Below are 56,000 nucleotides of genomic sequence, written 5' to 3' on the forward strand. Positions count from 1 at the left end.
ACCGCCCAGGAACTCCTGGAGTCCCTCGGGGCTCGCGGACACGCCGGCGTCGGCCGGCCGGATGATCCGGGGCTCCCAGGCGCCGTTCACGTCGGGCGCGGTGCGTGCGGTGCGTGCGGTGCGTGCGGTGTCGACAGTGCTCATGATGGTTCCTTCCGATGCGGCGATGATCAATTGCCCGGTTCGCTCGTGTGGTCCGGCCCTTCGGTGGCGCCGTCGAAGCGGGGCGCCCGGCGTGACCGGAACGCCGCCACGGCTTCACGTACGTCCGGCGAGTTGGCGGCCACGACCTGGGCGGGGGCCTCCCGTTCCAGGGCGACCGCCAGCGAGGGGGCGTCGGTGTTGCTCTGCAGTACCTGCTTGGTGAGGGAGACCGCGACCGGGCTGTTGGCCGCGATCTCCGCGGCCAGGGCCAGGGCGGCCTCACGCAGCCCGCCGGGGTCGGTCAGCCGGTTCGCCAGCCCCCGCTCGACGGCCTCCGGCGCGGTCACGTACCGGCCGGTCAGCATCATCTCGGAGGCGAATCCCAGGCCGGTGAGCCGCGGCAGCAGCCAGGACGCGCCCATGTCACCGCCGGACAGGCCCATCTTCACGAAGGAGGCCCGGAACCGGGCTCCCGGGTCCGCCAGCCGGATGTCGGCGGCGAGCGCGAGGGAGAGTCCGGCGCCGATCGCGGTGCCGTCGACCGCGGCGATCACGGCCTGTGGCAGGTCACGCAGCCCGGTGATCGCCGTCGCCTGGCGGTGCAGCAGGGCGAGCAGCTCAAGTGGCGGCAGGCCGGCGATCCGGTCCACCTCTGCGATGTCGTAGCCGGCGCAGAACGTGCCCCCCGCCCCGTCCAGCACGAGGACCCGCGCCGACGCGTCCGCCCGCAGCTCGGCGCACAGTGCGGTCAGCCGCGCGAACAGGTCCTCGTCGAGGGCGTTCCTGCGGGCGGGCCGGTTCAGCGTGGCGACCACGATCCCGGGGGTGGCCCGCTCCACCAGCAGGGGCGGCCGCGCGGATTCAGATGCGCCCATACGCGACGGGTCCCCTTTCCGGCGTGCCCTTCAGATGGCGCTCGACAAAGCCCAGCGACGCGGGCAGCGCGTGGTCGACGAACCACCAGTCGTGGCCGCCCGGCCGCTCGTGGTACTCCACCTGGTGGCCCCGCGCGAGCAGGGCGTCTCTCACCCGGTGGTTCATGGCCCGCATGCGGTCGTAGTCCTCCGTCCCGATGTCGAGGTACAGGGCCGGCGCCGGGGTCGTGGCGCCCTGCCCGATCAGGCGGTACGGGTCGTAGCGGTGCCGGGTCTCGCTGCCCGGCGGGCCCCAGACCCGCTCGTGGCTGTCCACCGACGGCATCGCGAAACCGGGGTCGGCACGGAATCGGGCATACGGGTCGCCAACCCTGAGCGGAGCCTCGAAGGCCCCGGCGTGCGAGGCCACCGCGCCGAAGACCGCGCGGTGCCGCAGTCCCAGGAACAGCGCGGTGGCGCCGCCCATCGAGAAGCCGCCGACGGCACGGCCCGACCGGTGGGCGAGGGTGTTGAAACGCTCGTCGATCGCCGGCACCAGCTCGTGGACGAAGTGGTCCTCGTACCGCAGACCGGCGTGGTCGTTGATGAACCAGCGGCGGCCGCTCTGCGGGAGGACGACGACGGTCCGGCTGTCCTGGAGCAGATCGACCAGGCGGGTGTTCACCAGCCAGGTGTCCTTGCCCCCTCCGTAGCCGTGCAGCAGATAGAGCACCGGATGCGGCGGACCGTGCTCGGAGTAGCCACCGGGCAGGACGACGTTGACGCCCTTCTCCCGGCCCAGCACCCGGCTCGGCCGGCGAAGGGCCAGCACACGGGCGGTCATACGGCCTCCCGGACCGGGCGGGCGGCCAGGGCCCTGCGGTCGGTCTTGCCGGTGGAGGTCCTGGGGAATCCCTCGACCAGGTGGAACGCGCGGGGCACCATGTAGCGGGGCAGCGCGTCGAGGCAGCGCGCGCGCAGCTCCGCGACGTCCGGCGCCGTCCCCTCGCCGGGCACCACGTACGCCTCCAGTGCCGTGCCGCCGGCGGCGTCCAGGACCGCGACGCAGACCGCTTCGTGCACGGTCGGCAGCCCCATCAGAACGGCCTCGATCTCCTCCGGCTCGACCCGGTATCCGCGTATCTTGACCATGTGGTCGCGGCGTCCGAGGTACGTGTAGCCGAGTTCGCCCCGCGACACGACGATGTCGCCCGTGCGATGGGTCCGCGGCTCCCCGGCCGGGGCATCGACCGGGTCGTGCCCCCAGTAGCCGAGCATCACCGAGTCGCCGGTGATGCACAGTTCGCCCTCGGCGCCCTTCACATCGGGAACCGTTCGGCCGTCGACGTCGAGGAGCAGCGCCTCGGCGTACGGGCAGGGCCGGCCGATGGGCGGCGGTCCGGTGCGGTCCGGCCCCAGATCGGCGTCCGTCACCTTGTGGTGGGTGCAGACGTTCGTCTCCGTCGGCCCGTAGAGGTTGTGCAGGTCCGCCTCCGGCAGCGTCTCCCTCAGCCGGCGCAGGTGCTTGAGCGCGAACGGCTCGCCCGCGAAGAGCACCGTCCTGAGCCGGGAAGCCTCCAGCAGCGCGCGGTTCTTCGCGTCGAGCATCCTGATCAACGCGCCCGGGACCGAGTACCAGACGGTGATCCCCTCCTCGGCGACCAGCCGGTTCAGCGCCGTTCCCAGGGCCTTCTGGTTTTCCGGCACCAGGACCAAGCAGGCTCCGGCGCTCACGGCGGCGAACACGTCGAAGACGGACAGGTCGAAGTGGACCGGTGCGTGTGACGACAGCCGGTCCTCGGGCGTCAGCCCGAACTCGGTCACCGCCCAGTCCACGAACGCCAGGGCGTTGCGGTGGGAGAGCATGACGCCCTTGGGCGTTCCGGTGGATCCCGAGGTGTACAAGACGTAGGCCAGGTCGTCGGGGCCCACGGCCGGGGGTGCGAACCCGTCGGGCACGACCATACGCCGGACGGCCTCATCCCAGCCGATCCGCCGGATGCCGCCCGCGTCGGCCGGATCCGTCCGCGTGGCGGGCGCCTGGCCGAGCACCACGGCGGTCCGCAGACCGGCGGGCCGGCCACCTTCCGCCAGCAGGGCGAGCCGCGCCTCGTCGGCGATCAGGCAGCTCACGGCGCAGTCGTCGAGGATGTAGGCGGCGCGGGCGGCCGGCACCGCCGGGTCCACCGGCACATAGGCGGCCCCGCACTTGAGGACCGCGTGCAGGGCCACGACCGTCTCGGTCGACTTGGCCATCCACATCGCCACCCGGTCGCCGGGCCTCACCCCCGCCTGGCGCAGCGTCGCGGCGAGGGCGCTCGCGGCCCGGTCCAGCTCGGCGTAGTCGAGCGCGGCGCCCCGGTGGCGGACAGCCTCGGCCGCCGGCCATTCGGTCGCGGCCCGGGTCAGCAGCTCATCGAGCGTGCGCATGGCGTCCTCCCGCGGTGCTCGGGGCACCGTGCGGGCCCGTCGTTGTCGTGTCGCGCGTACTGGACGTGAGGCCGAGCTTGTCCGCCATCACGAGCCGCTGCATGTCGGAGGTCCCGGAGGAGATCCGGGTACCGAGCGCGTCGCGCAGATTCCGTTCGATGTCCGTGCTGGTCGTGTAGCCGAGTCCGCCGTACACCTGCAGGGCGTCGAGGAAGGTCTCGACGGCCGATTCGCTGGTCCGCAACTGCGCCGCCTCCGCGAAGTACGAGGGGGTGCCCTGCGCGAGGTCCCAGGCGGCGCGATGGGTCAGCAGCCTGGCCTCCTCCAGCCGGATCTGCATGTCGACGATCCTGTTCGCCACGGACTGGAAACGGCCGATGTTCCGCCCGAACTGCTCGCGTCCCCGGGCGTGGCGGACGCATTGGTCGATCTGACGGCTCATCGTGCCGAGCAGCGGCGCCAGGATGAGCGCGCGCTCCCAGGCCATGGTCCTGGAGAGGATCCGCGAACCCTGCTTCTCGGCCCCGAGCCGCGCGACGACCGGGACACGGCAGTCGCGGAGGGTGACCTCGCCCCACGGCGCGGTGCGCAGTCCGGCCTTCTCGAACCGGGTCTCGACGGTCAGTCCTTCCTGGCCCCGCTCGACCAGGAAGGCGGTGACGCCGGTGAACCCCAGGGCGGGATTGACGGTGGCGTAGACGATGAACACGTCGGCGATCGGGGCGTTGGTGATGAACCGCTTGACGCCGTCCAGGACGTAGTGGTCCCCGTCCCGGCGGGCGGTGGCTGCCAGGGCAAGAGCGTCCGACCCGGCTCCGGCCTCGGTGATCGCGTGGGCGCCGACCGTCCGGCCGTCGCACAGGGCGGGCAGATAGCGCTGCTTCTGTTCCGGGGTGCCGAACTCGATCAGGGGCAGTTCCACGGCCCAGATGTGCGCGCCGAGCGCGATCATCAGCCCGTTGTCCCGGCAGCCGGCGCCCAGGCCCTCCAGGGCGATCGCGCAGGTCAGCGCGTCCAGACCAAGTCCTCCGTACTCGTTCGGCACGGGGAGCCCGAGGACGCCGGCCTCCGCGCAGCGCTGCCAGTCGCCGGGCTGGAGCCGCTGGGTGCGGTCGCGCGTCTCGATGTCGGCGCCCAGGGCAGTGGCTCCGAGGGAGCGCAGCCGTTGGGCGAGCGCCGTCTGCTCCTCGTCCGGGGCGAGGTTCATGAGCGGCTGCCGACGGGTTCTACGTCCGGCAGGGCGGCCAGCGACGCGGCGATGTGGCTGTCGGAGATGGGGTGGTCCTCAAGCTCGCCCGCCAGGTACTGGTCGTAGGCGGAGAGGTCGAGCATGCCGTGGCCGCTGACGTTGAAAAGGATGACGCGCGGACGGTTCTCCTCCCGGGCGCGGACGGCCTCGTCGATGGCGCACTTGACGGCGTGTGCCGACTCGGGGGCGGGGACGAGGTTCTCCGTGCGTGCGAAGAACGCCCCGGCGTCGAACACCTCCTTCTGGCCGTAGGCGACGGCCTCCATCAGACCGCGCGCGTACAGGGCGCTGACCAGGGGCGCCGCGCCGTGGTAGCGCAGGCCCCCGGCGTGCACGCCGGGGGCTACGAAGGTGTGGCCCAGCGTGTACATCTTCGTCATGGGTGTCGTGCCCGAGAAGTCGTTGTAGTCCCAGGCGTAGCGGCCGCGCGTCATCTTGGGGCACGCCTCGGGCTCCACCGCCACGAGCCGGGTGGCGGCTCCGGTGCGGAGCTTCTCCCGGTAGAAGGGGAACGCCAGGCCCGCGAAGTTGCTGCCGGCCCCCATGGCTCCGATGACGACATCGGGAAACTCTCCGGCGAGTTCCATCTGGCGCAGGGCCTCTTCACCGATGACCGTCTGGTGGAGCAGGACGTGATTCTCGCCGCTGCCGACCGCGAACGCGCCCCGGTTCACCCTCTGGGCGTGTTCGAGGGCCTCGGCGTTGGCGATCGCCACGCTGCCGTCGGTGTCGGGCGAGGCCGCGAGAAGGGCGCGGCCGGCCTCGGTCGTGCCGCTGGGGCTGGGGATGACGCAGGCGCCGTTGAGCTCCATGAGCACCCGGCGGTACGGCTTCTGCGCATGGCTGCAGCGCACCATGAAGACCGTGCAGGCGAGGTCGAGCGCGTGGCAGGCCATCGACAGGGCGGTGCCCCACTGCCCGGCCCCGGTGCCGGTGGTGATCTCCTGGACGCCGGCCTGCTTGTAGTAATGGGCCTGGGCCAGAGCGGAGTTGAGCTTGTGGCTGCCGGCGGCGTTGGCACCCTCGTACTTGTAGTAGATGTGAGCGGGGGTGCCCAAGGCCTGCTCCAGGCGGTGGGCCCGGATCAGCGGGGTGGGACGCCAGCGTTGGTACTGCTCGCGCACCGGGTCCGGGATCTTCACATGCCGTTCGGTGCCGACGCTGGCCCGGTACATGGACAGCGGGAGGTTGGGCGCAGCCGCCTTGGCGCCGGCCGCCGGTTCCGCGGCCGGCCGGGCGCGGCGTACGTCGGAGGACGGTACGTCGAGGTCGGCGAGGATGTTGTACCAGTGGGTCGGGACGTCCTCCTCGTCCAGCAGGAACTGATTGCGCGACGTCCTCATGCTGCGGTCTCCGTCCGAAGCGCCGTGATGTGCCGGCGGACGAGGTCGATGACGTCACCGACGTTCTCGAGGTCGGCCTCCATGACGTCCTCGTCCTCGATGTGGCCGCCGAACTCGGCCTCCACGGCGAGAAGGAGCTGGAGCAGGTTCAGCGAGTCGAGCTGGATCACCGGCGAGTACAGGGAGACACCGGGATCGATGTCCTCCGGGTTCAGCCGGAGGTCCAGGGCCTCCACCATGATCTCGCGGACGCGGATCGCCACATCATCGTCATTCAACATTGAAAGGACTCCTCTGACACATTTCGAATCCACCGGTTCCGGGCGCATATCCGACCGGCAGGAGTGTGCCGCGCGTCGGGACGGGAAATCCGAAGAGAACGGCCACGAACACGACGGCGCAGACCGGGACTCCGAATGGGAACCGCCTTCACAATCGTTCGGGCGTCGTCCATCCGGAAGATATCATCTCAACGAACGAGGGCAAGACGTTCGGAAATATCCGCGACAACCTCCGTTCCCCGGTCCACGAGATAGAAGTGCCCTCCGGGAAAGACACGCACATCGAATTCACCGGCTGCCAGGTCGGCCCACGCGGCGACGTCCGGCACCGGCACGCCGGGGTCCGCGTCGCCGGTGTAGGCCGTCACGGGGACCGTCACCGGCCGCGCACCGCGGGGCCGGTAGGTCTCGATCAGCCGCAGGTCGGCACGGAACGAGGGCATCAGCAGCGCCAAGAGTTCCGGGTCCGCGGTCACCGCCTCGTCCATACCGCCCAGTTCCACAAGGCCCGCCAACATCGCGGCGTCGTCCCGCAGATGCAGGTCCCGTCCTTCCCCCGGGCGCGTCGGGGAGGCGCGGCCCGAGACGAACAACTGCCGCGGCCTGGCCCGGTACTGGGTCTCCAGACGCAGCGTGACCTCGTACGCCAGGGCCGCGCCCATGCTGTGCCCGAAGAGGGCCACGGGCCTGTCGAGGAGCGGCAGCAGCGCCTGCGCGACAGCGTCGGCGAGCTCGCCCATGTCCCGCAGGCACGGTTCGCCGAAACGGTCCTGTCGGCCGGGGTACTGCACCGCGACCAGCTCCACGTCGGCCGGCAGCCAGGCCGTCCAGCCGTAGAAGGCGCCCGCGGTGCCACCGCCGTGCGGCAGACAGACCAGGCGCAGCCGGGGGTTCGCCACCGGGCGGGGCCGGCGGAGCCAGCGACCGACGGAGTTCACGGCACGTACGGGTGCGGGGATCACTGGTGGCCTTCTCCCTGAGGTCTTTCCCACGACCGGGCCTGTTCTGCGCCACGGCATTTCAAGCCTCGCACTGTAACCCCTTTTTCGCGGGACGTCATCACCCTTTAAAGGCGGCAGTTTCCCGTACAGAATTCATCCAGTCGGCACGCCGGGCGATCCGTACAGTGGGACGCAATCACTTCGGGACTTTTGCTGTCCTGCGCCCACTCGCCAGCCGGATTCCCGATGCATCCGGTCCTGCCGAAAGAGACCTGTCACACCATGAATTCATTGCCAATGCGGTCGGTCTATCTCGGTGGCCGATGGGCCGCGCCCATCGCCGTCGGGACCATCGCCGTCGAAAACCCGGCGACCGGGCAGGTCGTCGCTGAGGTTCCCGACTGCGGCGGCGAGGACGTCGGGCGCGCGGTCGACATGGCCCGCTCCGCCCTGCCCGACTGGTCCACGACCGGCCCGGCGGAACGGATCGCGGCGCTGTCCGCCCTGCGCGACGCGCTGACGAAGCACCAGGAGGAGCTGGCCCTGACGGTCACCCGTGAGATGGGTTCACCGATCACGTTCTCCCGGCGCGTACAGCTGGGCCTGCCGGTCAGGGTGCTCAACGGTTTCATCGACGCGCTCTCCGCGGCCACGGCAAAGGAGCGGATCGGGCATTCCCTCGTGGTGCGGGAACCGGTCGGTGTGGTCGCCGCCATCACTCCCTGGAACTACCCACTCCACCAGGCGATCGCCAAGGTCGGCGCGGCTCTCGCGGCGGGCTGCACCCTCGTGCTCAAGCCGAGCGAACTCGCCCCGCTGTCCGCCTACGCGCTGACCGGGCTGATCGACGGCATCGGCCTGCCCCCCGGGGTCTTCAATCTCGTGCCCGGCCGAGGGAACACGGCGGGAGCCACGCTCGCGGCCGCCGACGGTGTGGACATGGTGTCGTTCACCGGTTCACTGGAGGCCGGCCGGCGGATCGGCGAGGCCGCCGCCCGTACGGTCAAGCGGACCTGCCTGGAGCTGGGAGGCAAGTCCGCGACCCTCGTCCTGTCCGACGCCGACCTGGCGACCGCGGTCGAGGACGGTGTCAGAAGCGCCCTGCACAACGCCGGGCAGACCTGCTCCGCCCGCACCCGGCTGCTCGTACCGCGGCACCGGCTGGACGAGGCGCTCGACGTGGCCCGGTCGGTCGTCGCCGCCTACCTGCCGGGCGATCCTGAGGACCCGGCGTGCCTGCTGGGGCCGCTCGTCTCCGCGCAGCAGCGGGAACGCGTCCTCGGTCATCTTGCCCGGGCCGCCGCCGACGGGGCGCGCCAGGTGGCCGGACCCGACCCCGCGGCCCGTCCGCCGCACGCCGGGCACTTCGTGACGCCGAGCGTCTGGACCGACGTGGACCCCTCCTCCGCACTGGCCCGGGAGGAGATCTTCGGCCCCGTTCTGGCCGTCATGGCGTTCGACGACGACGCGGACGCCGTGTGCCTGGCCAACCAGTCCGAGTACGGCCTCGCGGCGACTGTCTGGTCCGCCGACACCGACCGGGCCGTCTCCGTGGCCCGTCGGCTGCGTGTCGGCCAGGTCGACATCAACGACGCCGGGTTCAACGGCGCCGCGCCCTTCGGCGGCTACAAGCAGTCGGGCACCGGGCGCGAACTGGGCCGCCACGGCATCCAGGAGTTCCAGGAGGTCAAGTCCCTCCAACTGCCCGGGTGAGCCGCGCTTCCTCGCGTGCGCCGCTTCCGCCTGCCGCCTCCATCCCTCCTCACCGAACGACGGGTGACACCGTGCCCCTGCGCATGCCTCACATCCATGTGGAATTCCCAGCCGAGCTCAGCCCGTACGCCGAACAGGCGGAAGCGGGTACGCGCGCCTTCGTGGCCCGCTACGGGCTGGCCCCCGACGAGGCGGCGCGCCACCACCACGAGCGCTCCCTGCTCGGCACCCTGATGGGCCGTGCCTATCCGCACGCGGGAGCGTCCGAACTCCAGCTGGTGACCGACTGGATCAGCACCATGCTGGTGCTCGACGACCAGTTCGACGAGACCTCGCTCGGCACCGACCCGGCACGGCTGCGCAAGGTGTGCGACGAGGTGCTCGGCTGGTTCACCGCCGACGGCTCCGTCGACGACGCGGCCGCACCCGTACCGGGTCACTCGATCACCGCGGTGTTCCGGCCGGCCTACGCGGACCTGTGGCGCCGCACCGCTCCGCTCACCTCCCCCACGTGGCGGGCCCGGCTCGCCGGGCACATCGGCGCGTTCTTCGAGACCTGCGTCCAGGAGTCGGAGAACCGGCTCACCGGACGGGTGCCGGACCTCGACGAGTACATCGCCATGCGCGGCCGGGCCCTCATGCCCTACCTCGACCTCATCGAGGTCACCACGCACGCCGCGGTGCCCGAGGAGATCTACGGCCTCCCGGAGTTCGCCGAGATGAACGCGGCGCTGTCCGACGCCGACCTGTGGACCAACGACCTTTTCTCATGCGAGAAGGAGGCGCTGCTGGGCGACCCGCACAATCTCGTCCTCGTCCACCAGCACGCGCACGGCACCGACCTGCAGGCCTCCGCCGATGCGGTGGGCGTGATGATCCAGGGCCGCTTCGACCGGTTCACCGAGCTCAGCGCCACCTTCGCGGACCGGCTCACGCCCGAACTGCGCGCCCTGTTCCCGGAGGACCGGCTGGAGCGGCACATCGCCGGGCTGCGCAGCTGGCTGACCGGTCAATTGAAGTGGCGTTTCGAGACGCTGCGCTTCGACCCCACCCGGCCCGAGGTCACCAGCGCCACCGGGTCCACTCCGCTGTAGCCGACTTCTCACCGTGAACGGGGTACGGATGCGAGACCGTTACGCGACACTCAAACACCTTGAAACCCTCGATCCGAAAGCGGACCACGAGGAGATCCACCGCATATCCTCCGACCGCGAATTCCCCTGGGACTACGGTCGCGGACTCGAAGTCGCCATCTGGCGCACCTGCTGCGTGCCCGCCATCTCCGAGGTGCTGGACGGCACGGGCGAGTTCGCGCTGCGGGCGCAGAAGCGCTACGACGACACCCGCATCCTCCTCGGCGAACTGGTCCGCGGCGGATACGAATCCGAGCCCGGGCGCCAGGCGATACGGCAGATCAACAACGCGCACCGCAGGTTCGACATCGCGAACGAGGACATGCTCTACGTCCTGTCGACGTTCGTCTTCGAACCCGTGCGCTGGATCGACCACTGGGCATGGCGCAGAACCAGCGGGACCGAGCGGCTCGCCGCCTTCTACTTCTTCGCCAATGTCGGCAAGCGGATGAACATCCGCGAGATCCCCACCGACTACGCGACGTTCGAGGAGTTCAACCGGGAGTACGAGCGGGCGCGCTTCCGCAGGGCCGCGAGCAACCACCGCGTCGGTTCCGCCATCATCAACCTCTACGCGTCCTGGTACCGGCGCCCGGTCCGGGACCTGGTGTCCGCCACCCTGCCGTGCCGCCTCGACGGCCCCGCGCTGGACGCCCTCGGCATGCGCAGACCGCCCCTCTGGGCCCGGGCCCTCAACGGCGTGGGGCTGCGCGGTCACGCCCGTGCCGAGCAGGTCGCCCCCAGGTTGACGGCGCGGCTCATGACCCGGCCGACCGCCCGGACGTACCCCGGCTACCCGGCCGGCTACGACCTCGCCGACATCGGCCCGCACCGAACCGTCCCTCCCGTACGGCATCAGCCGGCGGCCCGCGTCGACAGCCTCAAGGACTGAGCACCATGACGGAACCCACAGCTCTCGTGGTTCCCGCGGCTTCCTCCGCTATCGGAGACACTCCCCTGCTCCCCGTCCGTGTCCCGGTCGGCGACCGGACCGTACGGATCTGGCTCAAGCTGGAGTCCGAGAACCGCTTCGGCTCCATCAAGGCCCGCACGGCCGAGGCCCTGCTGTCCTCGCTGGAGGCCTCCGGGGCACTGCGGCCGGGCATGCGCGTGATCGAGTCGACCTCCGGCAATCTCGGGGTGGCGCTCGCCGGCCTGTGCGCGGAACGCGGTTACGACTGCACGCTGGTCATCGAGCCCACCACGCCCCGCAGCAGCGTCGAGCGGATGACCGCGTTCGGGGCGGACGTGGTGACCGTGCGCGAGGTCCCGGGAGGCCGGACGCTCGGCGCACGGCTCCAGGTGGTACGCGAGATCCTGGCGGCGGATCCCGACGCCGTGTGGACCAATCAGTACGAGTGCCCCGCCAACCCCGGGGTGCACGAGTGGCAGACCGCCACCGAGCTGATGAAAGGCGCGCCCGACGGCCGGTTCGACGCCGTCGCCGTGGCCGTTTCGACCGGAGGCACGCTCGCCGGCATCGCCCAGTGCTTCCGGGACAACCTGCCGGCGACCCGGATCATCGCGGCGGACGCCGTGGGCTCGTCGGCGCTCGGCGGGGCACCCGCCGAACGGCCCTTCAAGCTGATGGGTTTCGGTTCCGGGCGGGTCTCCGGGTTCATCGAGCCGCACCACTGGGACCACGTCGTACGCATCCGGGACTCGGCGGCCGCGACGGCCTGTTCCCTGGTGCTGCGCCGGACCGGGATCTCGCTCGGCGGCAGCAGTGGCGCGGCGGTGCTCGCCGCGGTCGTCCGGGCCCGTCTGGATCCCTCGCTGCGGGAGATCGCGTGCGTCTGCCCGGACAGCGGTGAGAAGTACCCACAGCTGCACGGGGCACCGGCCGACGGCGTGCCGGATCCCGACGAGGAGATCCGCGCGGCACTGACCCTGCTCGACCACGTCCAATCCGAACAGAAGGCCGATCGATGACCGGACACCCCGACACCACCCTCACCTACCTCGACAGCACCGATGTGGAGCGGCTGTCCGCGGACCTGCCGATCGTCGATCTCGCCCACGAGAGTCTGCTGGCCTACGAACGCAAGGAGGCCGGCCTCTCCCCCGAGGCCGCTCTGCGCTGGACCACCCGCTCCGGCGCATCCGCCCGCAGTCTCATCCTCCCGGCCTGGTCGGGTGACAGCTACGGGTGCAAGATCATCAACGCGTCGCTCGGCAACCAACTGCTCGGACAGCCACGTGCCACGGGGCTGATCGTGCTGAACGACCGCGAGACCGCGCGGCCCGTCTGCATCATGGAGGGCGGCCGGATCAGCGCACTGCGCACCGCGGGCGTCTCGATCGCCGCCGTACGGGCCGTGCGCGACCTGACCAAGATCACGCGGGTGGCCTTCCTCGGCTGCGGCCGACAGGCCGAGGTCCATCGTGAGCTGCTCGCCGCCGCCTGTCCCGGCATCGAGGAGCTGTTCCTCTTCGACCGGGACGCCGCACGGGCCGGGGGACTCGCCGCCACCTGGCGCGCGGCCGACCCCGCCACCGCCGTGACCGTTGTGGAGGACGCCCGCGCAGCCGTCGAGCGGGCCCAGCTGACCATCGCGGTTACCACCACGACCGAGGCGTACGTCGAACTGGACTGGGTTCCGGCAGGCGGGACGTTCGTCAACGTGTCGCTGGACGACGCGGCGGAGAGCCTCCTGCTGGGCTGCGACCACCTGTTCGTCGACGACTGGGACCTCGTCGTCGACGACGACCACCGCCTGCTCGGCGTCCTCGCACGCGCGGGCCGGGTCAGCGGCCCCGGGACGGCCGCCCTTGAGGGCGGCCGTGCGGTGGACGCCGCGCTGCCCACCCTGTTCGCGGGCGGCTACCACCGGACCGTCGCGGAGCACGAGCGTGTAGTGATCAACCCGTTCGGTATGGGTGTCCACGACATCGCGTTGGCCGCCGCGGTGTACGAGCGCGCGATGGCCCGGGGCGCCGGTCTGCAGCTGGCGCGCTGACCCGAAGATCGCGCGGTGTGAGTCAAGGGCCCCGCGATCGCGGGGCCCTTGACTCACACCGGGGGACGGGGTCGCCCGGCGGATCAGTAGGACTTCGGCAGCCCCAGCGTGTAGTGGGAGACGAAGTTGAGGATCATCTCCCGGCTGACCGGAGCGATCCGGGCCACCCTGGAGAGTGTCAGCAGCGACGCCAGGCCGTACTCGGAGGTGAGCCCGTTGCCGCCCAGCGTGTGAATCGCCTGGTCGACAGCACGGGCGCCCGCCTCCGCGGCTGCGTACTTCGCCATGTTCGCAGCCTCGCCCGCGGCCATGTCGTCGCCGCTGTCGTACAGTTCGGCGGCCTTGCGCGTCATCAGCCGGGCCAGCTCCAGCTCGATGTGGATCCGCGCGAGCGGATGCGCCACCGCCTGGTGCGCACCGATCGGCGCCGACCACACCTGGCGGGTACGGGCGTAGTCGACCGCCTTCGCCACGGCGTACCGGCCCATTCCCACCGCGAACGCGGCGATCATGATCCGTTCGGGGTTCAGGCCGGCGAACAGCTGCTGCAGGCCGGCGTCCTCGTGACCGACCAGCGCGTCGGCAGGCAGCCGCACATCGTCGAGGAACAGCTGGAACTGCCGTTCCGGCGCGTCGAGTTCCATCTCGATCTCCCGGAAGTCGAAGCCGGGGGTGTCGCGCGGGACCACGAACAGACACGGCTTCAGCTTGCCGCTGCGCTCGTCCTCCGTACGGCCCACGACCAGGGTCGCGTCGGATTCGTCCACTCCCGAGACGAACACTTTGCGGCCGGTCAGCAACCAGTCCGAGCCGTCGCGGCGCGCGGTGGTGGTCAGCCGGTGGGAGTTCGACCCCGCGTCCGGCTCCGTGATCCCGAAGGCCATCCGGGACGTCCCGGCGGCGAGCCCCGGCAGCAGCCGCCGCTTCTGGTCCGGTGTGCCGAAGCGGCTGATGACCGTTCCGCAGATCGCGGGCGACACCACGAGCATGAGCAGCGGGCGGCCGGCCGCGCCCAGTTCCTCCATGACGATGGAGAGTTCGGTGATGCCGCAGCCCCCGCCGCCGTACTCCTCGGGCAGGTTGACCCCCAGATATCCCAGCTCTCCGGCCTCGGCCCAGAGCTCCTCCGGGGAACGCTCGGGGCCGCCGAGGCGCCCGCCCCCGCCCCCGCCCTCGCCCCGTCCCCGTCCCCGTGCCCGGGCGAAGTCGGCGACGGCCTCGCGCAGCGCCCGGTGCTCCGCGCTCTCGGCGAAGCCGCCCGTCGACCGGTTCCGGGTGCTCATCCCTCCAGCTCCGCGAGGATCTCCGCGGTGTGCTCGCCGTGCGCCGGGGCGGCGCTGCGCAGCGAGTCGAGACCGGCGCCGAAGCGTACCGGGAACTTCACCTGCCGACAGGGTTCCGCGGTCCCCGAGCCCGGCAGGACACCCACCAGGTCGCGGGCCGCGACGTGCTCGTCCGCGAGGAACTCGCCCGGCGTCTCGTACACCGGCGCCCAGGGGAGGTCCAGCCGGGAGAGCTCGGCGCACCACCACGCCAGGTCACGACGGGCGAAGACGTCCGTGAGGAGCTCCCTGATCTCCTTGCGGGCTTGGGTGCGGTCGGCCCTGCGGTCGTATCTGTCGTCGTCGAGTTCGGGGAACTCCGCGGCGAACGCCTTCCTGAACACCAGCCAGAACTTGTCCTCGAAGCTCGCGAAGGCGATCCGTCGGCCGTCGGCCACGGTGAACACGTCGTTGTCGCCGGTGACGAGCGGGCTGTCGGCGGGGTCGGCCAGCCCCAGCAGGGGCAGAGCGAGCGGTCCCGCCCAGCCGGCCGCCGCCTCGTGCAGCGACACGTCCAGGTGCTGGCCCTCGCCGGACTTCCGGGCCGCGGCGACCGCCACCACCAGGGACAGGGCCGCGTACATCGCGCCCGCGAGGTCGGCCACCCGTACCCCGACCCGGTCGACGGACTCCCCGGGGCGATGGGGTACGGCGAAGAACCCCGAAAGCGCCAGAAAGTTGAGGTCGTGGCCGGGTCTGGTCGCGTACGGACCGGTCTGGCCGAAGCCGGTGATCGAGCAGAGCACCACGCGCGGGTTCGCCTCCCTCAATCGCCGGTAACCGAGCCCCATGCCCGTCAGGACACCGGGCCGGTAGCTCTCCACGACCGCGTCACTGCGCTCCACCAGCCGCAGCAGCGTCTCCCGCCCGGCCGGGTCCCGCACGTCGATGACGACCGACCGCTTGTTGCGGTTCAGCGCCGCGAACGTCGCGGGATCCACCAGCCGTCCGTAGTCGCCGCCGTCAGGGCTCTCCACCTTGATCACGTCAGCGCCGAGGTCGGCCAACAGCACCGTGGCGAACCCGCCCGGCAACAGCCTCGACAGATCGAGGACCCGCATCCCGACCGGCCCGTGCCGTCGGTTCGCCGTCACGTCCACCCGCATCCCACTCCCCCTTCGACGCGCCCGTTGAGCGGGCACGAGCGGGTGCACGTTACCGGCGCCCCGACGGCACGGGCTGGACGGGAGCTGTACGGAACCTGCCTCCATCTGCGTGTTCCCTCCCGCGAGGGAGCTGCTTCCAGCCGCCGGGGGATCCGGCGAAGCGGCGCCCCGGCTTGGCTGAACTCCACCCGGACAGCACCGCCGCACACCGCCGAGGAGAGTCACCATGCGCGCCATCACCGCACCGTCCGCCGAAGGGACCATGGCCGACAGCGCACTCACGGAGTCGATCCGGCTCGCGGACACCACCCTCCCGCTCTCCCCCCACACCGTCGGCTCGCTACTGCGGGCAGTCGCCGGCGAACGCCCCGACACCATCGCCCTGGAGGCGATCCCGGACGACGGTTCGGCGCCCCGCCACTGGACCTACGCCCAGCTCCTCGCCGAGGCGGAGAGCATCGCCGCCGGTATGCGCGAGCGCGTCGGCCTCGGCGCACGGGTCGCCCTGTGGGCACCGAACGTACCTGAGTGGCCGATGATCGAGTACGCGGCGGCGCTGGCCGGGGTGACCCTGGTGACGCTCAACCCGGCGCTGCGCCCCGAGGAGCTGGCGCACGTCCTGCGTACGTCCGAGGCGCAGATGCTCATCCACGCGGACCGCGGCCGCGCCTACGACATGGCCGAGGTGGCCCGCGCCGTCGCGGCGGACCTGCCCGGACTGCGGCACGTCCTCTCGCTGGGCGACCCGGAGTCGCTGCACGGGCGTGCGCCGCTGCCCTCCCACGAGGAGATCGTCGAGGCGGGCGTGCCCGCACAGATCCAGTTCACCTCGGGCACCACCGGCGCCCCCAAGGCCGTTCTGCTGTCCCACCGGTCCGTCGTCAACGTCGCCCGGCTGACCTTCGAGGGCCTCGGCGTCCGGGACGGCGCGACCGTGGTCTCGCCGCTGCCGATGTTCCACACCGCCGGAGCCGTCATCTCCTGCCTCGGCCCGCTGTGGAGCAAGGGCACCTTCACCTTGCTGGAGCGCTTCGAGCCCAAGGTCCTGTTCGAAGTTCTGCGACGCTCCCCCGGCGCGGTGCTGACCAGCGTGCCGACCGTACTGGCCGCGCTGGGCAATGTCGCGCGGGCCGCCACCGGCGAGCCGGCCCGGCTGTCCGCGGTCCTCACCGGCGCCGCCCCGGTGCGCGCGCAGCTCATCACGGAAACCGAGGAGCTCTTCTCGACCACCGTCTTCAACCTCTACGGGCAGACCGAACTCGCCTCCGTGCTCACCCTCACCCGGCCCGAGGACACGGCCGAGTACAAGACCAGCACCGTCGGACGGCCGCTTCCACACGTCTCCTGCAAGATCGCCGACCCGGATACGGGACGCGTGCAGCCGCTCGGCGTCCCCGGCGAGATCTGCGCCCGCGGCTACCAGCAGCTGCTCTCCTACTACGGCGACCCCGATGCCACCGCGGAGAAGGTGGACCCGGACGGCTGGGTCCACACCGGTGACCTCGGATCAATGGACGCCACCGGTGCCGTCCGCATCGAGGGCCGGTTGAGCGACATCGTCATCCGAGGCGGGGAGAACATCGCCCCCGGCCCGATCGAGACCTTCCTCAGCACGCTGCCCGGCGTCCGTGACGCCGTCGTGGTGGGAGTCCCGGACGACCTGTGGGGCGAGGTCGTCGCTGCCGTCCTGCTGCCCTCTTCCGAGCACCCCGCGGGTCCGGACCCGGAGCTCCTCCTGGAGCGCTGCCGGGAGCGGCTCTCCCCCCACAAGATCCCCACGCAGTGGTTCGTCGCCGACGCGCTGCCCCTGACCGCCTCCGGGAAGATCCAGAAGTTCCGGGTGCGCGAGCTCATCGCCGAGGCCGCCCTCACGCGCCTCGACACCCCTTCCTCCGGCCGCTGACCCCACCGCCGCCCCTCCCCCGGATCGGAGTCCATCACCATGAAGATCTCCATGCAGCTCAGGTACGACAGAGACATCGTCGGCGCGGCCGCACAGGTCGCCGAGCTCGAAAGCGCGGGACTCGACCTCATCTGGGTCCCCGAGGCGTACGGTTACGACGCCCCCAGCTTCATGGGCTTCCTCGCCGCCCGCACCGAGCGGATCGAGATCGGCTCCGGCATCCTGTCGGTCTTCAGCCGCACCCCCGCGCTGCTCGCCATGACCGCCGCCGGCGTCGACGCGCTGTCGGGCGGACGCTGTCACCTGGGACTGGGTTCCTCGGGCCCGCAGGTCGTCGAGGGCCTCCACGGGGTGCCGTTCGCCGCCCCGATCACCCGCACCCGCGAGACAATCGAGACCATGCGTGCGTTCTGGAAGCACGACAAGCCCGTGAGCTACAGCGGCAGTTCCGTGCGGCTGCCGCTGCCCGAAGGGCGCGGAAGCGGCCTCGGCATCCCCATGAAGCTGCTCACGCCGCCGATCCGCCCCTCGATTCCGGTATGGGTCGCCGCGCTGGGCCCGAAGAACGTCCGGATGGTGGTCGGGACAGCCGACGGCTGGCTGCCGATGTTCTTCGTCCCCGAATGGTGCGACCGCGTGTGGGGGCCGGCGCTGCGTGCCGGCGCCGCCGCCCGCGACCCGCGGCTCGGCCCCTTGCAGATCTCGGCCGGCGGACTGCTGGCCATCGGCCCGGACGCGGCCCGCGCTCGGGAACTGGCCCGGGGCCAGCTCGCCCTGTTCATCGGAGGCATGGGCGCGCCCGGCCACAACTACTACTACGACCTGGTCGGCCGGTACGGCTTCGCCAAGGAGGCCGAGGCGGTCCAACGGCTGTTCCTGGCGGGCGACAGGGCCGGGGCGGCAGCCACCGTCCCGGCCGCGCTCCTTGAGGCCACCACGCTCTGCGGCACGGAGAGCTATGTGAAGGACCGTCTGGACGCCTATCGCGAGGTGGGAGTGACCCACCTCCAGATCGTCCCCGTGCCGCAGGACGGCGAGAGCGAGGCGTCGGTCGTCGCCCGGCTGAAGGACCTCATCGGCTGAGTGCCCCCTCAGCGGACCTCGATGAACCCCGACTCGTACGCGATCACCACCGCCCGTGTACGGTCACGCGCCCCCAGCTTGGCCAGGGTGCTGCTCACGTGGGTCTTGATGGTCTGCACCCCCAGGAACAACGCCCCGGCGATCTCCACGTTGGACATTCCCTGCGCCATCAGGCGCAGAACCTCCGCCTCCCGATCGGTGAGCTGGGCACGGGCCAACGCACCGCGGGAGTCCGGCTTGGGGCGTCCCGACACCAGCGTGCGCAGGGCGGCGGGGAAGAGCACCGACTCCCCGGTGGCGACGGTGCGCACGGCCTGGACGATATCGGCGGGCCGGGAGCGCTTGAGAAGGAAGCCCGACGCCCCCTCCTTGAGGGCCTCGTAGATGTAGTCGTCATGCTCGAACGTGGTCATCACCAGGACCCGCGGTGGTTCCGGTACGGCGGCCAGCAGCTCGCGGGTCGCGGTGATGCCATCGACCCGGGGCATGCGGACGTCCATGACCACCACGTCCGGACGCAGTCGACGCACCAGCGGAACGACCTCGGAGCCGTCGGACGCCTCACCGACCACGGTGATGTCGGGGCTGTTGCCGAGGATGGCGGACATGCCGGCCCGGACGAGCTCCTCGTCGTCGACCAGCAGGACAGAGATGGTCATGGTCATGAATCCAACCGTAGGGGTAAGTGCGCGCTGACGACCCAGCGCCCGGACTCGGATCCGGCCGTGGCCCGGCCGCCCAGGAGCACGGCCCTCTCACGAAGGCCCCGTACGCCCTTGCCCGTACCGCGCGCTCGTCGGGTGCCCTCCACGATCATGTTGGTCACCGAGAGTTCTATGTGCTCGTCCGTGAGTTCCAGGACGACGTCCACGGGTGAACCGGGCGCGTGCTTCATCGCGTTGGTGAGCGCCTCCTGGAGGATGCGGTACGCCTCGCGGGAGACCACCCCCGGGACGGCCGCGAAGTCGTCGGCCGTCCGGGAGCTGACGGTGGTCCCGGCCGCCCGGCTGGCCTCCACCAGTTGTCCGATGTCCGCGAGCGTGGGCCGGCCCTTGCGGGCAGACGGCTGTTCCACCTCCTTGAGGTACCCCAGGGTGCGTTCCAGATCGTCCATGGCGCGTCGCCCGGTCTCCTCGATGGAGGCCAGGGCACGGACCACGAAGTCGCGGTCGATGTCGATGAGTTCGCGGGCGGCGCCGGCCTGCAGGACGGTCGCGGTGAGCGCGTGCCCGATCGAGTCGTGCAGTTCCCCGGCGAGCCGGTTGCGTGCCAGCAGCTCGTCCGCCCGGCGCTCGGCATCGGCGAGCCGCTCGCCGGTGGACGGCCCCAGCAGCCTTTTCGCGAGGGTGAGTTGCACATGTCCCGCACCGACGGCGATGCCGGCGATGAGCAGCAGCAGCAGCGGTACGAACACCAGGACCCAGATCCGTTCGTGACCGCCCTGGATCTCGACGCCGAGTACCGTGCTGGTGTGTTCGCCGGCGGGGACGGTCGCCAGCGTCCCCGTGATCGACAGCAGCTGGACGAGAGTGCTCACGACGAGCAGCCCCCACCACACGCGCGCGACAAGCCAGACGCTGGTGCGCCAGCGCAACAGCAGGCCCTTGGCCGGGGCGAGTCCGATCTCTCCCTCATCCACCGGGGCCAGCAGCAGCCGGGCCTGCACGCCCTCCGCGTGCCGCATGGCCGGCACCATGCCGAGAAGCAGCAGCACGGGCACCGGCACCACGGCCGACGCGGCAAGTGTGCGGGGCAGTGACTCCGAGAAGCCCGGGTAGACCAGGACGCACACCGGTCCCACCGCCGCGCTGATCAGCACATGCAGAGCGCGCGAGTACGTGGCGCCCCTCGTCCGGGCGGCGAAGAACTTCAGCTGCACGTTGTCATCCTTCGTGGTCTCCCTCCCAGGGGGGACGACATTCCCGCCGTCGGGGGATCCGCCTCAAGGAGCGAAACGATTGACTCAAGGACATGAACAGCGACAGGAAATTCTCGCACGGTACGGGGGACGCACCCGCGATCGATGTCCAGGGCCTCGTCAAAGCCTACGGTGACAGGACCGTGGTGAACGGGCTCACCTTTCAGGTGCGGGCCGGCATGGTCACCGGCTTCCTCGGTCCGAACGGTGCCGGCAAGTCGACCACCATGCGGATGATCCTCGGCCTGGACCGCCCGGCGGAAGGCCGGGTCCTCATCTCCGGACGGGCCTATGCCGAGCTGGGGGAACCGCTGCGGCACGTCGGCGCTCTCCTGGACGCCGGCGCGGCACACCCCGGCCGCACCGCTCGCGACCACCTGCTGTGCATCGCCCGTGCCAACCGCATCGCCGACTCCCGCGCCGGCGAGGTGCTGGAGCAGGTCGGACTGGCCACCGCCGCCAAGCGGCGCATCGGGGGGTTCTCGCTCGGCATGCGCCAGCGTCTGGGCATCGCCGCCGCCCTCCTCGGCGACCCGCGGGTGCTGATCCTCGACGAGCCGGTCAACGGCCTGGATCCCGAGGGCATCCGGTGGTTGCGGAACTTCCTGAGGGACCTCGCCGCCCAGGGCCGGGCAGTGCTCGTCTCCAGCCACCTGATGACGGAGATGGCGCTGCTCGCCGACCGGTTGGTCGTCATCGGCAAGGGCAGTCTGCTGGCCGACGTGTCCATGACCGAGTTCGCCGAGGAGCACGGCCGCAGCCGGGTCCGGGTCCGATCCACCCAACCGGTGCGGTTGCGGGGAGCCCTCGACCGCAAGGGGCTTCGGGTGGAGACCGCCGCCGACGGCAGCCTTGAGGTGTACGGCACCGGCGCCGAGGAGATCGGCCGGATCGCGGCTCACGAGGGCACCCCCGTCCTGGAACTGTCCCAGGTCGAGGATTCGCTGGAAGACGCTTTCATGCGCATGACCTCCGACGCGGTGGAATACGTGGCACGACCCCTGGGAGAGGTGGCCTGAACATGTCTGTCAACGCGGTTCTCTACTCGGAGTGGACGAAGATCCGCTCGGTTCGCTCGGTCGCCTGGGCGCTGCCCCTCGCCGCTCTCCTGCTCATCGGCATCGGTGCCGGCGTGTGCGGCTCGGTCGGCACCGCCGAGGCCGACGGGAAGGGCTTCGACCCGGTGCAGCTCGGCTACTACGGAATCTTCTTCGCCCATGTCCTGGTGATCGCGTTCGCGGTCCTGGTCGTCGGCAACGAGTACAACACCGGTTCGATCCACACCTCCCTGGCCGCCGTGCCGCGGCGGGGGCTCTTCTACGGCGCCAAACTGACCACCGGAGCGGTCCTGTCCCTGCTGGCGGGTGTCGTGGCCTCCATCGGCACCTTCTTCGCCTCGCAGAGACTGCTCGCCGAGAACGGGGCGGCGTTCGGGGACGAGGGCACCGTCCGGGCGATCGTGGCCGGCGCGCTGTACTTCCCTGTTCTGGCCGTCATGTGCATGGGTATCGCCGCGATGCTTCGCAGCCTGATGCTCTCCATGGGCCTCCTGGTCCCGTTCCTCTTCCTGGTGTCCCCCGTCCTCGCCGAGATCCCGGGACTGCGTGACCTTGCCTGGTACCTGCCGGACCGCGCGGGCCAGTACGGCCTGCGGATCCACCTCGACGCAGCGGCCCCGTACAGCCCGGCGACCGGAATGCTGATCATGGTGGTCTGGGCCGCCGTGGCGGCGGTCGGCGGCTGGCTCGTCCTGCGCAACCGCGACGCGTGAGCCGGGACGGGCACTGCAGCGGCGCCGCCGAGGCGCCACCTGATACGGCGTGAGGGGGACGGCGGGAACCACCAGCCGTCCTCCCCTCACACCGCTGACTTCTCCTGTGCAAGGAGCCGTATCAGGACACGCGGTTTCCCGCGGGGCCCGGCACCCTCGCGAGCGGACCGCGGCCGGTCGCGCGCCGCGAGTTCGCCGACGGCGAGCCCGTCCCGCAGGCCCGGCCCGGAGAGCGGAACCCCGCTCTTCAGCAGCGCGCGCTACGTCGGTGCGCCGCCGGCGGTCCGGTCCTCCCGCAGTACGGCCATCTGGGCGCTGCGCAGTTCGTCGCCCGGACCGATACCGCTCTGCTCGCGCAGCCGCCGGTCGACGGAGATGAACAGCTCCAGCGCCTCCGCCCGTCGGCCCGATCCGGCGAGTGCCGTGACCAGGCGGGCGTGCAGCCCCTCGTGCAGCGGCTCATGACGGGCCATCGGCCCCAGCCGGACCAGTACTTCCTCGTACTGCCCCTGTGAGAGCGCGAGATCAGTGAGCCGAAGCGCGGACCGGACACGGCGGCGTGACCGCTCCACCGCGACCGGGTGCTGCTGAAGCGCCGGGGGCATGCCTTCCAGCAGCCGCCCCCGCCACAGCCGGAGCGAGTCGCTCAGAAAGCCCTGTTCGGCCACGGGGTCGCTGCCGGCATACGCACACTCGGCCGCACGCGTGAGGCGGTCGAACTCCAGGATGTCGAGACGGCAGTCCTCGTCGGTCTGGAGTTCGTAGCCCCCGCCGCGCCGCACGACCTCCATGCGGCCGGTTCCCGGGACGTGATGCGCCTGCAGTAACAGCCGGATGCGCGAGACATAGGTGTGGATCAACTGCCCGAAGGAGTCCGGAAGCCGGTCCCCCCACAGCACGTCGATGATCTCGTCGCGCTCGACGACCCCATTGGGCTGAAGAGCCATCAAGCCGAGCAGGCACTGCTGCATCGGGGTTCCAGTGGCCAGCTCGGCCTCACCGCGTGACGCCGAGAGGCGGCCCAGGATCCGCAGGACCAGCGGCTCGCCCTCGTAGTCGGAGGTGGATTCGCCGTCCTGCGCCTCGCCCACCCGTGCGAGCAGCTCCGGCTCCTCCAGGGCCCTCGCGAGTCTGCGCAGCGACCCGGACCTCGGGTCTTGGACCCGCCCGCGCTCGATCTCCCGAAGAGTGCGCAGGCCGATCCCGGATCTTTCGGCGAGGTCTCGCTGGCTCACCCCGCGTCTCGTCCGCGCGGTACGCACGATGTCGGCCACCGCCGACTGAGAACTACTGCCCTTCATGTGCTCCCCGTTATGTCCGTTCCAGTCGTACCGGGCCGTCGGATCTCCCGTTGGCGGTTCGTAACGGCCCGCTCAGCCCTTGCTGTTCCACTCATCGGGGACATCCATGGTGGGCTGGTCCAGGACTACGACGTCGGCGAGCACGCTCACCGAGGAGCGCTTCGCCGGCTCGGCCCGCTGGGCCACGGCCGTGAGGATGAGCACCGACATCACGGCGGCGGCGACGGAGGTGGTATGCAGAGCGAAGGAGCTGGTGAATCGCATCGTCAGGTCTGCTTTCGCTCGTCGTTCCTGCTGTCGTGTGAGACTCTGCCAACCCTCGATCTACGTGGGATAGACGCCGGATATGCCCTCGGATCTGCGGGGACGACGGCATCCACGATCCCCTCCCGCTCAAGTACTCCAATCGCGTTCCTCCATATGTCCTGGTCACGAGGGTGGTGGTTCGTGACTCACCCGATCGAGGTGCGTTGAACCGGTTATGGAAACGGAGAGCGATGCCGAAGTAGGGCTGTGGGATGCCGAGTTGCAGTCGTTGCCGCCGCGGGTGGGCCAGCACTGTCGTGGTGATCGTCGACGACACAGGCTTCTTCAAGAAGGGCACCGTCTCCGCCGGGGTGCAACGGCAATATTCCGGCACTGCGGGGGCCCGTATTTCAATAACTGTCAGCGACGGGTTTCCGCGGGGGTTGTTCGGGCGTGTAGCTGTTCCAATGTGCGGGCGGGTGATCCGGGTATCGGCGTGACGAGGATCCGGTGCAGGTCCAGGAGCCGTTTTGCGTCCTGGTACTGGATGGACAGGTTGGTGCGGTTGACGCCCAGTAGTTGGGCCAGGAACGTCATGGTCACCGCTCTGCGGCGGCGCAGGATGGCTGCCAGGAGCCGGTGGGTGTGGTCCACGCTGCTGGTCTGTGGGTGGCGGTAGCTGCGCGGGCGGTGGAAGCGTCGCTGGAATGCCGCCTCGGCCATGGCGTCCCAGAAAGGCTCCGAGACCGCCACCAAATACTCGATGAACCGCCCCGGGTTCGGTAGAGATCTCAGATTGTGGTTTTGACCTGGGGTTTCGTGGATTTCATGTAGTGGTTGGTCTCGTACTCGACGGGTGGGACGTGGCCTATTTCACCGTGGAGTCGGCGGTGGCAGTACCAGTCGATCCACTCGGCGGTGGCGAGCTCGACCTGGGAGAGCGTCTTCCAGGGCCGGCCGGGTTTGATCAGCTCGGTCTTGAACAGGCCGATCGTCGATTCCATCAGGGCGTTGTCGTAGGCGTCGCCGACCGAGCCGATCGATGCCGCGATACCTGCTCGGTCCAGATGCTCGGCCAGCGCGAACGATGTGTACTGCGACCCCGCGTCCGAGTGATGTATCAACTCGCCCTGTGCATACGGGAATCCGTCCCGGTCGCGTTGCCACAGGGCCATCTCCAGGGCGTCCAGGACGAGCCTGGTCTCCTTGGTGGTGGCGGCGGACCAGCCGACGATGCGACGGGAGAAGGTGTCCACTACGAAGGCGACGTAGACGACCCCGCTCCAGGTCGCGACGTGCGTGAAGTCGGCGACCCAGCAGCGGTTGGGGGCACTGGCGACGAACTTGCGGTCGAGGAGGTCCGGGGCCCGCCCGGCGGCCGGATCGGTGATCGTCGTGATCACCTTCCTGCCGCGGACGGCTCCAGTGATGCCGATCTCGCGCATGAGGCGCTCGACGGTGCAGCGGGCCACGGCGTGTTCCTGCCGGTTCAGCTCGCGCCAGATCTTCCGGGCTCCGTAAACGCGGTAGTTGGACGTGTGGATTTCCCTGATGCGCTCCTTGAGTTCCTCGTCGCGCACGGAACGGGCCGAGGGAGTTTGCAGGCGTTTCCTGTGGGCGTAGTACGTGGAAGGGGCGATCTGGCAGTCGTGCTCGGTGAGCGTCCTGCAGATCGGCTCGACGCCGCCGAAGCGGTCCCGGTGCTCGTCGATGAACGCTACGAGCGTGTGTGTGGCCGGTCGAGCTCGGCCGCGAAGAAACTTGCCGCGGCCTTCAGGATCTCGTTGGCCCGCTTCAGCTCGGCGTTCTCCTTCTTCAACGCCTTGAGCTGGGCGGACTCCTCCGTCGTCGTCCCCGGTCGCGTCCCCGCGTCGATCTCGTGCTGCTTCACCCAGTTCCGCAGCGTCTCGCGGGACCCGATGCCGAGCTTCTCGGTCACCGCCTGCAAAGCGGCCGTCTCGTTCGCGTGGTCGTCGCGCACCTCGGCGACCATGCGCACCGCACGACGGCGGAGCTCAAGGGGGTAACGGGAAGGTCGTGCCATGACTCGATCCTTTCATGAAATCGAGTCTCCATTCGAGCCGGGGCGGTTCACGAAGGCGGTTCGTGACATGCCGGTCAGGGCCGGATCGGTGAGCATCGCGGTCAGGGCCGGGTCGGTCCGGTGTGTCGTTGCCGGCGCGTCTGGCGCTCGCGGCGGAACGGGAGACAGTGTGTAGTTCCAGTCACCGTGGAAGGGGCTGGGTGTGATCGCAAGGGCGTGGAACTCGGCGGGTGTGACGCTGATGCCGAGGTCTTAGTTGCCTGTGTCCAGTTCGGCCCCGATGGTCAGGCCGGTCTTGGTTGTTGTGGCGGCGATGGTCTCGAGGACGACCTGGTAGCTGGTCAGCGGCCGCCCCCGCCAGTTCGCGGTGATGTGACAGAACATCCGGTGCTCTATCTTGTTCCACTTCGAAGTCCCCGGCGGTAGGTGACAGACCGTGATCTCCAGGCCGCTCTCTCGTGCGAAGGCGGCAAGGTTGCTTTTCCAGGTCCAGCGGCGGGGGTCGTTGGAGCCGCCGGAGTCGGCGGTGATCAGGAGCCTGCCGGCATTCGGGTGGTCCGCCCGTCCGCGGTGCTGCCACCAGCGTCGGATGGACTCCACCGCGAACTGGGCGGTGTCGTGGTCGGTGCCGACGTTGACCCATCCGCTGTTGTTGGCAATGTCGTAGATCCCGTAGGGGATCGCCATGGGCTGGTCGTTGGTGGTGAACGTGTGGCAGTCCACCTTGATCGCGTTCCTGCCCGGCCGCCAGGTGCGACCGGGCCGGTCCCGGTTGCCGAGCCATTCCTTGGCCTTGGTGTCGACGCTGATCACCGGCTGGGCATCGTTGAGGAACGCGGCGGCGGTGGCATTCAGGTGGGTGAACTGGGCATCGCGGTCCGGATGGCTGATGCCCTCTGTTGTCTTCGCGGTTCCCTGCAGGCTGTAGCCCAGGGTGTGCAGCAGGTGTCCGACGGTTGAAGCGCTGATCGGGTGGCCGTGTGTGGTGAGGGTCGAGGCCAGGGCCCGTAACGACAGCGTGGTCCACCGCAACGGGGAGACGGGGTCGCCCCGGGTGTGCGGCTCGATCAGCGACTCCAGCGCGGGCAGCAGACCAGGGTCGGTATCTGTCAGCCGTTTGCGGCCTGCACCTGGAGCCCGGACCCGCAGGGTCGGTGAGGAGCAACCGGCCAATTCGGCCATGCCTCGCACGATGGTTACAGTGCTGGTGCCGGAGGCGGCGGCGACCCGGACGATCCCGCCGCGGCCGAGGGCCGTCGCCTCACTGGCCAGGTACAACCGACGGCGGCGCTCATCGAAGTGCGGCAGGATCTGATCGAACTTGGCCCGCAGAGCACGAGCGGCAACGCGGCCTGACAGACACGGGGTCATATCTCAGGCTCCCACCAACACCCCTCTGCCGAGCACCTATTGGAATACGGGCCCCCGGCCGCACGGAGAGCTGCCGGATCGGAGTGTTCGCCGCCTGTACCTCCGCCAGGGACCGGGCCCGACCGGTGCCGCGCTGCCCGCGTCCCGGAGAACAAGTCCTTCGCGACCAAGCCGGAACTTGCACGCGCCATGGTCCGGCGGGCGCTGGACTCCGCCCTGCCGATCGCCTGGGCGACCGCTGATGCGGCCTGCGGACGGCCCTGCACCAGCAACGACGAGCGGACCGCAGCCCTCGGCACCTTCCCGCACACCTACAACTACCATCGCTGCCACACCGCACTCGGAGGCCAACCACCCATCAGCCGTGTGAACAATCCTGCGGGTCAATACACCTGGCGGCCGGTCACTCCACAGTGTCCAGGCACTCGACCAGGTTCGCCGCGCGGTCGGCGTCGGGCAGCCCCAGCCGGGTGAGGACGGAGTGCGCCTGGCGCGCGCGGCGCAGCGCCGCCTCCCGGTCCCCCAGATCGGCCAGCGTGCACCCGAGTACGAGTAGGACGAGACCCCGGTCACGCTCGGCGCCCCGCTGCTCGCACAGCGTCAGCGCCCGCACGGCCTCCCACAACGCCTCGTCACCGCGGCCCATGACCCGCAGCGTCTCCGCGAGACGGAAGCGGGCTTGCGACTCCTGGCCGCGGATCTGCCAGGAGTCGCAGATGTCCAGACACTTCGTGTGGCTCGCAACCGCATCGGCATACCGGCCCAGCTCGTGCAGGGCCATTCCCCTTACGTACAGGGCGTAGGCGATGCCGTGCTGGTCCTCGACCTCGTGCAGCGCGGTCAGCGCCTCGTCACAGGTGAGTAGTGTTTCCTCGGCCCGGCCGCTACGGAGCGCGGCCTGCGCCGCGTTGAGCCTGGTCACCTGTTCGCCGGAGCGGTGTCCGAGTTCGCGCGCCAGCTCGATCGCCTGCTCGTAGCACCGTTCCGCGTCCTCGTAGCGGTGCTGGAACTGCGCGATGAGGCCGCGGTCGTTGAGCGTCTGACGCAGGATGACCAGGTCATCGGCCCTCTCACAGGACTCGGTGGCGAGACGGGTCATCAATTCCGCCTGTTCGAGCCGGACGTTCTGCAGCGCGGCGTTGCCACAGACGAACCGGGCGCGGCCCGCGGCGTGGTCGTCACCCCGCCGCGCCGCGGTCTCGGCCAGGCTCTGAGCGGCCAAGGCGAGCTCCCCGTACGGAATATCCTTGCCGAACGGGCTGAGGGCGACCAGCAGATCCGCGGCCAACCGCAGGATCCGGTCGCCGGCACCGACCGGGGCGTGGGCGGCCAGCGTCACCGCGTTGGTCAGGAACTCGAACTCGGTGGTCACCCAGGACTGCGCGTCGACCATGTCGGCGAAGGCGGGCGCGGGTTCGGACGTGAGGGTGAGGAAGACTTGGGCGGGATCGCCCGGGACCATGCGCTGGAAGGCCGCACACGCGCGGACCAGCAGGTGCTCCAGGAGCGGGGCCAGGACGGGGGTGCCCGCCTCGGTGCCCCCGTCGGCCGGGGAGGTCCCGAGCTGGAGCGCATAGGCCCGCACCAGGTCGTGATAGCGGTACCGGCCGGGCTGCGGGGCCTCCAGCATGGCGGCGTCCACCAGTGCCTCCAGCAGCTCCTCGGCGTCGTACTCGTCGAGTCCGAGGGCCGCGGCGGCGGCCTCCAGTCCGATGCCCGCGCGGGCCACCGGCGCGAGCAGCCGGAAGACGGAAGCCTGTTTCTTCGGCAGCTGGCGGTAGCCGAGTTCGAAGGCCGCGGCCACCGCCAGGTCACCGGCGCGCAACTCGCCGATGCGGCGCCGCTCGTTGGCCAGACGACGGGTCATGGTCTCCAGCTCCCAGCGCGGTCGGGCCGCGAGCCGGGCGGCGACGATGCGCACCGCGAGCGGAAGGTGTCCGCAGGCGGTCACCAGCTCGACCGCGGCGTCCAGCTCCGCGGCGATGCGGTCGGCACCGACGATCGCACCGAGCAGACCGACGGCCTCGTCGGTGTCGAAGACGTCCAGGGCCACAGAGGCAACGCTGGAAATGCCGACGAGCCTGGTACGGCTGGTGACGATCACACCGCAGTCGGCGGAGCCCGGCAGCAGCGGTGCGACCTGCGCGGCGTCCCGGGCGTTGTCCAGCAGGAGCAGCACACGTCGGCCGTCGAGCAGGGTACGGAAGAGCCGTGCGCGGTCCTCCGTCATGGCGGGCAGGGCATGGGTGGCGACGCCCAGCGCGCACAGCAGGCTGCCGAGGACGGCTCCGGGGTCGGCCGGTTCCAACGCGCTGTCGCGCAGGTCCGCGTAGAGCTGTCCGTCGGGGAAGTCCTGCTTGATCCGGTGGGCGACCCGCAGCGCCAGCGTGGTCTTGCCGAGTCCGCCCATGCCACTGACTAATGCGACCGCGAGCGAGGGTCGTCCGGGATCGGTGAGCATCCGGCACAGGTCCTCCACCTGTTCGGCCCGGCCGGTGAAGTCGGAGGTGTCAGCGGGCAGCTGGGCGGGACGCGTGGGCACCCAGGCCGGTGCGTCCACCGGGGCGGGGACCGTCTCCTCCTGCGGCACGTGCTCGACGGGGGCCACCCGGACCGCTCGGGGCTCCGCTGCCGGGGCCCGCAGCAGGGGATCACCGAGGAGTACCTGTTGGTGCAGCACCGTGAGTTCGGGTCCGGGGTCGACGCCCAGTTGCTCGGCCAGGACGTGACGGGCCCGGGCGTACACGGCGAGCGCGTCGGCCTGGCGTCCAGAGGCGTACAGCGCCCGCATCAGGAATCCGTACGGCCGCTCCTGCAGCGGGTGTTCCCGGGTGAAGGCCGCCAGCTCCGGGATGAGCGAGGTGTGCCGGCCCGCGCGCAGGTCGCACTCGAAGCGCTCCTGCAGCAGACCCAGCCGCAACTCGGTCAGCCGTGCCCGCTGCTGCTCGGCGAACAGCCCCGGCACACCGGCCAGCGGAGCGCTCTGCCACAGATCCAGGGCCTCGGTCAGCAGCAGGCCGCAGCTTTCGTCGTCCCCCCGGGTACGCGCCCGAGCGGCGTCCGCCGCCAGTTGTTCCGCGCGGTCGACGTCCACCGACGACCGCGGCACCACCAAGCGGTAGCCGTCGCGCTGCGAGACAAGCAGCTCGGGCGAGGACGCGTCCTCCTCCAGGGCCTGTCGCAGCCGCCATGCGTAGGTGCGCAGGCTCGCCAGAGCCGAGTTCGGGGGTTCGTCTCCCCAGATGGAATGGATGAGTTCGTGTGAGGAGGTCACTCTGCCGGATCGCAGCAGCAGCGCCACGAGCAGCGCCTGTTGCTGTGGTGATCCGACGGCCAGTTCGGCCCCGTCACGGTACACGCGCACCGTTCCGAGCACGCTGAAGTCGATGGCTCCCCCCACGAATCCAGCCTTCCCTGCTCCCCGGACACGCCCCCAACGCACCGTCGCCGGACGACGTTCGAGTATCCGGCGAACAGAGTTACCAATATGTCATGAGCGTGTATGGCGAGGCCAACGGCTTTCACTCTGCCATCGAGATCACCCGAACGATGTACGGAAGGACGATGACGGCCTGCAGATCGTGATCCAGCAGCACCACCACCGGCGTTCTCCCTTGGGCACGCAGCGCCTCGACGAACCGGGCCCGGCCCGGTACCGTCCGCATGCCCGGGAAGAAGGGCGCGGGTCGCTCCTGTTCCGGTGTGATCGCCGGTACGGTCCCGGCGGGTGACTCCCGCGCGAGCACGGCGCGTTCGGCCGCGGTGCGCACGGCCTCGGCATGCGTGGCACCAACCGCGAGGACCGTCCGCGCCCCGAGCCGGATCGCACAGGCCGGCACGGACAGCAGCGCGGAGAGGTCGTGGGCGACCGGCTCACCCAGCGTGTGCAGCAGATACAGTGGATCGGCGGCTCCAGGGGCCTCGTCCGCGGGAAGGAGCAGCCGGGGCACGCACGTACCGGGATCGGCGAGCCGCCGCACGAGCAGCTCCTCGCAGTGCTGGGTCAGCCCGGCTCGCACGGCGTGCGCCCACGTCAGTCCGGCGGCCGCACCGACCGGTGGCCGGTACGGCACCCCCCTGTCAGGGGCGGGGTGGGCATCCCGTGCGGGAATCCGGCGCAGTGCTCCCGTCATCAGGTCCAGGCCCCAGACGTCGGGGTTACGGGCGGACGGGCCGGTGGCGAGACTTCCGTAGCCCGCGAGACTTCCGTAGCCCGCGAGTGCGGCCAGCAACGCCGCCAGGCGGGCCGTGTCGCGATCGCCCCCGTGCCCCGTGACGACGGCATCGGGCGTCCCGGCGGGTCTCGCACCGAACGGATCTGCCACGGTCGTCCGGCACTCCCACCGGGCGAGCGGCCCCTCGTCGACCTCCCTGTCCTCCACCACTCCCACGAGACCCGTACACGGGTCTGCCACGGCGGCGACCCGCTCGAACAGCACGTCGGCGTCGACGGCCGCCCCATCCAGCCTCCCCAGGAACGCCGCCCGGGCTTGGGCCTCGGTGACCCGCGGCGCTGTGGATCCGGCGGGAAGCGGCAGGAAACGGTGCGGGACGGCCGTACCGGTCCGTAGATCCGTCCGCAGCACGTACGGGCTTCCCGATGGCCGGGCTGTGCCCGTGGCGCACTCGAACCAGGCGCGCAGCAACTGCTCGGCGGCGAGCTCCACCGGCCGGCTCGCGAGAGAAGGCGTCGCGGACCCGGTTAAGGGCAGGCCGCGCAGCCGACGCCAGGCGGAGGATGCGGCCGTGCCCGCAGCCGGCCCGACGGGTCCGGTCCACATGTCCTCACCGACGATCAGGACCTGTCCGACAAACGCCCCGGCATCGGCGCACCGGTCGGCCGTCGCCACGAGTTCCGGCACCGAGCCGGACATATGGAGGACGGTGTCGGTGGCGGCAAGCTCGTCGAGGTCCGACCTCAGACGAACCCGCTGTGCGCCGTCGCGGCGGGCACCCGCGATCAGCCCCGCGAGGTCGGTGCCACCGGCGGCCGGGTCCGTACACAGGACGTCGATCTCGCGGCACCCGGTGCGAAGAGCACCTGACAGCAGCGCCGCCCAAACGGGTTCGACTCCGACGAGCAGGAGCCGTCCGTCACGGTAACGCAGAAAGCGCAGTTCGGGAGAGTCGACCGATCCGAAGGATCCGATGTCGACCGCGTATTCACGCTGCTCGGCCGCGGTGAGCCGCCGCCCGACTGCCGCGTGCGGCTGCTCCGGCCGGACACGGCCGGCCCCGATCGCCGATGGCGCGGACGTACCGCTCGGCCACACCTCATCGCTCACCCACGGACGCATGTCCCAGCTCCTGTCCCCTGCGCTCGCGCCCCGAAGGATCAGCGCACCTCATGCGTCCATGCAACAAGGGGAGGATAAGCATCCGATCAATACTCGATATAGAGGTGGCTCTACGTCATACAGCGTTACATCGCCTGAACCCTGCCATAGGACGACATAGAGCTGACGGAGGGGCCCACGCGCGCGTGCCCTGACAGTCCCTCGTTGCGTTCCGGGTTTCATTCCGCGGTGGTTGAGGGCAGCCGGGAGGTGGCAACACCCACAGGCACGCGAGTGGGCGACTCAGGCCGGGCGGTGGCCCGACATCCCCCGATCAGGTTCAGAAGTTTGCCGCGGCTGGCGCAGAACGATCCCTGACCGCGCTGCGAGCAGTTCGTGCAGCCGGGGAAAACAGGCGCAAAATAGGAATGTGATCTTCCGAAGCAGCCGGGCAATCCCTTGGCGGGAGCGGACCGTATGTATAGGTGTGCCGAGCTTCCGGTTCCCCGTCGACCGTCTCCCGGACGAGGCTCTGCTGTCCGGGCTGGCCACCGGTGATCCGGAGCTCGCGGTCACCTTCGTACGGAGGTTCCAGCGCGCGGTCTTCGGTGTCGCCATCGCCGTCACCAGAGATCCGCAACTTTCCGAGGACATCGCCCAGCAGACGTTCGAGCGTGCGTGGCGTCATGCGCAGATCTACGACTCGCGCCGCGGGTCGGTGACGACCTGGCTGACGACCATCGCGCACAATCTCGCCATCGACGCCGTCCGTGCGCGGCGGACGGAGCCGGTGGCACCCGCGGACCTCGACGCGCTCCTCGATGTCGTGACCGAGACCCCCGAGCAGTGGGCGCTGGCCGACGAGGCCTCGTCCCAGCTGCGGGCCGCCGTGGCGCAGCTGCCGCGGGAGCAGGGTCGTGCCCTGGTGATGGCGGGCATCTACGGAATGACGGCCCAGCAGATCGCCGACTGGGAGAAGATCCCGCTGGGCACCGCGAAGACGCGCATCAGGACAGCGATGGGCAAGCTGCGGAACACACTCGCCTCTCCGAATCGAGGGGACCATGGCCAGTGACGTGACCTGCGAGGCGCTGCGGGAGATCGGCGCCGAGATGGCACTGGGCGTGCTGCCCGGCCGTGAGCGGGCGGTGGCGGTCGCGCATCTGGACCGGTGCGCGGCCTGTCGGGAGTACATCGAGCACATGACCCTGGTGGGCGACGGACTGATCGGGCTGGTGCCGGGCAGCGAGCCGCCGCTCGGGTTCGAGACCCGGGTGGCGCGCAGACTGCCCCAGGACATGACGGCGCACGAGGGGGACCCCCACACGCGGGCGTCCGACCTCGCGCACAAGGCGGTCCGCAGTCGCGCACGCCGTGTCCGGCTGCGGGTCGCATCCGCCGCGGCCGCGTTCGCACTCGCGTTCGGGTTCACCGGCTGGGCGGTCGGCACCGCCATCGAGAGTGTCACGGCCTCGAGCTCCCCTGCCGTGGAGACCCGGACGTCTTTGATGGAGGGAGAGCTGACCTCGGCCTCGGGTCTCGGGCCGTCGGCCGGCGACGTCTACGCCCACCCCGGAGACCCGGGGAAGCCGGGTTGGATCTATATGACCGTCGACCTTGCCGCCGTCGGCACTCCGTACAGCGGCAAGGTCGTCTGCCTCCTGGAGCGCACGGACGGCACCACGATCCGCGTGGGCACGTTCACCCTGAGCAACGGACGTGGTGACTGGGGCGCGGCGGCCCCGGTCGACCCCGCGGCGCTCTCCGGCGCCCGCCTGACCACCTCCGACGGCACCGTACTGGCCACCGGCCACTTCGAGACCGGCCGGAGCGCGTGAAATCGGCGCCCCGCCACGGCCTCAGGGACGGGCGGTGCGGCGCCCCGGGCCGGGCAGCGTCGCGTCGAGTGCGGCGGCCAGCTCGGTAACCGGGGGCCGGGACGACGGATCGGTCCGAAGGCAGCCGTCGATGGCCGCCGCGAGCCTCCCGGGCAGACGCCGCCGCGAGCCGATCGGCGGGGCGGTCCCTTCCAGCTGCGGATACCAGTCGTCCCGGCCGCCCGTGACGCTGCCGTCGCAGAGCTCGTCCCCTTTCTCCCCATGGGGAGAAACCTCGCGGGAATCCCCGCGGCAGAACGGCACGTCCCCAGCGGCGACCTCGTACAACGTGATGCCGATGCCCCACACGTCCGCGGCTGCCGACAGCGGCCCGCCGCGGGCCTGCTCGGGAGCGAGGTAGCAGAACGTGCCCACCCCCGCGGGCGCGGGCCCGGGCGGCCGCGCGACGCTCAGGTCAAGCACCTTCGCGTGACCGCGGTCCACCACCACGTTCGACGGCTTGAGGTCCAAGTGCAGCAGACCCTGACCGTGGAGGTAATGGATCGCGGAACACAGCTGCACGCCGAGAAGCGCCACGTCGGCGGCGGACGGCCGACGCCGCAACCGGTGGACGAGGTGGGACAGCGTTTCGCCGGTCAGCGTCTCCAGCACGACGAGCGGCACCGGCGACTCGAACGTCTCGTACGCGCGGACCAGGTGCGGATGGGTGAAGGCCCCCAGCCACCGCCCCTCACGCAGCAACTGGTCGCGGAGCTGCTCCTGGTCCCGGTGGTCGGGGCGCACGGCCTTGATCACACAGCGGCAGTCCCGTTCCTCGCTCCAGACGTCGTAGACGTCGAGCCAGCCGGTGCGCGCCAGATGCGCCAGGATCTCGTAGCCCGGGACCGGTCTCGTGCCGGGCGCCAGGGGCGGGGCGGCCCGCACCGCCGGGACACTCACGGCAGCACCATCCCCGGGACCGAGGACCCGGCCGGGGCGGCACCGGCCAGGGCGTTCAGCCGGTGCAGCCGGGCGAATGTCCCGCCGCGTTCGAGCAGGTCGTCGTAGGCGCCGCACTCGACAATCCTGCCCTGGTCGAGAACCACGATGCGCGTGGCGTCTCGGACGGTCAGCAGGTTGTGGGAGATGACGACGGTCGTCCGCCCGGCCATGAGCCGGCGCAGCGGGTCCATGATCCGCCGGCCGGACCGCACATCGAGGCCGGTGGTCGGTTCGTCGAGGAGGAGCACGGGCGCGTCCCTGATCATGGCGCGGGCGATCGCCAGGCGTTGGCGCTGCCCGCCGGAGAGCGTCCGGCCGCGCTGGCCGACCATCGTGTCGTAGCCCTCCGGGAGCAGCTCGATGAACTCGTGCGCGTCCGCGGCGCGCGCCGCCGCGACGATGTCGGCCTCCGTCGCCTCCGGCCGGCCGTAGGCGATGTTGTCCCGCACGGTGCCGTGGAAGACGAGCGTCTCCTGCAGGACCACCGCGACGCTCTCCCGCAGGTCGGACAGGCGCAGGTCCCGCAGATCCGTCCCGTCGAGGCGGACCGCGCCCCGGTCGGGGTCGTAGAAGCGCAGCTGCAGCTTCGCGACCGTCGACTTGCCGGCCCCGCTGGCCCCGACCAGCGCCAACGTCTCTCCGGCGGCCGCGTGGAACGACACGTCCGACAGCGCCCAGGACGGCGTACCGGGATAGCGGAAGGAGACGCCGTCGAACTCCACGTCACCCCGCGCACGGCCGATCCGGCGGGCGTCGGCGGCCTCGACGACCTGCGGCCGCTGGTCCAGCAACTCGATGATCCGTTCGGCCGAGGCGGACGCCGCGTAGAAGGTGGTGCCGAGGTGGGACAGACCGCGGACCGGACTGTAGAGGTTGCCGATCAGCGCCAGGAAGACCAGCAGTCCGCCCAGCGTGAGCTGTCCCTGGGCCAGCTTCCAGGTGCCCAGGCTCATGACCGCGAGGACGCCGGACACCTCGATGACCTCGACGACGGACCCGTAGACGGCGCGGATCCGCGTCGAGGCCATCGTCGCCCGGAACCTGCCGACGTTCTCACGCTCGAACCGGCGCTCTTCCCACCTCTGCCGGTTGTAGGCCTGCACCAGGGCGACGTTGCCCAGCGACTCCTCGGCGATCGCGCTGATCGAACCGCTGCGGCGCCTGCGCTCCCGGGACACCTCCTTGATCAGCCGCGAGAAGTGCCGGGCGGCGCCCCAGAACAGCGGCACGATGACGAGGGCGAGGAGGGTCAGATCCCACTGCAGGTAGAACAGCAGGCCGAGGAAGACACCCAGGCGGATCACGTAGTAGAGGGCGTCCGCCACTCCCGAGAGCAGGAACGTCTCGACCGCGTCGACATCGCCCGTCACACGCGACAACACGTCTCCGAGCCGCCGGCGTTCGAAGAACCCGAGCGACAGGCCCTGGACGTGCCGAAACACATCGGAGCGAAGCGTCAGCAGGAAGCGTTCGCTGACCCACGTGGACGTCACATCGTCGGCGAACCCCAGAATGCCGGAGCCGATGATGAGCCCCAGATAGCTCGGTGCGATCCACAGGAGCGGTCCGACGTCCCGGGGAACGAGCACATCGTCCACCACGATCTTGAAGAGCCAGATCTCCGTGGCGTCGAGGGCGGGGCCGATCAGGCTGAAGAGGACGATGGGAGCGAACCAGCGCCGGCCGCCGCGGGTATAGGGCCAGAACCGCCGGAACACCTCGCGCGGAGGCACCGGGGGCGCGGCCGCCACCACATCGGAAGTCTCACCCACCGACAGCAGACGCCGCAGGACATGCACCATGGCATGCGTTCCTCGCAGAGGGACGGACGGACGGAGCGGACCAGCACCTTCCGGTCTCCGGTCCGCTCAGCCTCCGTGGTGTGGTCACCAGTGGCCGTGCCCGTGGCGGTCGCCGTGGCCGTGCCCGTGGCAGTCGCCGTGGTCGTGATCGTGGTCGTGATCGTGCCCGTGACCATGCCCCGAGAAGTCGTCGCGACGCGACGTGTCGTTGTTGCGGTCCCGGCGATTGGCAGGAATCAGATTGCTGAAGATAGCCATTACATTCCTCCTGAAACTCGCTGCACATGGGATACGTCTCAGGGCAGGACTTGGATGGCGTTCCGGGACAAGAGTTTGAAATGGGTTGCGTATCGGCCGAAGCCTCGACACGGTTCAGCCCAGCGGCTTCGGGGGGGGGTGGCGGGGCCGTGGCGCTGGCTTCGAACACGAGGTTCCGGGGTACCGCCGAGCTGCGCTGACGGCACCTCTGCCCCAAGCTTCCCGCCTTCACTTGTGGACGATCCTGTTCAGCCCCACCCGTCCCAGATTCGTACGTACGATCAAACGACGCTCAGGGAGACACCTGGCAGAGCCGCGAGGAGGGGCAACGTTGTCCAGCATTTCGAGACGTTCGCTGCTGGGGTACTCCGGGACGACCGCTGCAGGCGCGGTCCTGGGCACCACGGGGTCGGTGCAAGCGGCGGAGGCCGAGGCGTCGTCGGCCGACTTCCCGATCAATACCGAGTTCAGCGGAAACTCCAACATCAGCAACTCGAACCCCGACTACAGTGAGCCCGACGGGCACTTGGAGCTCTCCTTCCGCGTAAACTGCGACACCAACCGCACCGGGACCAAGATCGACCCCATCGACATCGCAAACGCGCTCAACGAGTTGGCCGAGTCCCGCGGTTGGCCGCCCATCACGTTCTACGGCACCCCGGCGCCGGCCCCGCTGAACTGACCCACGCCACGGCGGCCACACGTTGGACAGAACCGCGCCTTGCTTGGAGAGCCCTGCGGTACTCCGCCGTCGAAACCTGGGTTGTGGCTCAACTTCAGTGCTGCGGCCACTGTGAGTGACGGCTCAGCGTCTCAGCTTGTCGTTTAACCTCTGGGTCCTTTGGGCTGCTGTGTCATCTCGTCGACTTCACGACGTGCCCCAGGGCGACGAGGCCGATCCCGATGGCGAGGAGTGATGGCGAATGAATGCCTCCGCTCAAGACCATCAGCCCAGCGCCCAGTCCCCAGAGTCTGGGTTGGCGGACATGTCGCCGAAGCCATCTGCCCGGCATGCAGCCGAGAAGCGGGGCGTGTATTCCGATTACCGCCCAGGCAACCGCCAGCATGAACAGTGCGAGCCCTGTCGATATCAGCAGTGCGCCGAACAGGGTCAGGCCCCCTCCGGGCGCGTCATGCTGCTAGCCAATCTGAGGACGTCCGGTTCGTGAGCGCCGAGTCGGGCGTCACGCTGCGCGACGGGGTTTGGTGCCCACGTGGTGGTGGGCGGGGCGGGCGGATGCCTCGCCTGTGGCCAGGACGCGTCCGACGTCGTGCCGTGGTGCCGAGCGGCGGTTCTTCGAGCCCGGCGGGCGCTCGGGGTCAGGGATGGAGAGTCGTCGACGTAAAGAGTGAGCGCCAAGCACCACCGCCGTTGTGCAACGCGAGTGAGTGCCACGGATGAGTATGTCGTGAGTACCAATGCGGATACGGCCGCGCGGCGCCAGGCCGCACGCTGGGGGGCATGACGCCGACTGTCCCAGAATCCGAGGTCCCGGTCCCCGCCCCCGAGGCCGATCAGCACTGGTGGGTGGCCCCGCTGGTCGCGTCCGTCATCGCGGCGCCAGTGCTGGCCATCTGGTCCGGCATCGCGCAGGCTGACAGGGCGGTGAACCCGCAGACGGTCGGGCTCGCCGTGGCGGACGCGGCCCTGTTAGCGCTCTGGCTACTGCCGCACCGGAGGCGGTGGCGCGCCCCGCGAATCCTGCTGAGCATCCTTCTGGGCGGCTTCGCCCTGGTGACTGCGGCAGTAGTCGGCTGGATCTTCTTCCACTGGACCGACTGAGCTTGACGTTTGTTCTCGGCGGGCTTGATGCTCCTTGATCGACTCGGCGCGTTTGACGGTCTTGCCGACGTCGTGACGCTTGGCCCGGTGCTTGTTCTTCGAGCCGGGAGGCCGTCCCAGGCCCGGCTTGGACCGACCGGCAAATGGATCACTTGAGGCGGCGTGTGGTGGGACGCTGATCCCAGCGGTAGCGAATGGTGGCGTGGCGTATCAGCATGCGGAGAGTGACGAGTGCTGCGGCCAGGTGGAGGTAGAACTCGACGACGGCGCTGTTCTTCTCGGTGCAGCGTCGTAGCTTGCCGTAGCTGTTCATCCACGAGTGCGTTCGTCCACCGGGGACCGGCCCGCACTCTGGCCGCCACACGGGGCCTTGGTGATGCAACCATCCACGGATATCTCGGACAGTTCCAGGCCGATCATCCGGTCGTACGCCTCCAGCGCGAGAACGTGCACCACTTCGGATATCCCCTGGTCAGCCCGCTCTTTGACACGTCGACGGATGGTCCGGTCAGAGCATCCGGGGCTGGAGACCCGTTCGTAGCCCGAGCCGTGGACCAAAGCGAGCACCACGTGCTGGAACACAGTCCGGTCGGGGACACGGCGGCGGTGGCAGCCAAGCGGGTGGCCCGCGGCGAACTCCTGCCGAGCGGGCAGGAGCGCCACGAACTGGTTCCAGAGGGGTTCGAGCAGGCAAGATGGCAGTGCGGGCACGGCTGTCCTTCGTGATCACTGAGCGTAGAGAACTCCATGATCACGTGGACCCGTGCCCGTTCTGATGCTCATCCCATGTCCAGGGCACCTGCTGCCGGACCGGGTCTGAGAAAGAAGCTCAGTCACCCGTTTCCCCGTCGGTCCGCTCCCGTAGGAAGTCGGCGTGGCCGTTGTGGCGGGCGTACTCCTGGATCATCAACATGTAGACCCAGCGCAGGCTGAGGGAAACTCCGCGAGAGGACAGGAATGTCTCGTCGAGGTCGTGCCCGGCCGCCGCCGCGTCGCACACTTTGACCTCGGTCTGGAACAATTTGAAGTCTCTCTCCGCATCGGCTGCGTGAACTCCGTCGAGTCCCTCATTGCCATCTGACGGGCCGGTGAAGACATCGCCGATAGCTTCACCTGCGAAGCTTCGCCGGAACCACCATCGCTCTACCTCCGCCATGTGCCGGACCAAGCCAAGGAGAGTGAGGGGCGACGGCTCTACGGTCGTCCGCGCCAATTGGGCCGACTCAAGCCCGGCGCACTTGGCCAGTAATGTTTCCCGGTGCCAGTTCAGCCAACCCTCCAACATGTGACGCTCAGTTATGGTGCCCAGGCTGCCTAGCTGCTTGGTGCGCTCGACCGGTGGTGCTGTCCATGTCATGGATCCACCCTGCACCGCCGTATGGGAGGGTTCAAGCAGGCAAAATGGCAGCGCGGTCAGGCCGTCCTTTGTGATTACTGAGCGTAGAGAACTCCATGATCACGTGGACCCGTGGCTGTTTTGATCCCCCCGCCGCCTCCCGGGGGCCTATTGCCGGTCGGTCTTGGACGGTTTCGGTGCGGCCGCCGGACGGGCCGCCGTCGCGCGGACGTTGCGAAACCCCCGGCGGACGCGGGCGGGAGTGAGGCGGCGGGGCTCGGCGGGTCGTTCCCAGGGGCGGCGCGGGTCCTCGGCGAGGGGGCGGGCGAGGCGGAGCTGGGTGTGGGCGGCGATGATGAGCCAGGTCCACAGATCGGCGCTGTCGGCGTGGCGGACCTTCGTGGCCGTCCAGCCGAGCGTCTGCTTCATCAGCCTGAAAGTGTGCTCGAGATCGAATCTGCGGAGGAACGACTGCCACCAGCGTTCCACGTCCACCGGCGTGGCGGCGGTGGCTGAGCACCACAGCCAGACCGGTTTCGGGTCGCGGTTGCCCGGCAGACGCTCGACCTGCAGCCGCACCAACGTGCTGTGCAGGACGGGCAGTTCCTCCTCGGCGTGGTCCAGCCACGGGCCGCGGTGGGTGAGCCTGGGGTGCATCCGGTCCCAGGCCATCGCCTCGGCCTTGCCGTAGCGGGTGGTGTCCGTGCCGGTGGTGACGTCGGGCTGGTGCCAGCTGTCGGGCTTGGCGAAGGTGAGGACGCCGCCGTGCCGGCGGGGCCGCCCGCCCTTCGGCCCGGGGTGGACCGGACCAGGGTCGCGGAGCATGACCCGGTCCGAGCGCAGGCGCCCGACCAGCACGACCGGCAGGTCGGCCAGGGCGTGGGAGAGGTAGGTGACGTCGTGGCCGGCGTCCACCACGATCAGGATCTCCAGGTCGCCCGGCCGCCAGTGCCCGGCTTGCGTCAACCGCTCGACGACGTCGCACGGTTGGGCGGCGGTGACGAGCGTCGCGTCGTCGGCGGAGCCCAGGCGCACGGCGTCCAGCAGCGCGACCCAGGATGTGCGGCCGGACTCCAGCGCGGCAACGAAGGAGTACGGCCAGCCAGGCACGAACTGGTCCGTCTTGCGGTCACCGCGTCCGTAGACGTGGCAGAACAGCCGATCGTCGCTGGTCGGGGCATCGGGGCGGAGCCAATTGCTCACGTCCACGGCCAGCACGACCCAGCCGTCGGCCGCCTTCGGCAGTGGCAGGCCGGCCAGCGTGCGGCGCAACCGCGTCGGCTCCAGCCAACCGCGGTCCAAAGCCGCGTACAGCGCGCCATGCCCGCGTCGGTGCTCGACCGCCAGCGACAGCTCAACCAGGGTCTTCACCGGCCCGTCCGTGCACAGCACCGCGTCCGTGAGCTCGAAGAGCGCGTCCGCTCGGGCGTAGAGGCATTCGTGGAACTCGACCCGAAAGCGGGACAAGATGCCCAACGCGTCACCTGCGGGCGCGTCGACCGGGAGACTCATGAGCAGCGGCCGTTCTCTCGTGCTTCGTTACTCGACATCTCGAAGCGTGAAGAACGGCCGCCTCCGCTGTCCCGGGAACAACCGCAGATCAGCAGGTCGGGTGACCTGCGAGGTTAAACGTCAAGCTCAGGGCGGCTCCTAGTAGTGCCTGGTCAGGTTGATATGGACGTTGGTATGTCGCGGTGACAGGTCGGGCAGGCGCCGGTCCAGAGGGCGAGGAGTGTCTGTAGCTCGCGGACGACTTGGTAGAGGCTCAGGCCGGCGCCGTGTCTTTTGGGGCCCGGGCCAGTCGTTGCAGGGTGCAGAAGGCGTGCGCGACGGAGACGAGGGTGACGTGGTGGTGCCAGCCGTTCCAGGTTCGGCCCTCGAAGTGGGCGAGTCCCAGGGCCTGCTTCATCTCCCGGTAGTCGTGCTCGATGCGCCAGCGGAGTTTGGCGAGCCGGACCAGCGTGGTCAACGGCATGCCGCAGGGCAGGTCGGACAGCCAGAACTGCACCGGCTCGCTCTCGCCGGCAGGCCATTCGGCCAGCAGCCAGCACACGGGCAGTTCCGGGCCGTCGACGTTCTGGCGGACCTCGCGTCCGGCGGGCCGGATGCGCAGGGCCACGAAGCGCGAGTACATCCGCCTGCGGCCCGAGCGGCCGGTGCCGGGCCGGGAGCCCTCCCGCCACTGCACCGGCCGGGCCGCCTTCCGGCCCGCCGCGGTGACCAGCTCCTTCACCGACTGCGGCTTGTCGGGATACTTCGCCACCGGCGGGCGTCCGGTCCCCGCATACGGCTCGGCCACCGGCACCGCGCCGGCGGGCTGAGCCGACAGCGTGCTGGAGATTCCCACGACGTAGTTCAGGCCGCGGGCCTGCAGTCCGTGCCGGAACGCGGCGGCGTCGCCGTATCCGGCGTCCGCGATGGCCAGCGGCACCTCGATCCCCCAGGAGCGGATCTCGTCGAGCATGTCCAGGGCCAGCTGCCACTTCTCCACATGCCCGATATCGTCCGGGATGCCGCAGGCGGCACGTCGGGCGACCTTGTCCGCATCGGCCTTCGGTGAGGCGGGGTCCCAGGTCTGGGGCAGGAACAGCCGCCAGTTGACCGCCGCCGAAGCGTGGTCGGAGGCGAGGTGGAGCGAGACGCCGACCTGGCAGTTGGTGACCTTGCCCGCGGTGCCGGTGTACTGCCGCGACACGCATGCCGAGGCCGTCCCATCCTTCAAGAACCCGGTGTCGTCGAAGACCAGGGCCTCCGGACCGATCGCCTCCTCCATCCGCCAGGCCAGCCGGGCCCGGATGTGCGCCGGGTCCCAGGGGCTGGTGGTGATGAAGTTGGCCAGTGCCTGACGATTGCCGTCCTCCCCGAGCCGGGCGGCCATCGGCTCGACCGACTTACGCTGCCCATCGGTCAGCAGCCCCCGCAGATAGACCTGCCCCCACCGACGCTGATCCTTGCGCGCAAACGGCTCGAACACCTCCGCCGCGAACGCCTCCAACTCACCACGCACCACAGCAATCTCGTCCGGAGTCACACACACTCAACGCCACACCCGACCCACAGGACACGCACCACCACAACCAACCTGACCAAGCCCTACTAGGTCCTGTCTGGAGTTCGGATCAGGAGTTCGGTAGATCGCCTGCGCGCGAGGGCTCGGTCTTGATAGGCCGTCAGTCATGGCGCGAGGCGATCTCACCGAAGAGCAGTGGGCCCTGATCGAGCCCCATCTCCCGATTGCCGCGGTTGGGCCCATCCCTGACCTGCGGAAACACTTCAACGCGGTGATGTGGCGGTTCCGGACCGGTAGCCCCTGGCGTGACCTGCCGACCGAGTTCGGGCCCTGGCCGAGCGCGTACGACCGCTTCCGGATCTGGGCGACGCGGGGTGTTTTCCAGGATCTGATGCAAACAGTGATCGCCGAGGCCGCCGCCCGCGGCCAGGCCGACCTGGGCCTGGTCAGCGTGGACTCTGCGACCGCCCGGGCCCACCATCACGCCGCCGGGATGGCCCTGGACCCCGAGCAGTTGGCGGCCTTGGAAATGGCCGTCGAGGCCGAAAAGGGGGCGATGGCAAGGCGCAAAGAACGCAGGACGGACAGGCCGAGGATGAGGCGCGCGTCGAGCGGCGACGGGTCCGCCGACGACACCGAGCCCGCTTGAAAGCCGCCGAGCTGGGGCGTTCCCGGGGCGGACTGACGAGCAAGATCCATGTGGCGGCTGACCGACGCTGTCGCCCGCTTGCGTTCGTCCTCACGCCCGGGCAGGCCGGCGACAGTCCGCAGTTCGCCCCGGTCCTGGAACGGGTGAAGGTGCGCGGCCCGATCGGGCGCCCGCGGACCCGGCCGGATGCGGTGGCCGCGGACAAGGCGTACTCGTCCCGACGCAACCGCCACTACCTGCGACGACGCGGGATCCGAGCCGTGATCCCGGAGAAGGTCGACCAGGCCGCGAACCGCAAGAAGCGTGGCAGCGCTGGCGGTCGGCCAGTCTCACACGACGCGACACTCTACAAAGAGCGCAACACCGTGGAACGGTGCATCAACCGGCTGCGGAACTGGCGCGGTATCGCTACCCGGTACGACAAGACCCCGGAGAGCTACGAGGCCGGACTGCACCTGTGTGGTGCGATGCTCTGGCTCCGCAGCATCGCACCACACTCGTGATCCGAACTCCAGACAGGACCTAAGGCCCTCCGCAGCCATGCTCGCCGCCTACGCGGCGGACCCCTCCCTCGCAGCCCTGCGCATGGACTTCACCAGCACCCTGGAGGAGATGCTGGCCACGCTCATCGCCGGGACCTCGGCCCGGGCAGGGGACTGACCATGTGTGGGTCATCTGCCGGAGCCGACACAGGGGGCACAAGTGCTCGACGCCCGCCCGCGAGACCTTCGGATGGCCGACGCGAACGGACTGCCCCCACGTGTCGGGCTGTCCGCGGCCAACACTCACGACAGCCAGGCCTTGAAGCGCACCGTGTGAGCTGGGGAGGCTGGGGAGTTGGTGGTTTCACCAACTACCCACCCCCGCGTCGACACCCCGGGCGCCCCTCCGCGTCGCGTCGCGTCGTGGGCGCCCGCTTCGCTGTGCGCGTCAGGCCGACGCCTTGACGGCCGAGCCCGTCTGGGCCGCCTCCCGTACGACGCGGCGGCGGGTCGGCAGGCCCAGGGTCGGGTTGGCGACGCTCCAGGCCGCGCCCTTGCAGACCAGCTCCTTGTAGACGGCGGCGAGCCGGCCGGTCAGGGCCGCGCTGACAGCTCGGTCGTCGGCGGTGACGTACTGGATCAGGCCTTCCTTGCGGCCCAGCGAGATGCACTGATTGAAGTAGCGAATCGGCGCGTTCGGGCGCTTCCCACCGGTCAGGCGCGCCGCGATGGCGTCGGCGGCCTGCCACGCGGCGGGGGTGCCCGAGGCGCACGACATCCGCAGCGGCTTGTCGCCGGGGCCCATCGCCATGGCCGCGTCGCCGATGGCGTACACCTCCGGGTGCGAGACCGAGCGCATGGTCGCGTCGACCACGATCTGGCCCGTGCCGGTGATCTCCAGGGCGGTGGCCTGCGCGATCGGGTGGACGGCGAAGCCGATGGTCCACACGGTGACCGCGGCCGGGATGGCCTTGCCGTCCGCAGTGGTGACGCGGTCGGCCTCGACGCCGGTGACGGCGACGTGCTCGTGCACGGTGATGCCGAGCCTGCCGAAGACCTTCCGCAGGTGCCCGCGGCCCTTGTCCGAGAGCCAGTCGCCGAGGCCGCCGCGGGCGGCGAGGGCGACAGCGAGGTCCGGGCGGGCCTCGGCGATTTCGGTCGCGGCCTCCACGCCGGTGAGGCCGCCACCGACGACGACCACGGGCTGTCCGGCGTCCAGGCCGGCCAGACGCCCGCGCAGCCGGAACGCTCCGGGCCGGCTCGCGATCTCGTAGGCGTGCTCGGCGGCGCCGGGAACGCCCCGGTCGTTCCAGCCGCTGCCGAGGGCGTACACGAGGGTGTCGTACCCCAGCTCCTCGGCGACCCCGTTCGCGTCGACGACGGCGACGGACCTGCGGTCGACATCGACGCCGGTGACCTTCGCGAGCCTCAGCTCGACGCCGGTGCCCGCGAACATCTCGCTCAAAGGCCGGGGCTTCAGCTCTTGGCCGACCGCGAGCTGGTGCATCCGGACGCGCTCGACGAAGTCGGGCTCGGCGTTGACGAGGGTGATGGCGACGTCGTCACGGCGCAGCCGCCTGGCGAGGCGGCCGGCCGCGATGGCTCCGGTGTATCCGGCGCCGAGGACGATGATTCGGTGCTGCATCTTCTTTGCTCCTGTCTGCGCGGGTCCGCCCCTGGTCTTGCGCGGTTTCGTCCCTTGAACCGAGCAGCACGCCGTTTCCTGACAGGAACCCGATGTGAAGCAGCTCACACCGGAATCAAAGGCACCTCATCGGAATCGGGAGCACCACACATTGCGGTCAGAAGGCGTGGAACAGGGGTTCTCCCTGATCGGCACCTGCCCACACCTCGGTCGCGCGTTCGAGCTTGTCGGGGTTGGCCTGGTTGCGGAACGCGGCGATGCCTTCGGCGGTGACCTCCAGGCACATGATGCCGACAACCCGGCCATCGACGACCGCCACGACGGCGGGGCCGCCGTTGGCGGTCGTGGCGTAGACCCCGGGCGAGCCGCCGGCCAAAGCGCGCTTGGACCGTGCGGGTTTGAACAGGCCCCGCATGAACTTCGCGACGGCCAGGGCGCCCTCGAACGGCTTGACGCGGGCCGGGACCTTCCCGCCGCCGTCGCCGATCGAGACAGCGTCGGCCGTGAGCAGCCGCACGAGCGGCTCGGTCTTCCCCGTGGTGGCGGCCGCCAGGAACTCCTCGACGATCCGCCGGGCGGCGGCCTCGTCGATCTCGGTGCGGGCCCTGCCGTCCGTGATGTGCTTCTTGGCGCGGTGGAAGATCTGCTGGCCGGCGGCCTCGGTGATGTCGAGGATCTCGGCGATCTCCCGGTGTGAGTAGCCGAAGGCCTCCCTCAGCACGTACACCGCCCGCTCATTGGGGGACAGCCGCTCCATGAGGGTGAGGACCGCGTACGAGACCGACTCGCGCTGCTCGGCGGTGTCGGCCGGGCCGAGCATCGGATCCCCGTCGAGCAGTGGCTCGGGGAGCCACTGACCCACATAGGTCTCGCGCCGCGCACGGGCCGAAGTGAGCTGGTTGAGGCACAGGTTGGTGAGCACCCTCGTCAGCCAGGCCTCGATGACCTCGATGCGCTCGACGTCGGCGGCCTGCCAGCGCAGGAAAGTCTCCTGCACGGCGTCCTCGGCCTCGCTCGCCGAGCCGAGGAGGCGGTAGGCGATGGCCTCCAGACGGGGCCTCGCGGCCTCGAACCGGTCCACGTCCTTCATGGTCAACGGCATAGCCCGCATCCTAGTGGGGCAACGCCAGGGGCCCCAGGGTGTTTTCCGGAGTCTCGCAGGCACTCTCCCCGGGGCAGCGGGCTCCCCCGTGACCACCCTGCGGGTGCACGCCACCTGGCTTCAGCGCATGAACCGCAACACCGCAGGTATCCTGCGGCGGCACGCCGAACAGGAACACGGCCGCCGCAACCGCCCCAAGCCACCGGAACGACCGACCACTTCGGCAACGGCAACGGCGGCCGACCACCCGTGTGATCTGTACCTGACCCGACCCGGCAACACCGTCATCGCGGACCACCCCTACACCCAGGCCGACGGGGCCGGCGACGCCGATGCGTCAGCACTGGGCAAGCCCGTCTCCCCCGGGAAGCGGACACCGACGGGTCGTCAGCGGCCAGGACCCGGGACGAGGTCGGCTACGCCGTCGTACCCGCCGTCTCATCGGCGGGAGCCGGAGCGACCTCGACCACATCACCGACCTGCGTGACAGCGGCGCCCGAAGCAGACTCCGACGACGAGGGCGAAACCTCACGCGGCTCGCCCGGCGCCGCCTCCGCCTCCGCCTCCGACAGATCTGCGGTCGCCTCGGCCGTCTCCGGCCACCGTCGGCGTCGGCAGCGCTGCGCCTGGCGGCTCGGCCTCCTGCTCCGGAACCGTCCCGGTCGAGTGCGACGGAACCACCGGAATCGGATCGTCCGCAGCGGTCGCCACCGTCGGCGAGATCACCGCCACCATCGACAACAAGCCGGTCAGCAGCGTACCGACCGACCCCGGCGACCGCCGTCGGCGAGCATCACCGCGAGATCGGTGGCGGTCCGACCTGGATCGTGCCCGGTGCCGCGCGGTCGCAGCGGCCTGAGCGCGGTGGAGTAGGCGGTGGTCAGAGCGGTAGCCTCGGCAAGATCGGCCAGCAAATGTGCGCCCGCGTGCCCGACCACCCCCGAACCGTCAGTGGAGACATGGAGCTTGGGACGAGAACCGATACCCTGCACGCAGAACGTGCCTTCCGCTTGGACCGACAGAACCCCTCGACAAGGTTCATCGTCCCAGCGCAGAAGGCACTTTCGTATTTCCTCCCCGCTTCCGGCCTCATCTCAACCGAACCGGCGAGGTCAGTCGCCGAGGACCCGCTCCCACAGCAGTCCGTCCCGCCAGCTCCCGTCGAGAAAGATCGAGGAGTGCGCGACGCCGTACGGGCTGAACCCGTTGCGGCGCAGCACCCGCTGCGACGGCAGATTCTCCGGATTGGTGGATGCCTCGGCGCGGTGCAACCCGAGTTCGTCCGTCATCACCCGGAGTACAAGCCCGACGGCGTGCCCGGCGTGCCCTTGATTCTGGGCGACGCTGGCGATCCAGTATCCGACGGAGCCGCGGCGCAGGTGCGGCTGCGGCAGGATGCCTCCGACGGTGACCTGCCCGATCACCTGGCCGTCGGCGAGCACCACGCCCGGCCAGACCGCGCCGGCCCGGTATCCGGCCAGCAGGCTGTCGATCCGCTCCGCCTGGCCCTCCGGGGTGAAGAAGTCGGCCGGCTGGGCCGGTTCCCACGGCCGGAAAGCCTCGAAGTCCCGCACCCGATGCGCGGCGATCGGGGCGGCGTCGGTGGGCTCGATCAGGCGGATCCTGGTGCTGTTGCGCATGGGCTGATCCTGGTCGCGGTGCGTCGGATGAGACGGTCAGCCTATGCGAGGGTGCCCGCGCCGGCCGCACCCTGGCAAGGCAACTGACGGGACTTGGGTCCATCACTCTACATGAGCGTACGGGACCAAGTCCCGTAGACTGTGTTCATGGCTCGCTGGGAACCGAACGCAGCAGAACGGCTCGCTCACGCTGCCCTTGACCTGTTCGCCGAGCGGGGCTACGAGAACACGACCGTGATCGACATCGCGCAGCGCGCGGGGCTGGGGAAGAGCACCTTCTTCCGGCACTTCCAGGACAAGAGGGAAGTGCTCTTCGGCGGCGGCGCGATGAACGGACTGCTCACCGAGGCCATAGCCGCAGCGCCGGCAACCGCCGCCCCGCTCGATGCGGTCGCTCACGCGCTGGATGCGGCCGGCAGAGAGGTCTTCACACCCGCACGCCGCGAATTCACTGCCCGCAGACAGGCGGTGATCGCCGCCAACCCCGAACTGCAAGAACGCGAAGCGCTGAAGAACCTCACCCTCATCGCATCAATGACCGAGGCGCTCAAACGGCGCGGCGTTCCCGACCTGACCGCTCGCGTGGCCGCAGAACTCGGCGCGCTCGCCTCCACGATCGCCTACGAACGCTGGAGCCGGACGACCGCCGACGAAGACTTCAGCGAGATCGCGCGACAAGCGCTCGACGACGTGCAGGCATCTACAGCCTTCTGCTGACACGGCGACTGCCTTGAACAGGCCGGAGATGGCTGCAGTGACTCGCAGACCCGGCCGCCCGCTTACCGGGCGCAGCCGGGAGGCTCCGGAGGCGATGTGCTGTTTGGCGGCGCGGCCTGTTTCTTGGTGTATCCGGCGTTGAGGAGTTCTTGGGTGAGGCGGGCGGCCTCGTTCTGCGGCGGCTGGCCGCCTCGACGGCCGCGGCGGCGGGGCGTGGTGCGCTTGCGGGGGGCCACCGGGCGGCCTGCTGCTGTTCGGCGAGGTGGGCGCCGCCGAGGAAGGGCAGGCGGCCCTTGAGGAGGAAGTCGCCCGGATTGCCGTGGTAGGGCCAGTCGGCGTCGTCGGCGGTGTAGATGGCGTCGGCGCGGAACGCGACAATGCTGTCGGGTGGCAGGCGCAGGGCGCCGACCGAGACGTCGTCCTCGCGCATCTGCATGGACAGCGGTCCGGCCCGGCACCGGTCCCTCAGCTGGGAGCGCACCACGTTCGCCCCCGAACCCCTGCGCCCACTCCGATCTGGCCGTCGGACGGCCCGCTTCCTGAAAGCGCGAGGCTAGAGCGCCACCGTCCGAGCGGCCGCCGTGCTCCGCAGGGCGTCGAGCAGCCCGCGCAGTGCGGGCTGCTCGGCCGGTGACGACTCCCGCACCGCCGCATGGATCGACCGGACCGGCTCCGGATTGCGGACCCTGCGGACTGCCACGGCGGGATGGGGGTCGCCGATTCCCAGTTCCGGAATCAGGGCGATACCGAGCCCTGCGGCCACGAACGCCTGCGCCGTGGCATGGTCCTCGCTCTCCACCACGAAACCCGGGCTGAAACCTGCCGATGCGCAGGCGTCGAGAACGGGATCCAGGCAGGCCGCCTGCCACGCGTTCGTCGCGGCCGCCGGCCGGGTCGTCCCGGGCATGCGCGACCGCCAGCTCGGCGACGACGAACGTGTGATCGTGCACGAGAACGTCGCCCGCGTTCGGGCGACGCTGGACTGGATCGAGACGGCCGTGGACACCGGGAAGGTCGACGTCGACGGCGAACTGGCCAAGCTCCTGCAAGGCGAGTAACCGTGCCACGCGCTTCCGAGCGCAGATCGCCAGCCGCGCAGCGACACGCCGACACCGTCCGGTTCGTACTGTTCGAGGCACGTCCGGCCGGTCTGACCTTCGTTCAGCTGGTCAGAGCTGGCGAGCTGTCGCCCCATCAGACCCGCTCGGGCCTGGCCTGCCTGCGGGACACCATCACCGAACGCGGCTGGCCACCGCTGATCTGGACCCGGCCGGACGGCTACAAGTTCTGCGCCGACCCCGCCGAACTCCAGGCATACGAGGTCGCGATCATCCGCGGCAAGCTCACCGAGATCCGCCGCTTCATCACCGCAACTGTCGCCCCGCACGCCGCTCTCCAGCCCAAGGGCCGGTGGATCAAGCACCTGAACACCCAGCTCAACTCGGTCGAGTCCACGCTCGATGTGATCGCCGACTTCACCGACGCCTGACCGGTGGGACCGGCCGCGAAACGGCCGGTCCCACCCCGTCTTGAGGGAGGGACACGTTGGCACGGCGACGCTGCTACCCCTCGGACACCTTCGACGACGAATGGGCCCTGCTCGAATCCGCGACCACCTCCGCAAACGCATCCGCCGCGAGAGGGGCCGCGCCCCTGGAGCGGTCGCCACCGTCATCGACTCCCAGTCGGTGAAGGCCGCCGACACCGTCGGGAAGGACTCCCGCGGCTACGACGCAGGCAAGAAAATCAACGGCCGCAAGCGGCACCTGGTCGTGGACACCAAGGGCCTGCCCCTGTTCGTCATGGTCACCCCGGCCGACATGACCGACCGCAACGCGGCGAAGGAAGTGCTGTTCCGGCTACGGCTGATGCACCCCGAAATCACCATCGTCTGGGCCGACTCCGCCTACGCCGGACAGCTCGTGACCTGGGCGAAGACGTACCTGAACCTGACGATCAAAACCGTCAGCCGCCCGAAGAACACCCCCCGGATTCGTCGTCCTGCCCCGCCGCTGGGTCGTCGAACGCTCCCACGCCTGGGTCATGCACGCCCGCAGACACGCCCGCAGACACGCCCGCAGACACGCCCGCGACTACGAACGGCTCACAGCACTCGGAGTCACTGATCACCTGGGCCGCGATCACCCTCATGACCAGGCGAATCACCCGCCGAAGTTCCCGCAGAAGCGGACAACCGGCCTCCCGCGAGGCCCAACGCGACTGATCCACTTGGCACTGACGGTCAGCAGTCCCACCAAGAGGTCACCGGGCCCTCAAACCAGCCCAATTGTCGCACCACCACGCGGCTCCATCAGCGCAACCAGCAAACCGAGGCCCGCCCGTCAGCCGCTGACCACGGGATCGAGAGCCTTTGCCATGACCAATTCCCTGCGCACACCATCCGGCAGCAGGTCGCCCGGCTCCCCGGTGTCCTTGAAGCCGTGACGTTCATAGAGCGCGATAGCTGCACGATTATCCGGCATCACTGACAACCGCAAGGTCCTAGCGTCCCTCTGCACAGCCCACTGCGCGATCTCTCCGATCAAGAGGTCTCCCACCCCCTGACCTCGAACCGTGGGGCTGACCCACATCGAGATCAACTCCACGGCATCTGGCTGCTCAGCCGGTACACCGCTGACCATCCCGACCGGCCCGCTCGCGCGGACTGCGACAACGTTGTGAGACCGAGGAATTCCTAGGCGGTCTCTCCAGCGTTCCTCCCGGTCGCCCTGCCCCTGCCACTCCGCCAACGTCGAGCCGAAGGCATACGGCGCCTCGGCAAGCGCGGCTAGCCGCAAGTCGCGCCACACCGGCCAGTCATCCGGTCCCAGAGAACTCAGTTCGATCATGTCAAGACGATGCTCCTAGACGGGAGTCATCCGCAACCAAGATTAGAAACAGGCAGCTTGTTCTTTATCTGCCGGCCTCGAACAGCACCTCGAACTGAGTCGCTCACCTGGGGATTCGCCGGACGTGCGGGCGGCCTTCGTCTGATCGTGTGTTCCGACCAAGGAATGCACGTGACCAAGACGAAGGCCGTGAGGGTGAGTCTGCTGCCTGATGCTGTCCGGCGGGAAGCGTTCGCGGAGGCGTCACGCTTCCGGGGTGAGTTCTACGAGTGTCTGACCGCTCGGCGCGATGAGTTGTTCGAGTTGGTGGACGCGGTGCTGTGTGCGGACGGTGCGGTGAAGTCCCCGGTGGACCTGACCCTGTTGCCCGAGCATCGTCGTGGGCACGGAGCGATGTACGGCGGCCTGAATCGCGGCCGGATCGACGTCGATCGGCTGCGGACGGTGCTGGCCGGGCTGCCGCTGCCGCGTTTCGAGGGCGGGCGCCTGGTCCTGGCGGTCGATGTGTCACCGTGGCTTCGTTCGGACGCGCCGTGCTCGGCCGAGCGGCTGTTCTGCCACGTCTACGGCAGGGCGAAGACGGCGTCGCAGTTCATTCCGGGCTGGCCCTACTCCTTCGTCGCCGTGTTGGAGTCCGGCGCCACGTCATGGACCGCGATCCTGGACGTGGTCCGGCTCGGCCCGGCGGACGACGCGACCGCCGTCACCGCCGGCCAGCTGCGAGGCGTCGTCGAACGGCTCATCACTGCGGGCCAGTGGAAACCCGGCGACCCGGACATCACCATCGTCGCCGACGCCGGCTACGACGTCACCCGCCTGGCCTGGGTGCTGCGGGACCTGCCCGTCGAGATGGTCGGCCGCGTCCGCTCCGACCGCGTCATGCGCCTGCCGAGGCCACCGCGGACGCACGGCGTCAACGGCCGGCCGCCCAAGCACGGCCCGGAGTTCCGCTTCGCCAAGCCGGAGACCTGGCCCGAACCCGCGATCACCACCGCCACCGCGACCACGAACTACGGGAAAGCCGAAACCCAGGCATGGGACCGGGTCCACCCCCGGCTCACACACCGCTCCGCCTGGCTCGACCACGAAGGCGAACTTCCCCTGATCGAAGGCACCTTGGTCCGGCTGAAGGTCGAGCATCTGTCGAAGGTACGGGACGCTCCGCCGGTGTGGTTGTGGTCCTCGAAGACCGGCGCCGCCCCGGACGACATCGACCGTTGCTGGCAGGTCTACCTGCGCAGATTCGACCTTGAGCACACGTTCAGGTTCGCAAAACAGACCCTTGGCTGGACGACCCCGAAACTCCGCACTCCGGAGGCAGCGGACCGCTGGACCTGGATTCTGATCGTCGCCCACACCCAGCTCCGGCTTGCCCGGCCGCTCGCCGCAGACCTCCGCCGGCCGTGGGAGAAACCCACCGCCTCCGACCGGATCACCCCGGCCCGGGTCCGCCGGGGGTTCAGGAACATCCGCGCTCACCTCGCCTGCCCGACCCGTGTTCCCAAACCCACAGGCACTGGGCCCGGACGGCCACCCGGCGCCAAGAACAAACGCAGGGCACCCCGCTACGACGTCGGCAAGACTGTCAAACGCCCCGAGACCCTCAAGGCCATCGGCAAGCCTGGAAGATCCTGGTAGATAAAGATCAAGCTTAGAGGTCGTTTTCGCCTGTTCCGCCTGGCTATAGGACGATTCCTGTAGTGCCGGATGGTGGTGCGGAGGAGGCGGCAGATGTGGTCGGGGTCTGTGGTCCGAGTGAGGTGACGGGTGGGGCGGGATGCTGCTTGTTCCTGTCTCGTCCCAGGTACGCCCGGGTTGCCTGGCTGTGTGCTTCTGTCGTCGCTGCTGTGCGCCTGGGCGCACTCGGTCCGTGGCGGTATGGCGTAAGCATGCCGACGCGACGCCCGTATCCGAGTGACCTGTCCGATGCCCGCTGGGAGTTGGTCGAGCCGGTGCTGTCTGCCTGGCGCTTCGAGCGCCGTGGCAGGGCCCTGGACTTCGGCCGGCCGCCCGAGCATGACCTGCGCGACATCATGGACGCGATCTTGTATGTGGACCGAACCGGGGTCCAGTGGCGCTACCTCCCGCACGACTTTCCGCACTGGAACACGGTCTACGGCTACTTCACGAAGTGGCAGAAGGAAGGCGTATTCGTCCAGCTCAACGGCCTGCTCAGGCAGCTGTCGCGGCAGAGGGAAGGACGGGACGCCGAGCCGTCGGCCTGCGTGATCGACGCCCAGAGCGTCAAGACCTCCACCAGCGTTCACGCCTCCAGCCAGGGCATCGACGCAGGCAAGAAGATCGTAGGCAGGAAGCGGAACATCGTCACCGACACGATCGGACTCCTGCTGGCGGTGCTGGTCACAGCGGCCAGCGTGCAGGACTCCGTGGCCGGCACCCAGCTCCTGGACCGGGTCGCCGCCGACCACCCCGGCATCCGCAAGGCCTGGGTCGACGGCGGCCACCGCCAGCACCTCGTCGAGCACGCGGCCACACTCGGCATCGACATGGAAATCACCACCCGCGCCCCGGGGACCAGGGGATTCACACCCATACCGAAACGATGGGCGGTCGAGAGAACCTACGGATGGCTCATGTTCCACCGCCGCCTGGCCCGCGACTACGAGACCCTCCCCGCCCGCTCCGAAGCCATGATCCACATCGCCATGAGCGCCCTCATGGCCCGCCGCCTCACCAGCGAAAACACCATCTCCTGGCGTGACCCGACACCACGGGCCAAACGGCAGATTCCGGGATGAAACACCGGGAGAAAACGACCTCTTACGCGTGAGCCTTCAGGTGCCCATGAGCGTAATGAGTGCCCGACGGCGCACCCGTCCACGAGATCCCGCCCGATCGAAGTGATCGGACGGAATCTCGTCAACCGCTCCCGAGCCGACTCAAGAACAGCTGAGCTCAGGCGGCAGTGCCCTTCGGGTCAACGCAGCAGCACGTCGCAGGTGGACGCGAAGAACTCGCCCGTCTTACCGCCGTTACCGCCGTCCGGGGTGTCAGGGCCGCCGTGGCCGCCCCAGATCTGCACGACTGCTGCCCTGCCGGTCCGCCGTGGGAAGGTCGCGAACTCCCAGTTGCTGGATTCTTCTTCCCTGTGCGAGCCCTGGACCTCGACCAGGAAGGGGGTCGGTTCCAGGTCCTGCCAGCTCAGGCCCCTGGTCGGATCCCAGTCCTCACGGGTGATGAACCACCGGTGGGACCAGGACTCCGACGTGTGGTAGGCCGTGTAGTCGTAGGTGAAGGTCTGGCTGGGGGCAGAGGTGTCCAGCTCCGTCAGGGGCCACTCCCCCAGTGCGGAGTCCGGCGCCAGGTCCAGACCGCGGAAGGCTGGGTTGCCCGTGGACGGGACGGTGTAATCCTGGAAGAACTTGCGGTACTCCAGGTACTTCAGGGCGTCATTCCACGGGTAGTCGGCGAGCATCCGATCGGCGCCCGGCACCACCTCCTGCCAGACGGTGCTGCTGTTCACGTTGCGGGCCTCGACGCAGATCTTCGCGGGATCCT

46 protein-coding genes and 11 pseudogenes (2 of these 57 cut by a window edge) are annotated in these 56,000 nt (G+C 69.9%); 24 read left to right on the forward strand and 33 right to left on the reverse strand.

Going from position 1 to position 56,000, the window contains the following annotated elements:
- From RWE79_RS01640 to RWE79_RS01675, 8 genes are all read right to left on the reverse strand, one after another.
- On the reverse strand, positions 1–144 hold the start of the coding sequence (locus RWE79_RS01640) for a TauD/TfdA family dioxygenase (protein ID WP_475938192.1). 837 nt of this gene lie to the left of the window's left edge; the window shows 144 of its 981 coding nt (coding positions 1–144); the start codon lies at positions 142–144; its stop codon lies beyond the left edge, outside the window.
- Between the two features lie 26 nt (positions 145–170).
- Entirely contained in the window at positions 171–1,019 is an 849-nt protein-coding gene (locus tag RWE79_RS01645) for an enoyl-CoA hydratase/isomerase family protein (protein WP_475938193.1), read from the reverse strand.
- Positions 1,006–1,842, reverse strand: a complete 837-nt coding sequence (locus RWE79_RS01650) for an alpha/beta hydrolase (protein WP_475938194.1) — start codon at positions 1,840–1,842, stop codon at positions 1,006–1,008. The genes RWE79_RS01645 and RWE79_RS01650 overlap by 14 nt, the downstream gene beginning before the upstream one ends.
- A complete protein-coding gene (locus RWE79_RS01655) occupies positions 1,839–3,428 on the reverse strand; it encodes an amino acid adenylation domain-containing protein (RefSeq protein ID WP_475938195.1) in 1,590 nt (529 codons plus the stop codon). The genes RWE79_RS01650 and RWE79_RS01655 overlap by 4 nt, the downstream gene beginning before the upstream one ends.
- Entirely contained in the window at positions 3,412–4,635 is a 1,224-nt protein-coding gene (locus RWE79_RS01660) for an acyl-CoA dehydrogenase family protein (protein WP_475938196.1), read from the reverse strand. The genes RWE79_RS01655 and RWE79_RS01660 overlap by 17 nt, the downstream gene beginning before the upstream one ends.
- Complete coding sequence (locus RWE79_RS01665; protein WP_475938197.1) at positions 4,632–6,020, reverse strand: TrpB-like pyridoxal phosphate-dependent enzyme; 1,389 nt, start codon at positions 6,018–6,020, stop codon at positions 4,632–4,634. Before RWE79_RS01665 ends, RWE79_RS01660 begins: the two co-directional genes overlap by 4 nt.
- Positions 6,017–6,301 (reverse strand): phosphopantetheine-binding protein, encoded by a 285-nt coding sequence (locus RWE79_RS01670; RefSeq protein ID WP_475938198.1) that lies wholly within the window; start codon positions 6,299–6,301, stop codon positions 6,017–6,019. Before RWE79_RS01670 ends, RWE79_RS01665 begins: the two co-directional genes overlap by 4 nt.
- A 188-nt stretch (positions 6,302–6,489) precedes the next feature.
- Complete coding sequence (locus tag RWE79_RS01675; RefSeq protein WP_475938199.1) at positions 6,490–7,239, reverse strand: thioesterase II family protein; 750 nt, start codon at positions 7,237–7,239, stop codon at positions 6,490–6,492.
- A gap of 285 nt (positions 7,240–7,524) precedes the next feature.
- On the opposite strand from RWE79_RS01675, the gene RWE79_RS01680 reads away from it, so the two are divergent.
- The 5 genes from RWE79_RS01680 to RWE79_RS01700 all read left to right on the forward strand — a co-directional run bounded on the left by RWE79_RS01680 (position 7,525) and on the right by RWE79_RS01700 (position 13,048).
- The gene (locus RWE79_RS01680) at positions 7,525–8,955 is read left to right on the forward strand and encodes an aldehyde dehydrogenase family protein (protein ID WP_475938200.1); all 1,431 of its coding nucleotides are present in this window, start codon (positions 7,525–7,527) and stop codon (positions 8,953–8,955) included.
- Between the two features lie 83 nt (positions 8,956–9,038).
- The gene (locus RWE79_RS01685) at positions 9,039–10,049 is read left to right on the forward strand and encodes a terpene synthase family protein (protein WP_475938201.1); all 1,011 of its coding nucleotides are present in this window, start codon (positions 9,039–9,041) and stop codon (positions 10,047–10,049) included.
- A gap of 28 nt (positions 10,050–10,077) precedes the next feature.
- Positions 10,078–10,980, forward strand: a complete 903-nt coding sequence (locus RWE79_RS01690) for an oxygenase MpaB family protein (RefSeq protein ID WP_475938202.1) — start codon at positions 10,078–10,080, stop codon at positions 10,978–10,980.
- A gap of 5 nt (positions 10,981–10,985) precedes the next feature.
- A complete protein-coding gene (locus RWE79_RS01695; protein WP_475938203.1) occupies positions 10,986–12,020 on the forward strand; it encodes a cysteine synthase family protein in 1,035 nt (344 codons plus the stop codon).
- Entirely contained in the window at positions 12,017–13,048 is a 1,032-nt protein-coding gene (locus tag RWE79_RS01700; RefSeq protein WP_475938204.1) for an ornithine cyclodeaminase, read from the forward strand. The genes RWE79_RS01695 and RWE79_RS01700 overlap by 4 nt, the downstream gene beginning before the upstream one ends.
- 83 nt (positions 13,049–13,131) lie before the next feature.
- Here the strand turns inward: RWE79_RS01700 and RWE79_RS01705 are convergent, their stop codons facing one another.
- On the reverse strand, positions 13,132–14,331 hold the full coding sequence (locus RWE79_RS01705; RefSeq protein WP_475938205.1) for an acyl-CoA dehydrogenase family protein: 1,200 nt from the start codon (positions 14,329–14,331) through the stop codon (positions 13,132–13,134).
- Positions 14,328–15,476, reverse strand: coding sequence for a CaiB/BaiF CoA transferase family protein (locus RWE79_RS01710; RefSeq protein WP_475938206.1), 1,149 nt, complete (start codon positions 15,474–15,476; stop codon positions 14,328–14,330). The genes RWE79_RS01705 and RWE79_RS01710 overlap by 4 nt, the downstream gene beginning before the upstream one ends.
- A gap of 226 nt (positions 15,477–15,702) precedes the next feature.
- On the opposite strand from RWE79_RS01710, the gene RWE79_RS01715 reads away from it, so the two are divergent.
- Both RWE79_RS01715 and RWE79_RS01720 read left to right on the forward strand, forming a co-directional pair.
- The gene (locus RWE79_RS01715; protein ID WP_475938207.1) at positions 15,703–17,379 is read left to right on the forward strand and encodes a class I adenylate-forming enzyme family protein; all 1,677 of its coding nucleotides are present in this window, start codon (positions 15,703–15,705) and stop codon (positions 17,377–17,379) included.
- A 39-nt stretch (positions 17,380–17,418) separates the two neighbouring features.
- Positions 17,419–18,462 (forward strand): LLM class F420-dependent oxidoreductase, encoded by a 1,044-nt coding sequence (locus RWE79_RS01720; protein ID WP_475938208.1) that lies wholly within the window; start codon positions 17,419–17,421, stop codon positions 18,460–18,462.
- Between the two features lie 8 nt (positions 18,463–18,470).
- Here RWE79_RS01720 and RWE79_RS01725 read toward each other — a convergent pair whose 3' ends face one another.
- A complete protein-coding gene (locus RWE79_RS01725) occupies positions 18,471–19,121 on the reverse strand; it encodes a response regulator transcription factor (RefSeq protein WP_475945545.1) in 651 nt (216 codons plus the stop codon).
- Between the two features lie 2 nt (positions 19,122–19,123).
- Positions 19,124–20,341 (reverse strand): sensor histidine kinase, encoded by a 1,218-nt coding sequence (locus tag RWE79_RS01730; RefSeq protein ID WP_475938209.1) that lies wholly within the window; start codon positions 20,339–20,341, stop codon positions 19,124–19,126.
- 92 nt (positions 20,342–20,433) lie between these two features.
- Between RWE79_RS01730 and RWE79_RS01735 the strand changes: the two genes are divergently transcribed.
- Both RWE79_RS01735 and RWE79_RS01740 read left to right on the forward strand, forming a co-directional pair.
- Positions 20,434–21,399: an ABC transporter ATP-binding protein gene (locus tag RWE79_RS01735; RefSeq protein WP_475938210.1), complete on the forward strand. Its 966-nt coding sequence runs from the start codon at positions 20,434–20,436 to the stop codon at positions 21,397–21,399.
- A 2-nt stretch (positions 21,400–21,401) separates the two neighbouring features.
- Positions 21,402–22,151 (forward strand): ABC transporter permease, encoded by a 750-nt coding sequence (locus RWE79_RS01740; RefSeq protein WP_475938211.1) that lies wholly within the window; start codon positions 21,402–21,404, stop codon positions 22,149–22,151.
- A gap of 260 nt (positions 22,152–22,411) precedes the next feature.
- Here the strand turns inward: RWE79_RS01740 and RWE79_RS01745 are convergent, their stop codons facing one another.
- Entirely contained in the window at positions 22,412–23,452 is a 1,041-nt protein-coding gene (locus tag RWE79_RS01745; protein WP_475938212.1) for a BTAD domain-containing putative transcriptional regulator, read from the reverse strand.
- A 72-nt stretch (positions 23,453–23,524) separates the two neighbouring features.
- On the reverse strand, positions 23,525–23,716 hold the full coding sequence (locus RWE79_RS01750; RefSeq protein ID WP_475938213.1) for a hypothetical protein: 192 nt from the start codon (positions 23,714–23,716) through the stop codon (positions 23,525–23,527).
- A 299-nt stretch (positions 23,717–24,015) separates the two neighbouring features.
- Between RWE79_RS01750 and RWE79_RS01755 the strand changes: the two are divergent.
- Positions 24,016–24,099: pseudogene (locus tag RWE79_RS01755) on the forward strand (transposase); the annotation flags it as partial.
- Here RWE79_RS01755 and RWE79_RS01760 read toward each other — a convergent pair.
- The 3 genes and pseudogenes from RWE79_RS01760 to RWE79_RS01770 form a co-directional block, all read right to left on the reverse strand.
- Positions 24,099–24,460, reverse strand: a pseudogene (locus RWE79_RS01760) (ISAzo13 family transposase); the annotation flags it as partial. The pseudogenes RWE79_RS01755 and RWE79_RS01760 sit on opposite strands and share 1 nt — an antisense overlap.
- A 29-nt stretch (positions 24,461–24,489) precedes the next feature.
- Positions 24,490–25,742, reverse strand: a protein-coding gene (locus RWE79_RS01765) for an IS3 family transposase (RefSeq protein WP_475938214.1) whose coding sequence is annotated in 2 segments (ribosomal slippage) — positions 24,490–25,460 and positions 25,460–25,742 — 1,254 coding nt in all. Because the reading frame shifts where the segments join, the coding sequence is not laid out codon by codon here.
- Between the two features lie 51 nt (positions 25,743–25,793).
- Positions 25,794–27,113 (reverse strand): annotated as a pseudogene (locus tag RWE79_RS01770) (ISAzo13 family transposase); the annotation flags it as partial.
- 56 nt (positions 27,114–27,169) lie between these two features.
- Here RWE79_RS01770 and RWE79_RS01775 point away from each other — a divergent pair.
- Positions 27,170–27,371: pseudogene (locus RWE79_RS01775) on the forward strand (IS701 family transposase); the annotation flags it as partial.
- A pseudogene (locus RWE79_RS01780) lies at positions 27,369–27,503 on the forward strand (IS481 family transposase); the annotation flags it as partial. The pseudogenes RWE79_RS01775 and RWE79_RS01780, both read left to right, overlap by 3 nt.
- A 13-nt stretch (positions 27,504–27,516) precedes the next feature.
- Here the strand turns inward: RWE79_RS01780 and RWE79_RS01785 are convergent.
- A complete protein-coding gene (locus tag RWE79_RS01785; RefSeq protein ID WP_475938215.1) occupies positions 27,517–30,513 on the reverse strand; it encodes an AfsR/SARP family transcriptional regulator in 2,997 nt (998 codons plus the stop codon).
- A gap of 121 nt (positions 30,514–30,634) precedes the next feature.
- A complete protein-coding gene (locus tag RWE79_RS01790) occupies positions 30,635–32,410 on the reverse strand; it encodes a hypothetical protein (RefSeq protein ID WP_475938216.1) in 1,776 nt (591 codons plus the stop codon).
- Between the two features lie 466 nt (positions 32,411–32,876).
- On the opposite strand from RWE79_RS01790, the gene RWE79_RS01795 reads away from it, so the two are divergent.
- Complete coding sequence (locus RWE79_RS01795) at positions 32,877–33,464, forward strand: RNA polymerase sigma factor (RefSeq protein WP_475938217.1); 588 nt, start codon at positions 32,877–32,879, stop codon at positions 33,462–33,464.
- Complete coding sequence (locus RWE79_RS01800) at positions 33,454–34,227, forward strand: anti-sigma factor (protein ID WP_475938218.1); 774 nt, start codon at positions 33,454–33,456, stop codon at positions 34,225–34,227. The genes RWE79_RS01795 and RWE79_RS01800 overlap by 11 nt, the downstream gene beginning before the upstream one ends.
- A 21-nt stretch (positions 34,228–34,248) precedes the next feature.
- Here the strand turns inward: RWE79_RS01800 and RWE79_RS01805 are convergent, their stop codons facing one another.
- From RWE79_RS01805 to RWE79_RS01815, 3 genes are all read right to left on the reverse strand, one after another.
- Complete coding sequence (locus RWE79_RS01805; protein WP_475938219.1) at positions 34,249–35,166, reverse strand: serine/threonine-protein kinase; 918 nt, start codon at positions 35,164–35,166, stop codon at positions 34,249–34,251.
- The gene (locus tag RWE79_RS01810; protein WP_475938220.1) at positions 35,163–37,010 is read right to left on the reverse strand and encodes an ABC transporter ATP-binding protein; all 1,848 of its coding nucleotides are present in this window, start codon (positions 37,008–37,010) and stop codon (positions 35,163–35,165) included. The genes RWE79_RS01805 and RWE79_RS01810 overlap by 4 nt, the downstream gene beginning before the upstream one ends.
- A gap of 84 nt (positions 37,011–37,094) precedes the next feature.
- Positions 37,095–37,268, reverse strand: a complete 174-nt coding sequence (locus tag RWE79_RS01815) for a hypothetical protein (protein ID WP_475938221.1) — start codon at positions 37,266–37,268, stop codon at positions 37,095–37,097.
- A 331-nt stretch (positions 37,269–37,599) separates the two neighbouring features.
- Here RWE79_RS01815 and RWE79_RS01820 point away from each other — a divergent pair, with 331 nt between their 5' ends.
- Together RWE79_RS01820 and RWE79_RS01825 are read left to right on the forward strand one after the other, a co-directional pair.
- Positions 37,600–37,950 (forward strand): twin-arginine translocation signal domain-containing protein, encoded by a 351-nt coding sequence (locus tag RWE79_RS01820; protein ID WP_475938222.1) that lies wholly within the window; start codon positions 37,600–37,602, stop codon positions 37,948–37,950.
- Positions 37,951–38,730: 780 nt separating this feature from the next.
- Positions 38,731–39,051 (forward strand): hypothetical protein, encoded by a 321-nt coding sequence (locus RWE79_RS01825; protein ID WP_475938223.1) that lies wholly within the window; start codon positions 38,731–38,733, stop codon positions 39,049–39,051.
- 148 nt (positions 39,052–39,199) lie between these two features.
- Here RWE79_RS01825 and RWE79_RS01830 read toward each other — a convergent pair.
- The 4 genes and pseudogenes from RWE79_RS01830 to RWE79_RS01845 form a co-directional block, all read right to left on the reverse strand.
- A pseudogene (locus tag RWE79_RS01830) lies at positions 39,200–39,762 on the reverse strand (hypothetical protein).
- A 118-nt stretch (positions 39,763–39,880) separates the two neighbouring features.
- Positions 39,881–40,408, reverse strand: coding sequence for a DinB family protein (locus RWE79_RS01835; RefSeq protein WP_475938224.1), 528 nt, complete (start codon positions 40,406–40,408; stop codon positions 39,881–39,883).
- 165 nt (positions 40,409–40,573) lie between these two features.
- A pseudogene (locus tag RWE79_RS01840) lies at positions 40,574–41,899 on the reverse strand (NF041680 family putative transposase); the annotation flags it as partial.
- A gap of 253 nt (positions 41,900–42,152) precedes the next feature.
- Positions 42,153–43,418, reverse strand: coding sequence for an IS701 family transposase (locus RWE79_RS01845; protein WP_475938225.1), 1,266 nt, complete (start codon positions 43,416–43,418; stop codon positions 42,153–42,155).
- Between the two features lie 145 nt (positions 43,419–43,563).
- Here RWE79_RS01845 and RWE79_RS01850 point away from each other — a divergent pair.
- Positions 43,564–44,549, forward strand: a pseudogene (locus tag RWE79_RS01850) (IS5 family transposase).
- Positions 44,509–44,706: a hypothetical protein gene (locus tag RWE79_RS01855; protein WP_475945547.1), complete on the forward strand. Its 198-nt coding sequence runs from the start codon at positions 44,509–44,511 to the stop codon at positions 44,704–44,706. Before RWE79_RS01850 ends, RWE79_RS01855 begins: the two are co-directional and overlap by 41 nt.
- A 270-nt stretch (positions 44,707–44,976) precedes the next feature.
- Here RWE79_RS01855 and RWE79_RS01860 read toward each other — a convergent pair whose 3' ends face one another.
- The 4 genes and pseudogenes from RWE79_RS01860 to RWE79_RS01875 form a co-directional block, all read right to left on the reverse strand.
- On the reverse strand, positions 44,977–46,173 hold the full coding sequence (locus RWE79_RS01860; RefSeq protein ID WP_475938226.1) for an NAD(P)/FAD-dependent oxidoreductase: 1,197 nt from the start codon (positions 46,171–46,173) through the stop codon (positions 44,977–44,979).
- A gap of 157 nt (positions 46,174–46,330) precedes the next feature.
- Entirely contained in the window at positions 46,331–47,275 is a 945-nt protein-coding gene (locus RWE79_RS01865; RefSeq protein ID WP_475938227.1) for an RNA polymerase sigma-70 factor, read from the reverse strand.
- A gap of 776 nt (positions 47,276–48,051) precedes the next feature.
- Positions 48,052–48,297 (reverse strand): annotated as a pseudogene (locus tag RWE79_RS01870) (IS1380 family transposase); the annotation flags it as partial.
- A 90-nt stretch (positions 48,298–48,387) separates the two neighbouring features.
- A complete protein-coding gene (locus tag RWE79_RS01875; RefSeq protein ID WP_475938228.1) occupies positions 48,388–48,915 on the reverse strand; it encodes a GNAT family N-acetyltransferase in 528 nt (175 codons plus the stop codon).
- Between the two features lie 147 nt (positions 48,916–49,062).
- On the opposite strand from RWE79_RS01875, the gene RWE79_RS01880 reads away from it, so the two are divergent.
- The gene (locus tag RWE79_RS01880; RefSeq protein ID WP_475938229.1) at positions 49,063–49,632 is read left to right on the forward strand and encodes a TetR/AcrR family transcriptional regulator; all 570 of its coding nucleotides are present in this window, start codon (positions 49,063–49,065) and stop codon (positions 49,630–49,632) included.
- A gap of 553 nt (positions 49,633–50,185) precedes the next feature.
- Here RWE79_RS01880 and RWE79_RS01885 read toward each other — a convergent pair.
- Entirely contained in the window at positions 50,186–50,539 is a 354-nt protein-coding gene (locus tag RWE79_RS01885) for a LysR substrate-binding domain-containing protein (protein ID WP_475938230.1), read from the reverse strand.
- Here RWE79_RS01885 and RWE79_RS01890 point away from each other — a divergent pair.
- From RWE79_RS01890 to RWE79_RS01900, 3 genes and pseudogenes are all read left to right on the forward strand, one after another.
- Positions 50,493–50,690 (forward strand): annotated as a pseudogene (locus RWE79_RS01890) (DUF6192 family protein); the annotation flags it as partial. The gene RWE79_RS01885 and the pseudogene RWE79_RS01890 sit on opposite strands and share 47 nt — an antisense overlap.
- A gap of 2 nt (positions 50,691–50,692) precedes the next feature.
- Positions 50,693–51,121, forward strand: a complete 429-nt coding sequence (locus RWE79_RS01895) for a RacP protein (protein WP_475938231.1) — start codon at positions 50,693–50,695, stop codon at positions 51,119–51,121.
- A 112-nt stretch (positions 51,122–51,233) separates the two neighbouring features.
- A pseudogene (locus RWE79_RS01900) lies at positions 51,234–51,802 on the forward strand (transposase); the annotation flags it as partial.
- 172 nt (positions 51,803–51,974) lie between these two features.
- Here RWE79_RS01900 and RWE79_RS01905 read toward each other — a convergent pair.
- Positions 51,975–52,481, reverse strand: coding sequence for a GNAT family N-acetyltransferase (locus RWE79_RS01905; protein WP_383430231.1), 507 nt, complete (start codon positions 52,479–52,481; stop codon positions 51,975–51,977).
- A gap of 165 nt (positions 52,482–52,646) precedes the next feature.
- Here RWE79_RS01905 and RWE79_RS01910 point away from each other — a divergent pair, with 165 nt between their 5' ends.
- Positions 52,647–54,119, forward strand: a complete 1,473-nt coding sequence (locus tag RWE79_RS01910; protein ID WP_475938232.1) for an NF041680 family putative transposase — start codon at positions 52,647–52,649, stop codon at positions 54,117–54,119.
- Between the two features lie 251 nt (positions 54,120–54,370).
- Positions 54,371–55,240 carry an IS5 family transposase gene (locus RWE79_RS01915; protein WP_475938233.1) on the forward strand — a complete coding sequence of 290 codons (870 nt, stop codon included), beginning with the start codon at positions 54,371–54,373 and terminating at the stop codon, positions 55,238–55,240.
- 179 nt (positions 55,241–55,419) lie between these two features.
- On the opposite strand, the gene RWE79_RS01920 is transcribed toward RWE79_RS01915, so the two are convergent.
- Positions 55,420–56,000: the 3' portion of a lytic polysaccharide monooxygenase auxiliary activity family 9 protein gene (locus RWE79_RS01920; protein WP_475938234.1), read on the reverse strand. Its footprint extends 499 nt past the window's final position; the window shows 581 of its 1,080 coding nt (coding positions 500–1,080); the start codon falls outside the window, past its right edge — the gene reads right to left on this strand; the stop codon is at positions 55,420–55,422.

This window comes from Streptomyces sp. RLA131 (genome assembly GCF_056270125.1).

What these genes read in the sequence shown, in the direction of transcription:
- RWE79_RS01720 (WP_475938208.1), top strand. Translation starts at nt 17,419, where the DNA reads ATGAAGATCTCCATGCAGCTCAGGTACGACAGAGACATCGTCGGCGCG.
- RWE79_RS01715 (WP_475938207.1), top strand. Translation starts at nt 15,703, where the DNA reads ATGCGCGCCATCACCGCACCGTCCGCCGAAGGGACCATGGCCGACAGC.
- RWE79_RS01825 (WP_475938223.1), top strand. Translation starts at nt 38,731, where the DNA reads ATGACGCCGACTGTCCCAGAATCCGAGGTCCCGGTCCCCGCCCCCGAG.
- RWE79_RS01680 (WP_475938200.1), top strand. Translation starts at nt 7,525, where the DNA reads ATGAATTCATTGCCAATGCGGTCGGTCTATCTCGGTGGCCGATGGGCC.
- RWE79_RS01880 (WP_475938229.1), top strand. Translation starts at nt 49,063, where the DNA reads ATGGCTCGCTGGGAACCGAACGCAGCAGAACGGCTCGCTCACGCTGCC.
- RWE79_RS01915 (WP_475938233.1), top strand. Translation starts at nt 54,371, where the DNA reads ATGCCGACGCGACGCCCGTATCCGAGTGACCTGTCCGATGCCCGCTGG.
- RWE79_RS01660 (WP_475938196.1), bottom strand. Translation starts at nt 4,635, where the DNA reads ATGAACCTCGCCCCGGACGAGGAGCAGACGGCGCTCGCCCAACGGCTG.
- RWE79_RS01860 (WP_475938226.1), bottom strand. Translation starts at nt 46,173, where the DNA reads ATGCAGCACCGAATCATCGTCCTCGGCGCCGGATACACCGGAGCCATC.
- RWE79_RS01685 (WP_475938201.1), top strand. Translation starts at nt 9,039, where the DNA reads ATGCCTCACATCCATGTGGAATTCCCAGCCGAGCTCAGCCCGTACGCC.
- RWE79_RS01835 (WP_475938224.1), bottom strand. Translation starts at nt 40,408, where the DNA reads ATGACATGGACAGCACCACCGGTCGAGCGCACCAAGCAGCTAGGCAGC.
- RWE79_RS01740 (WP_475938211.1), top strand. Translation starts at nt 21,402, where the DNA reads ATGTCTGTCAACGCGGTTCTCTACTCGGAGTGGACGAAGATCCGCTCG.
- RWE79_RS01800 (WP_475938218.1), top strand. Translation starts at nt 33,454, where the DNA reads ATGGCCAGTGACGTGACCTGCGAGGCGCTGCGGGAGATCGGCGCCGAG.
- RWE79_RS01910 (WP_475938232.1), top strand. Translation starts at nt 52,647, where the DNA reads ATGCACGTGACCAAGACGAAGGCCGTGAGGGTGAGTCTGCTGCCTGAT.
- RWE79_RS01690 (WP_475938202.1), top strand. Translation starts at nt 10,078, where the DNA reads ATGCGAGACCGTTACGCGACACTCAAACACCTTGAAACCCTCGATCCG.
- RWE79_RS01700 (WP_475938204.1), top strand. Translation starts at nt 12,017, where the DNA reads ATGACCGGACACCCCGACACCACCCTCACCTACCTCGACAGCACCGAT.
- RWE79_RS01655 (WP_475938195.1), bottom strand. Translation starts at nt 3,428, where the DNA reads ATGCGCACGCTCGATGAGCTGCTGACCCGGGCCGCGACCGAATGGCCG.
- RWE79_RS01875 (WP_475938228.1), bottom strand. Translation starts at nt 48,915, where the DNA reads ATGCGCAACAGCACCAGGATCCGCCTGATCGAGCCCACCGACGCCGCC.
- RWE79_RS01810 (WP_475938220.1), bottom strand. Translation starts at nt 37,010, where the DNA reads ATGGTGCATGTCCTGCGGCGTCTGCTGTCGGTGGGTGAGACTTCCGAT.
- RWE79_RS01745 (WP_475938212.1), bottom strand. Translation starts at nt 23,452, where the DNA reads ATGAAGGGCAGTAGTTCTCAGTCGGCGGTGGCCGACATCGTGCGTACC.
- RWE79_RS01695 (WP_475938203.1), top strand. Translation starts at nt 10,986, where the DNA reads ATGACGGAACCCACAGCTCTCGTGGTTCCCGCGGCTTCCTCCGCTATC.
- RWE79_RS01670 (WP_475938198.1), bottom strand. Translation starts at nt 6,301, where the DNA reads ATGTTGAATGACGATGATGTGGCGATCCGCGTCCGCGAGATCATGGTG.
- RWE79_RS01705 (WP_475938205.1), bottom strand. Translation starts at nt 14,331, where the DNA reads ATGAGCACCCGGAACCGGTCGACGGGCGGCTTCGCCGAGAGCGCGGAG.
- RWE79_RS01790 (WP_475938216.1), bottom strand. Translation starts at nt 32,410, where the DNA reads ATGCGTCCGTGGGTGAGCGATGAGGTGTGGCCGAGCGGTACGTCCGCG.
- RWE79_RS01710 (WP_475938206.1), bottom strand. Translation starts at nt 15,476, where the DNA reads ATGCGGGTGGACGTGACGGCGAACCGACGGCACGGGCCGGTCGGGATG.
- RWE79_RS01665 (WP_475938197.1), bottom strand. Translation starts at nt 6,020, where the DNA reads ATGAGGACGTCGCGCAATCAGTTCCTGCTGGACGAGGAGGACGTCCCG.
- RWE79_RS01750 (WP_475938213.1), bottom strand. Translation starts at nt 23,716, where the DNA reads ATGCGATTCACCAGCTCCTTCGCTCTGCATACCACCTCCGTCGCCGCC.
- RWE79_RS01725 (WP_475945545.1), bottom strand. Translation starts at nt 19,121, where the DNA reads ATGACCATCTCTGTCCTGCTGGTCGACGACGAGGAGCTCGTCCGGGCC.
- RWE79_RS01650 (WP_475938194.1), bottom strand. Translation starts at nt 1,842, where the DNA reads ATGACCGCCCGTGTGCTGGCCCTTCGCCGGCCGAGCCGGGTGCTGGGC.
- RWE79_RS01865 (WP_475938227.1), bottom strand. Translation starts at nt 47,275, where the DNA reads ATGCCGTTGACCATGAAGGACGTGGACCGGTTCGAGGCCGCGAGGCCC.
- RWE79_RS01645 (WP_475938193.1), bottom strand. Translation starts at nt 1,019, where the DNA reads ATGGGCGCATCTGAATCCGCGCGGCCGCCCCTGCTGGTGGAGCGGGCC.
- RWE79_RS01885 (WP_475938230.1), bottom strand. Translation starts at nt 50,539, where the DNA reads ATGCCCGGGACGACCCGGCCGGCGGCCGCGACGAACGCGTGGCAGGCG.
- RWE79_RS01905 (WP_383430231.1), bottom strand. Translation starts at nt 52,481, where the DNA reads ATGATCGAACTGAGTTCTCTGGGACCGGATGACTGGCCGGTGTGGCGC.
- RWE79_RS01735 (WP_475938210.1), top strand. Translation starts at nt 20,434, where the DNA reads ATGAACAGCGACAGGAAATTCTCGCACGGTACGGGGGACGCACCCGCG.
- RWE79_RS01815 (WP_475938221.1), bottom strand. Translation starts at nt 37,268, where the DNA reads ATGGCTATCTTCAGCAATCTGATTCCTGCCAATCGCCGGGACCGCAAC.